Here is a 48956-nt window from a genome sequence, read left to right on the forward strand (position 1 = left end):
AACTTTTGTTGCATCTGTTGAAAAAATCCTTAGAGAATTTGGAGAAAATTATGTAATTAATTTTGTCTAACTACTTACTAGGAAGTGGAATAAGGGTTGGGTCAGACTTTGCTTTTAAATTTGCAGGAATACTTAAATTTTGCTCAACTTTAGAAGAATCTTGATTAAGTCCCTTATTGGATAGTTGTGTTGATGGGGAGCATCTAGGCGCCACAAGCATGATTAATAACGTAGTCCCCATGATTCCCCAGCTTCGCATACTTTTGCTACCTTCAGTAAATACGTATAAGTAATTAAATTTACAGTAATTTCCCTACTGAAACCGTAATTTCTCCCTATAAATTTATTTGGATGCATGGCTAAATAATAGAATTGCGGTTGGGGGAAAAAGAAGAATTGTACTATCCGGCGCCATAGTAACAGGAAAGTGCGCCACAGTCTTAAAATATCTTCATTATCAAATTTGAACGCCAGCATTTATGTAAACATCAAATGAACCTCAATACCCAGAAAGAAGATTTTAGTTACGCTTATATATATGCTGTTAGTAGCAGCATAGGTTACTCTCTCCAAACTGCTACACGTAGATTAGATGACAGCGGCATCGACGCTACAATCACCGTGCCAGGTAAAATCAACTCCAAGCGCTTACCCAGGTTTGATATACAAATCAAATCCACATCCCAAGATATCCTTAAAAATGAATCTATAAAATACCGACTCACCGCTAAAAACTACGATGAACTTCGAGAAAACGACCCCTTTATACCACAACTATTAGTAGTTGTTCTGATACCAAAAAATGCTAACGACTGGTTATCCCAAACCGAAGATTCTCTATGCCTCAAACGTTGCGCTTACTGGTTATCGCTACGGGGACGACCACCACTTGAGGAACAAACAACCATCACTATAGAAATTCCGCGTCAAAATATCTGCGCGTCCTAACGCACTCAAAACTATAATGGAACGCATCGCTGCTGGAGAAAACTTATGACAGCAATCGAGCCACACATAGAAAAATTTCAACACATTGACCCCCAACAAGTAAAAACCTACTTGGTTGCACATGGCTGGCAGCAGCAACAAAAACAGGGAGATAAAGCATCCATCTGGACTTTAGACGGTTTTGAAATTCTACTGCCCCTCAAACCAGAAATTATTGACTTCAAGCGGAGGATGGCGGAGGTTGTAGAAACTCTCGCTCTGGCAGAAAACCGTTCACAAGTGGAAATATACGGCGCCTTAATTACAGAGGCGCCTAACACCACCATTCAAGCAGTTGTTACCCACATCGCCACTCCCAACGCCGCAGAGCTAAGTGGAGAAGTTACGCTACTTGGTGTTGTTGTTAACAAACTACGCTCCATCCATACTGAACTAGCAGACCGCGACTATATTCTTGCCCTTAAAGCTTATCAAGAACGCCTTCCTATTTACTGCACAGGTGACTTAATCAAAGAAAACGGTACATTTATTCTTAAAAATCCCCATCAGTTAAGCTTGGATGAACCAGCAGTTTCTTAAATCAAAAAACTTATCTAATGGCGTAAGAATTGTCTATGAAAAGTATTAAACTAAACAAAAAAGTTGGCGCCGACGGTATTTTACATTTAGATATTCCAGTAGAAATAATAGATACAGAAGTAGAAATAATGGTAATATACCAACCATTACAACCACCAGCACAGCCAAACACACTCGATGAATTTGGATACCCACCCGGTTTTTTTGAGGAAACTTATGGTAGTTGTGCGGATGACCCAATTGTAATTGATTCAGAAGGCGAATTTGAGGAACGGGAAAAAATATTGTGAGGTATTTGTTGGACACTAACGTTTGCGCTCGCTACCTCAATGGTAGGTCGCCAACAGTACGAACACGTATAAGGTCAACAAGAAGAGAAGAGATTGCTGTATGTTCTGTAGTCAAAGCAGAACTATTTTTCGGCGCCATGCGGAGTAACGATATGGAAAGAACGCTTACTCGGCAGCAACAATTTCTGAATTTATTTGTATCGCTACCATTTGATGATGCGGCAGCAATTATTTATGGACGAATCCGTGCGGAATTAACAGAATTAGGTACACCAATAGGTCCTAATGATTTTCAGATTGCAGCAATTGCAATGGCGAATAATCTAATATTGGTTACGCACAACACAGGTGAATTTAGTCGAGTTCCAAGCTTACCGCTTGAAGACTGGGAGTAGACAGTGGTTTAGATTGGGATGTTGTTTGGCTATTCATTAAATCAGCTTTTTCCCAATTCCCAAATGTCTCAGTAATAATTTTCGAGCCACTAGGCGCCACAAAACCTAGTAGAGCAAACAGACACATTACATCGTAACTATATAAAACATCTGCACTGATAATTAGTTAGTGTACGTGCGGGTGGATTAAAATACCTTTGAGTTTATGACCCTCTTCCAATAGATTTACGTCTAGAGTCATAGATAAAACCTAGACTAGCGTCCCATACACCTTTTATTAAATGCTGCTAATGTAATTTATAACGGTTCGCGTTCAGGTAAAGTACATGAAGGTAGATAATGATGCCCACCTTACAAGAACTTTACTCTCGACTGTTATATTGTTTTGATTTTACTGCCTAGGTATACAAGACCTAAGAGTATCCAAAGCTTGATTAACAAGTTCCAGGTCGGAAGGTCTGTCCTTTTCAGGCAATTCCTGTACCAACTCCCACATATCCCTTAGAACAGAATCAAATCCTTTAATAGCTTTATCGATTAAATCGGGTTTATAAGGGTTTAGTTCTCTGTTTAAACAAACTAGCTGATAAAGTTCCAGAGGTGATTTATCCATTGCTTTCGCCAACCTCACAATGCTTGAGCGCGTTGGATTGCTTGTTTTTAAGCACATTGTTCGCAGTCCAGGGCGAGTGATATTCGCCATGTCAGCAAATTCGCGCATGGAAATATCGTTTTCTTTAATAAACTTGAATATCAATTCCCCTAACGGACTCAGGTCTTGAGGCTTTATGGTGAGAGCAGGCATACAAGTGATTTATAAAATATATGTAGAAAAAAAGGTTGTTTCTTCTACATGTTATGAGGTATATTGTAGTCTAAGAAACTATAAATTGAAAGAGGATTTAAAGGATGAGCAATAAGCACGAAAATAAAAATATTAGCCAAAATGACCACCCTTTAAACAAGAGTGGCACCTCAGCTGTATGATGCTTTTAGAGCGAGTTAGCTTACCCATAGAACTTATATCAGTTGCTTTAGCTTGGCGGCACTGTAACGGATATAGTCTAGTGGTTTAGCCTTCCGTTTGTTCAATCGTTATTGTCTTTATGTTACCAGGATTTGTACACCATGTGTAGAGTTCTGTAGATTTTTGCGCCCAAATTCACAACAACTTTAATAAGTTATTTTGGAAATTATCTACTTTACTATAAGAAAATCCTATTTTCCATGAGTAAAATAGTTTAAGCAATCAAATCGACAACGATTCGGCGGATAAGTAACTCGCTCCAAAGACCGTTTTAGTACTTTGGAGTTAATATCATGTCACCATGCGCTACCATCGAGCTTGAATTAGTACAACCGTTACAAACAGTTACTGAAGAACCAATCACCCCAAATCTTGATTGGACTGACTTACCAAAACTCCTCCATCAAATAATTGCTTACCACCGAATTTTTGCACTTGTTGGTGGAAGTGCCCAAGCAGGGATTTTTCTCTCACAAGCCTACTACTGGACTCCTAAAGCTAACAACCCCGAAGGTTGGTTTTATAAAACCAAAGAAGAGTGGGAAAAAGAAACCGGACTGACCCGGCGCCAGCAGGACACAGTAGTTAAGCACCTAAAAGAGCTAGGAATATTATTTGTTGAGCTTAAAGGCATACCGTGTAAACTTTACTACCGAATAAATAAGGAAGCACTTACCGAAGCCATTGCGCGCCATCAGCCAATAGTAGAAAAAACAGGTGAAAAAAGCGCTGAAACAACGCAAAATCAACAGTTGCACAAAAACGCCGAACAAGTTGCACAAAAACGCCGAACAAGTTGCACAAAAACGCCTAACAAGTTGCACAAAAACGCCCAACTCAACCCACCTCAAACCCATACACAGCAAACGTTTCAGCCGCCCTCAGAGATTACATCAGAAAATACAACTAAAAATACACAAATATCCGCCCCGCCTAGCGGCGCCCCGGAACCCCGCCCTGGTGTGTGTGTAAATAATATTAAACAAGAAGCTACCAAGGTTGATAACCAACCAGGATCATCAGAAGTTGAGAAACCAGTTGTTAAAACCGATAACCAAAAAAATTCTTCATCTGAACAACGACTTCCTCATGAAGACAACAATTCCGCCGCAAGTTCGATAAATCAGAACAAGCGAAATAGAGAACAATCTTCAAATAGCAGTAAAAATCAACAAATTAATCAATGGGAACCAGCCCATCACCCAGAACTAAAACAAGCCTTTCTTGAATGGAAAGCAAGAACACTCCTCGCTTCCAGTGGTGATACAGATGCATTATCCGGTTATTCCTTTGCTCGTAACTGGGCAAGAAAAAATCAACAAGATGCAAACGATGACTTTGAAAAATTTGTCGCACGTCACGAAGCCGAACAGCAGCGAAACAAAGAACAAGAAGAATTTTTTGCCAAACATCGAGAACATTACATGGCGCAGCTTGAGAAACAGCAGCAAGAGGAAGCAGCAAGAAGAGCAGCGGCGCCTCCTAACCCCAGACTCCAAGCAATTTTACAACGGCATTTGAACATAAATACCTAACAATTTACTGCGCGTGCGGTAACAATATGTGAACGCACTTTGTAACGTGAATTGTTAATACAGGTTTTGCTTCATCCATTCAAATATTTGAAAAATTAATATGCAAGTCACAAACGAATTAGACTTTAGAGCAATAGATAGATTGCCCCCGCAAAATATTGAAGCGGAAGAGGTGATTTTGGGTGGTATAATGCTTGATCCAAGCGCGATAATAAGAGTCGAAGGCATTCTTAAGCCAGAGATGTTTTATATTTCGTCGCACAAACATATTTTCTCTGCTTTAGAAGCGCTGCATCGTGACAATAAACCGACAGATTTGTTGAGTGTCACCAACTATCTGACAGATTTTGATATGTTGACGTCCATCGGCGGTCGAAGCAAATTAGCATCGCTTTTAGAATCAACTGTATCGGCAATAAATATTGATGCTCTTGCTGACATCGTGATTGAAAAATATCGGCGCCGACAGTTAATAAAAGCTGCTTCAGAAATTTATCAACTTGCTTATGACACCGAAAGCGAAATTAATCACCTGCTGGACTGTGCCGAAACTAAACTTTTAAGTATCCGTACAGAAGCTATTAGCCAAGAAACTGAGCCAGTAATCTTAGCAGAGCCACTCATAAATGTTTTTGACAATATAGAAAAAATATCTCAAGGTCTTATTAAACCTGGTATTTCTACAGGATTTTATGATTTAGACCTCATAATAAAAGGCTTTCAACCAGGTAAATTAATAACACTAGCAGGGCGCCCAGCAATGGGAAAATCATCCATGCTAGGTAACATGGCAATTAATGCAGCCCGTAATTCCTCGCAACCCGTAATACTCTTTAGTACAGAAATGACAAAAGAAGAGTGGGCGATGCGATATTTGAGTCAAGAAGCCAGAGTCGAAGGAATTTATTTAGAATCTGGCAGAATTAGCAACGACCAATGGAAAGACCTAGCAGTAGCTGTTGAAAAATTAAGCCAAGACAAAATATATATAGATGACTCGCCAAAACTAACAGTTGCTTCGCTGCGTTCCAAAGTAAAGCGTATGGTAGCGAAACACGGCAAAGTTAGCATGGTTGGCATCGACTACCTACAATTAATGGCTGACATTGGAGGTGATGACGGTAGCGGTAAATCTGCTCGTCAAATTGGAGAAATCACACGACAACTGAAACTTCTAGCCAGAGAATGCAACACAACCGTCGTCCTACTCTCACAACTAAATCGTGGTGTAGAAAGTCGTAACAACAAGCGACCGCTCATGTCAGACTTGCGCGAGTCAGGAAGAATCGAAGAAGACTCCGACCTCGTAATAATGCTTTACAGAGAAGAATACTATGTCTTAGATACACCAGACCGAGGACTAGCAGAAGTCATCATTACCAAACATCGCGGTGGTCCAACAGGAATAGTAAAACTGCTATTTGAATCACAATTTACCCAATTCAAAAACCTCAAACGCACCAGTTACTAACATGTGGCACGGGCGTCTCGCCTGTGCAGTCAAGTACTTTTATTTACCACAGAGGCACAGAGAACATAGAGGAAAAACATTCATTATGTTGGCGCCAAACCTAGAAACCTCTCAACGAACCGCTGCATCTCAAAAAACATCCAAAACCAGCGAAAAACCCTCTGACAACTGGTATACACCCCAACACATAATTGACTTAGTAATACAAGTACTAAATCAAATAGACCTAGACCCCTGTGCAGAAACTGGCAAAAATATACCAGCATCCACACATTACACACATACAGACAACGGATTAATTCAACCTTGGCACGGACGAATATTTCTCAACCCACCATACTCAGAACCCGGCAAATGGATTACCAAACTAAATGAAGAAATCGCAACTGGTCGAGTAACAGAAGCCATCGCACTTGTACCAGGCGCCACCGATACTAACTGGTTATCACCTATATTGAAAACTCAACCAGTCTGCTTCTGGAAAGGGCGAATCAAATTCCTTGACCAAAACTACGAACCAAAACTACCAGCAAGGCAATCACATGTACTTATCTACTGGGGAGACAACAGCACACGGTTTCTAGAAATCTTCGATGCGTATGGAGTAGTACAACTACCACAAGCAATACTATCCAAATTACTGAAAACCTCTCCCAGCAACACTTATGAAATTTTCCCAGGGGATAAGCAAGACACAAATATATCCCCTAGGAAAATAGAGGCGCCCCAACCCCAATTCCCAGAACCATCCCAAAACTGTCATTCTGAGCGCAGCGAAGAATCTACAATATCTCAAAACTTACGAGAGGCGCCCAAATTCCTAGGGGATAAGTCAGACACAAATATATCCCCTAGGAAAATAGAGGCGCCCAAATTCCTAGGGGATAACTCAGACATAAATATATCCTCTAGGAAAATAGAAGCACCACAATTCCTAGGCGACAAATCAGATACAAATTGTCATTCCACGAATAGCGAAGAATCTACAATATCTCAAGACTTACGAGACGCGCCCAAATTCCTAGGGGATAACTCAGATACAAATATATCCCCTAGGAAAAGGCGCCGACATAAGGGCGACGGGAGCGGCAGCATACATTGGCGCACTGTCACAAAAAAAGGTAAAGATTATCATGAAGCTTATTATCACTACGAATTTTGGAGCGATGGTGAGCGCGAAGTTAAATCTACCAAGTACATTCCCAAGCGGTTGCTATCACAGGTGCAGAGCTTGGATTTGGAAAAGGCGCCTGTAAGAGAAATTTTAGAGGTTTTGGGAGTTCTGTAACAACACTGAAAAAGGCACCCGACAGCACATAAATTCCTATATGATTAAAAAAAATGTAATTGTTTAAATAATCAATGGTAGGTAATATACCAAACATGAATGTACCTTGATGATCTTTCTCAATCTAAACCAGAACGACCTGGATGGTCACTGACTTTTGGTGCTACTTGTCAAGACGCAGCAGCAGTATGCTTGGATGATCAAAATCATCCTTACCGTGTTAACCTTCAAATCAATGGTATACAAAATACTCAAGTTGAAATACAATGGAATCCTATTAACGATACTGTGCGTCGCTTTAATGCGGATCAAGAAGTTGCAACTGAGTACGGCGCCTATGGTATTGCTGCGCTTCTCATGCCTTATTTAACAGGACTTACCGTAATTGAACGCTCTATTAAAGGTAAAAGTTTTGGCTTTGACTTTTGGTTAGGTTCAATTGATGACCCAAATACTTTATTTCAAAGAAAAGCTCGTTTGGAAGTATCTGGTATCCGTAAAGGTTCCCAAAGCATTATTGAATCTAGAGTTAAAATGAAGTTAGAACAGATTAGCCCCTCGGACACTTTGTCTCCTGGCTACGTCTGCGTAGTCGAATTTGGCACACCATATACCCGTGTAGTTGAAAAATGCAAGACGTAGAAATTCTTCATCGAGAAGCAATGGAGCTTGTTGACCAAGCTTTTTTAGCTAGTCAAAGGGGTGATACCACCGTCGCTTTGGAGTTAACGAAAGCTGCCTTTTCTCAAGAGCGAGCTGCCGCAGACCTAGTAGCAAACTTATTCGACCTTGAACCAACTAGATCGGTTCTTCATCGCAGTGCCGCAACGCTTGCCATAGAATGTTTAGAATTACGAGAAGCAGAAAAGTTAATTGGACGCGCGCTTGCAGGTAATCCCCCTGATGATATTGCCAACGAATTGCGGGATTTACTTCTAGAAGAAATTTATTCCCGCAGGCAAGCAATTGGACATTAAGCGGTTGTTATCTCAAGTGCATAGCTTAGATGCACAAAAAGGCGCCTTCCTTTATTTACCAGTTTTTACAATTATTTAACATTTGCGTGAGCAGACTAAACGGAGGGCAATGGAAAAGTTAGATATCGGTTACTGATAAATCTTGGATTCATCAAAGATGTCTTTTTTGCTATCATATCCTTAAATATACTATAAAAAAAATTTTGTTCCTTTTACTTTGATGGAGGAAAAACTTGGAGAAGTAACTAATTTATTTTCAAGTTTGTACGTTGTGCTTGGTTAGAAGGGCTAAATAATCCTCTTCTTACTAACTATCTTGCCTTAATAATCACAAAAAGGGTATCAAGTGGGAGTAATTTATATTGGTGATCGCGGTACTGGTAAAACTCACTTAGCGATGGAATTAACCAACCCTCGAAATGAATTCGTCAAAGTTTCTAGTCCTGACTACGAACAACTCAAATCATTCTTATATGATGAGGAATTAGAGGGAACTAAAGCAACAGATGCTAGTAAGGAAGTTGACAATCGCGATTTAGAAATTCAGGTTAGACTTCCTAATGGTTTCAAAAAAATTCCTGTGGATTGGATAGATACTCCTGGGGAAGTCTGGCGAAAAGCATGGCAGGCAGATAACCCTGATAAGTGGAAAAATCTCTTGGGTACAATCCGTAAGAGTGAGGGAATTATACTAATACTTCCACCTTACCGAAATATTATTTCAAAACCAAATGTGGATGCCAAGGATTTTTTAACTAGACAGCAATGGTGCAACAGGTTTAATCGCTGGGTAGATTTTTTCCGCAATGATTGTTCTCAAGCTAAACGGGTGGTAATTTGTATAAACAAAGCAGATTTATTTTGCGACCTCGATAAAGAAGCTGCACAACTGGCTGCAAAGAATTGGCAAGAACGTCATTCCTATGTTTTACATAGATACTTTAAACCAGTTCAACCTCAAATAGAACAAATTAATAAGGCTATGTCTAAAACCTCAGTTAGTTGTTTTGTTACTAGTATTTATCATCGTAAACTATTAGAATTACCTTGGCTCTACCTAGGTACTTTTTTATCTTATTAAGTTATTCAATCTACAAGGATATTAAAATGGGAAACATTTGTGTAATTGGTCCACGCGACTCTGGCAAGACAACTTACCTAGCAGGGTTAGCATATTGGCCTGATAAGCAAAAGAAGATTCAAAAATCTAGTTCATTTAACGTGCAAGCTCTTGGTGATGCCAAGATATTAGAAGAAAAGGCTGAAAATATCATATGTCAAGGAGATTCTTTGCCTCCTACAGAGATTGCTTCTGGTATCGACGATGCTCCTTTATATCAATTTCAAATTAAAGTAAATACTTTATTAAAAAAAAATGAAGAAATAAATTTAGTTGTAAGAGATTATCCGGGAGAGATATTTGAAGAGTTAGAGACTGGTTTTTCTAGTTCGCTAAATGAAGAGTTTATTAACGAATCTTTGATAGACGATGTTGAAGGTTGTTTAATCCTCTTAAGTGATTGGACGAAAGATAGCGAATACAGCAAGATGCTGAAAAAGTATATAGAGTTAATGGATAAGAAGAGTAGACTAAATAAATTACGCCTTGCTGTAGTTATGAGCAAGTGCGAACGGGGAGAGATTTGGTCTGGTCGTTTAGAACCAGAAATGGATATTTTTGATGTTCATTTACCTAAAACAAAACAGATTTTAAGAGCAAATATCCAAGCTAAAAATTTACAGTTTTATGCTCTTTCAACTTTTGGAGTGTTAGGAAGAAATGATCCTCGACCTAATCGGAAAGATGTGCCAGGAAAGAATGGTTCTAATGCTGTACTTAGAGAATCAACACGGTGGAAACCTTATAATATGATCGCTCCTCTATACTGGTTGAGTAAAGGTCGGAGAATATGATAAATTATAATATTAGTAAATCAAGTTATTTTGATTAAGTAAATTATTCAGGAATTTTGTTTACTTAAATTCTGTAAAAGTAAATTCAAAAGTTTCAGGTGCAGATTCATTTTTGTTCTTATCAACAACCACAAGATGAGCTTCCCCAATACGTTCTCCCACAGACGAAAATTTGAGTTCATCTCCTGATGTCTCATTTTCAGAAAGATCTACCCTCTTTAGATTATTAAGTACATTTTCTCGTTTTGAATCGTTGTCTTTAGTTAGAGCTTCAATTAAAGCCTGTGTTGCATCGTAACTAGCAGCAGTACGATGACTTATTTTTCCTTGCCATGTTTTTATTGCTGTTTTACCATAGGAGCTATCTTTTATCCAGGGAACAGCTAAAGTTAAGCCTTCAACTACAAGCCCATTAATTAAGGTTTCAGAATTGTACATTATAGTACTACCAAAAAGCTGTAATCTTTTCTGTGGAGGCAATAAAGAGTTTTCATGAGCAATATTAATAGCAAGGTCATTTGTTTTTGTACTTGGTAATAGAACCGCAACACTAATTTGACTTTTTATGCTGCGATCTATTTCAGCTTTAATATCTAGTTTAGGCTGACTTAAATCAACAATAATACTATGTTCAAACTCTCCTCTTAATTTTTTAAATTCTTGCTCAAAAGCTTCTCGAAGCTTTATGCTTGTTTGTGAGTCATAGAATATAATTACTTTTTTGTTTTTTTGTTTATCATTCAAGCTTTTGATGATTTGTTTAGCCAGTTTTCGAGCAATTGCTCTGTCAGAGATAACTGTTTGGAACAAAATTTGATTTGAAGAACGTAGAGAAGATGTACAGTCACTCATGAGACACATTATAGGTAACTTAGCCTTATCGTATTCCTGTAGTGCATCACTACTTAAGCTATGAGCTATTACTCCTAAAAATTTTGGGTTGCTTACCACATCTTTTGCTATTTTGGCTGATGCATCATAATTGTCTTGATTGATAAAAATTCTTACATTTAGTAACTTCAACTTTATACCGCTTTGCATTCTTAATTCATTAAATTTATTTTGAGCATCGGCTATTCCTCGTAAAATTTCTTTCGCATCATTAGTATTGTCTGCTGATACTATAACTCCTAAAGTATAATGAGAACCCTGTTCTAAAACTTCGGAATTATTAAGATATATTTTGGCTTCTGGGTCATCGGGTGCAATCTTTATGGCTTTATCAAAATATTTTTTTGCTTCTTTATAATCATCTTTTTGAAAAGCTTCTATTCCTTTTTCCATCTCAGATTGATTATTATCAAATAAACGTCGTTCTCCACTACTGCTATAATTTTGTGATTGTAAAGATGCAAATGTACTTTTTGAGAAAACTTGATTATACAGCCAATTATAAAAACTAAATAATATAGGAATAACAATAGTAATAACAGTAATATTTTTCCATTTTTTTATTTGTTTATTTCTCTCTAAGAGTTTTTTATTTAATTCTTTTTTTTCTTTTTCTAAAGAAAGTATTTGTTGTTGAAATTGTTCCTGTTTTTTTAATGATTCTTCTTGTAATCTAGCCTCTTTTTCTTTTTGATACTGTTTTGCTTTTTCAGCTTCATTTTTTTGTATTTTCAGTCTCTTTTCTTCTTCTAAATCTTGTCTTTTATCTAAATTAATGCTTGCATATAAAAAATCACACTCTTCCTGAAGCAAGCTTTTATTTAATGACCATATTAGAGCTTCCTTTAATTTTTTTTTATACAATAATTGAGATGAATCTCGACGATTTGAAGTCAGCCATGCCTGCAAGCATTTTGCATAGGGACGTAGATCTGCTAGCACCTGCTCAACCCATCTCTGATTAAAAACAGAACTATAAATTTTGTTATTAATTATTAAATTTTGCTGTACTTTAATTACTAAACCTGATAGCCGTAATTCTAGCTGTTCCGGACTGTCATTAACAACTATTTCGTCTTGTAGCAGAATTTTTTTATATATTTCTAAGAGACAACTTGTGCCTTGTCCTCGCGTTAAAATTTGGTCGCGTATTGTCTGTAAATGCTCTGGATTGTCTTGCTTTTCCCAATCGTTGATTATATATTTGTGTACTAGCTTGGCAATTTCATCCTTTTCCTTACCTGCTGGAATAGGAAATGGTAAATTTTGAATAATTTGACATATTTTATTAGTGAGAAAAGGTTGCCCACCAGTCCATTCTAAAACTTCTTTAAGAGTTGTTCTGGGATTACTAACTTGATTTTGCAATCCAAGTTCTAATGGTTTTGCCTCTTGAAGACTAAAGCCATGCAATTCAATTCTTTTACCAATGTTAAAAGCGGTATTTTTTTTATCATTAATTAATTCGTGAGGTGTTGCTACACCGAAGACAGCAAAATTTAAACGCTTGTAATCTGGGTGTGTACTACGTTTATCATAACAACTTTGTATAATTTTGAAAAAATTGTCAATAGGAAAGTTTAAAGTTATAACGCTATCAATCTCGTCAAAAAGAATTACAGTGTTTTTCTTAGATAACTTTTTTAAAAATTCTTTTTCAAGAAATTCGTTAAATCTTTCTACAGGAGGTATATCATTATATTCCTGCCACCATTTCTTAACATTAATTTCGTTTGTCAAATTCAAATTCTTTATTAACCTGCTAAGTATGCTTGCATACCACTGTTCCTCAGTAGTATCCGGACTACCAAGTCCAGAAATATAAATAGCAGTACAAGTAATTCCATCTGCTTCTAAGTCATGAATTGTTTGTACCATTAAGCTAGACTTTCCTGTTTGCCTAGAATTTAGTACATAACAGAATTCCCCAGCTTTCAAACTCTCGCACAATTCTGTATCAGCTTGCCGTCGTACATAAGTAGGAGATTCAACTGGTAAACTCCCGCCAACTTTATATTTGTAGCCAGAGTTAGATTCTATGGTCATGGGTTAAATTTATAGATACTTTTGAAAATATTGACGATATAGTTCGCAACGTGGTTTTGCATCATTTCCTTCTAGCTTCACAAGCCCAATACTTTCTAGCTCCAATGCTTGGGTTAACTCTAACCGTACTGAAACAGTAGAATTAACTACATTTCTCATTGCATCTTTTAAGTACGGATGCTTATCCAGAAGAAATAAATAAGCTTCCAGGTGTTCACGATAAATTCCAGTATACGTAAAAGCTGTCGTTAAAAATTTTTCAATCCTAGTGTGCCGATTACGTGAAATTTCCTTAATGGCAAGCTTTACTAAATAGGGATGTCCACCTACAATTTGCATTATTTGCTGAACATGTTCAATATTTAAAGTAAGTTGATACAAATTTCCTAATTGTTTTATCTCCTCAAGTGTCAACTCCAATAGTTCAATATGTTCACCTACATTAAAAGGTGATCTATAAATATCATCAATATAAATCTTCCTAGAATATGCTAGTACTAATCTTAGTTTCTTCCAAGTATTTTGCCTTTGAGCTTCCTCACACCAATTGCGTAAAAGGTCAAAAAATTCATTAGCAATTTTTCGGTTTTTGTCAAGAGAATCAATATTGTCTAAGCTGAGAAGCAATATGCTGTTTTCTGGGATTTTTTGTAATAGGTTCTCTTCAAAAAAATGTGTACAATTGTACTTGCTGCCATAAGTATTATCCCAATAATCGTTTAAATTACTAGATAAAGGTATTTTCAATTCAGATTCATTCAAATGCTTACTAATACAAGCACAAAACCACCTTAAAAATTGATCTAGGCTAGTCTCGGTATCTTCAGGAGAAAACTTTAAAAGCACTGTTAGATAACCCTGTTTTTTTGCATGATAAATAATCTTATTTATTAGTGATGTTTTTCCCATATGCCAAGGAGCTTTTATCCTAATTACACAACCTGGCTGTAATATTGCTTCGTAACAACGATGTTCAAAAGAAGAACGTTCTAAATAGAAATCAGTATCAGTACTATTCTTGTTAGTATCAATTAAAGTATCATCTTTCTCATTATTTATGTGTAGAGTTGCTACTTGGCTTAAGTTTGGATAATCTTGCTCTTCATCAAGATAACAATAGTCATATTTAGTTGCTTGTAATCCTAAGCATCTAAAAAGCTGTTCTATAGATTGTTTATCAGCTCCATCCTCCCTATTCATTATTTTGCTAATAGTATCAACGCTAAGTTTAGACTTTTCGGCTATTTCTTCATTAGTAAGCTTTTCTCCAGTTTCACTTTCTCTGAAGGCATCATTGAGTTTTTGCCATCCTTGTTCAGTCAGAATACGACCACGCCGACGTTTTCTCCTTTGTTGTTCCTGCATTAACTCCTTTAACTCCTTTAAATTCCTTAAGTATTTAATTTTATTGCTATATATTTTTAAAACATTAAACATGGATGTTAAATGACATTGCTAACAGCCTTAAATACGTTGGACATGGAGGATTAAATAACAGAATATTGTCTTTAGAAATTCACACATGGCTAACGCGATAAATTTAAGGAGTAGATGAAATTATGTACCCAAATAAATGTAAGTACCAATGCCAGCAAGGCAGTTGTCCTTTCGCACAAGACCCACATAATTCTAATAAATATGTGTGCCGTAAATGTGGATTAAAATTGTCTGTGAATCGATTTGAATGGAGTAAATATTTACTACTCGCTGTTAAGCTCATAATTCTGGTATTTGGCTTATTCGATGGACAATAAATTTGAGTTATCAAGCTTCCATAAGCAATTCCCCTCAAATTGAACGTATGACCGCGAGGTTTTTCTATAATCTGGTCTGGCATTGTCAACTAGACCAGATTTTCGTTGTGAATTTGTCTCAATTCCCATGATTAACATGGTATAGAAGGTTTTCATCATCCTAACGTGATGAGTTCCAGCCGCTACTCCGAGGGAACACGTAGCTAGTAGATGCTGGGTTATTGTATAAGAAAAGTATATCTACCTTAGATATAACTTTTTTTACCTAAATCTGCTAGTTTAGATTTGAATAGCAAAACCGCTATGCCTGTATAGCAGGGATTTTATCTTCATATTTATTTAATAAACAGTGCTTAAGTGTATAAATACATAACATTATAATTGCGTAAGTGTAAAGGAGTATGATAATCGTTATATAACGTTATGATAGCGATAGGTTATAGCAAGGATGATATCTGATGCTCGACTGGTTAAAAAAAGTTAATAAACAAGAAGAAAATAGCCCTGGAGCAACTTCAGTTAGTTTGACGATTCGGGTGATTGGCGATCGTGCTTCTGGTAAAACCACGTATATGGCATCTTTAGCTCGTTGGGCTTATGCTGACTTGTCTAGCCCAGTGCAAGCTGTTGAGGCTTTTAATGAAGATGGCAAAGTGCTGAAAAGTCAAGCGCAAAATATGTTGGAGCAAGGGTTACAGCTAGAACCAACTCCGTTGACTGAAAATACTAATGCTTTACGAGATTATGGTTTGAGCATTATTTTAAAACGTCAGTTTTCTTTGCAGAGTCCCAATCTCAATCCTGCCAGTCAACGTTTAACACTGAATATCAACTGCAAAGACTACTCAGGAGAATTTTTTACTGACCTGCTGTACCGTGAGGACGACCCTTTACTGGAAGATTATGTAAATGATTGTTTAGAGGCGGAAGGAATTTTGTTTTTGTTGGATGGGATTGCCCGTACTAAAGATGCAGAGTACGCCAAGGGATTAGATAAGTTTTTGGATGCTTGGGGACAGGCTGATAAAAGTGGTAAAAGGCGCCGTATCGCTCTAGTGTTAACTAAATGTGAACAGCCAGACTTATGGGTAAATCGTCACAAGCCTAAAGATTTAGCAAAAGCACGCTTTCGCCAAGTGTGTACAAAATTAGAAACTTGGCAGCAATTAGGTAAAGGTAGTGTAGAGTATTTTGCAAGTTCAGCTTTTGGAATGCTAGGAACTCGTCAACTAGAGGCGAATGTCCAGAAAATACGTCGTGACCGTGATGGCGTTGCCTCCGTTCTACTAGACCCCAGTGTCTGGCGCCCATTCGGCTTAGTTGCTCCTATTTATTGGCTATATAAAGGTGAGCGTCACCCAGGATTAGATTAAGGATTAAACCCATGACTTCTATTCAGATTCACGAATTTAGCACTGGTATTCGACCACAAATCAATGCAGATGGTAGCTGGGTGTCACTGGGTTTCACTGGGCAATACATGAATGTAACTATTAATGCGATACCTCATGCCGTAGAGCGTTCAATTGCCAATAAGGAATTTGCCGTTGCAGAAGGTGCATTTGGTGACCAACCAGCCGTTATTGGTCGTGTAGTGTTAGATAGCACAACTTCTGACTGGTCAGTTGTAGCTGTCGTGAGTAGAGGGCAGGATGAAAAAGGACGCAGTGCTTCTTTTTATCGTTACTTTCTGTGCGAAGGACGAGATAATCTATTAAATATAGTTTTATGGATGGAGGAGTATGAGCGAAAAAATCAATGCAAACCTGTTTTTAACCCCTCAGAAACTAAAGTACTAGGGCAAGCAACTCCATTTAATGCTCAAAATACCTCGTATCCTCCGAAGGAATTACTGCAAAACAGCACCTCTACACCAATCATTATTAACTCTGACAAGCGATACAGCTTACAGCAGATTAACGCTTCGGCTGCTGCTTTAGCCAATGGTCAACCTGTTGCATGGGCGTTTAATGCAGAGGCACTAGAAAAGCCTTTGAGTTTTATCGTCATTCAGGCAGCAAGCGAGCGCGCTTATCAAATATTGCAAAGGGCAGCAGCTAATACTCCTAAAGTTCAAACTCCGCTAGTTGTAGACGAACAAGCCCTTAAGTCAGCGATTAAAAGTTTAATGGGTAGTTCGACTGTGAAACCGGAGGTAGTTGGTATTATTGCAGAAGCTTTAAGTAACAAACAAGTAAATCAACAATACTGGGAAAATTTATTTGATGGGCAGGGTGCGATAAATGCTATCCGTCAGAAAATTTATAGCCCGCAAATGGTAAGATTATTAACCCTAAGAACATTGATCATTCCACAAAAATTAGGAGAATATTTAGATTGGTTAGAGATTAAGAATAATGCAAATAAAAGAGATTTAAATTCTAATATAACCTGTTCATTAGAATTTCAAGCTAATTTAATACCTACGCTTCCAGACTCTTCTATTGTTCAAAATAATTTAAACTATTTATTTAAACAGATAGAAGTATATAATCCTCCTGCCAATGTACTCGATAATATAGGAGATTACTGTTTAGACAAATTGCACAATAGAGAATTAGCATTACTTTATTACCGATTTGCTATTTATTTTACTGCTCGCACAAATAAAAATAATGTAATATCAGACAAATTATTTAAAAAAGCATTTTCTAACAGTAGAGGTCAAGAAAATGTTTTTGGTAGAACGGTTTATTCAGAACAGTACAGGAGAGACCAGGGAGAATCAGACGTGCCAAAGCATATTGTAATTGTTTTTGTATTACTCAGCTTTTTTTTAGGAGGCTTGGGTGGTTTTGTTTTATCAGAAATGACTAGAGAACCACAAACTGCAACAAATAACGCAAAAACACCTCCTGATGCAGTAGGTACAGATATGTCTCAACCCAGCAACCCTAATAATAATCTTAACATTACTGCCTCAAATAATAATCAAATAACGCCAATACCAAAAGGTAAAAAACAAAAGGACGCTTTCGATAAGTTTGAAAAAGTAACAATTCCAGTAATTAATAAAATAATAAATGATTTAGATAAACAAGAAAAATCGTTACCAGATGGTGTAACTAGACTAAATATTATTGCAGCGCTTAAGGAAACATTAGGTAATTCAAATTTAAATGAAAGTGTATTGGATAGTAGTATAGAGCCAATTCCAGAATTAAAAAATGATTGGATTAATACCATTTATTCATACCAATTACAAAAACAACCTAATCAACCTGCAAAAGCCGAAGGATATATTCTACCGACAGGAAATGTCATTAAATCTCTTAAACAAGATGTGGAGAAAAATTTGAAAAAAACGTCTATACCTGTGGCGCCTCTAGGGAATTAACATATATGAGAATATACTTATACATATTAGCTGGGGTAGCATCAGCTTTGATAGGTTGGAACCTTGGTCAAATATTCATTGCTGATTTTGGCTTATTAAAACAAGTTTCAGAAATTGTTTTATACCCCTGTATTGCCATCTCACTAGCAATTGGCATGGTAATGAATGAAATTTTCGTTAGTAGTCCGACTCGACCTAAACTCAGCTTAAAAAAGTCTCCTCTTCCTGTAATTATCGCTGTTGGCTTAGGACTTTTAACAGGGATAGTAGCTGGTATTTTATCAATAATCCTATTATTGCCTCAAATTCCTGTTCCGGCATTTCTGGTTAGGATGATTAGCTGGGTATTAATTGGTGGTTCGGTTGGGTTCGCAGAAGGATTAACTTGGCGTTGGCATAGTTTAGAAGCAGGTAATAAAAAACGGTTTCAAAAGCGATTAAAAAATAGTTTACTTGCTGCCAGTGGGGCAAGTTTGGTTGCTGCTTTACTATTTGAATTAATCCGTATTCCTATTGGGCAAATGCCAACAGAATTTAAACGTGTTGAAGAACCTATAGGTATTTCTGTTTTGGGACTGCTGCTTGGTTTGGCGCTTAGTATTAGTACCTCACCCAGTTATCTAGCAGCACTGAGAGCAGGCGCCGGGTTTGAGTATACAGGAGAAAAATATGACTCAATTGATTCATCGATAACAAATGAGGAAGTGCCTTATCCAGCAATCAATAATTCTCTCAAATTTGTAAATAAAGGTGATAGCGATGAAATAGAAGAAGGTTTATCAATTCAATTGCCAGAAATAGCCAAAATTACAATAGGTTCGGATGAAAGTGCCAATATTCGGCTACCGGGAACACCACCAGAAGCCGCTTACTTGGAATTGCAAAAACGCGAAGCTTTTCTAGTACCCAATAAAAATTTTATACAAACTATAAGAATTAATAATCAACCGCTTAAAAAAAATGACAAAGTGCCTCTAAAACATAACTATGTCTTGACTTTTCACACCTTAGAACAACAATATGGACAAGATGAGAAAAAAATCTATAGATTTGTCTACTACAATCGCTTTTTGGATCCGCAGGCTTAGTATATCAACATTAATGCTTGCTTGTTTTAGTAATCCGAGTTTGGCACAGGTAAAAAATGCTGAAATTATCGGCGCCCCTACTGTTAACGAAGACCGAGTGACAATTCGTATCAAGGTTAAAGGCAAAGAAGATAAACCAGTTATGGGCTTGTTAGATACAGATTTTCGTTTGCTAGTAGATAATAAAGAAGTTAAATTTAAGCCTAAAGATTGGAAAAATCCCGAACAATCAATACCACCTCCAGCTTGGATTATTGTACTGTTAGATTTCAGCGGCAGTATGAGGCAGCCAGATAGCCGAGGTAAAACAAAGCTGGAAGGAGCAATTAGTGCTATACGTGAATTTTCTCAGGTTTTAGCAGAACGGGGCGGTAATACCCAGTTAGCAATTGTTCCTTTTGGCACGCCAGGAGACAAATGTGAAGGTTACGTTGTTAATAATGATACCCTTGACAAGTTTTTTCCTGCGGGTGATTTTAAGTTAGAAAACCATCTTAATTATCTTTCAGGTTTGACACCTTGTGCATCGACAAACCTCTATGAGCCACTCACCAAGGCGTTAAGGTTTTTAGGCAATACAGAAGACCGTCGTTTTTATGTACCGGAGGGTTCTCAAGAACCTCAACCACGACTCTCAGTCATATTGCTGTCGGACGGTTACCATAATGCAGTTAACGAAGAACAGGATTTTAGAAACCTGGAACGTCTTCTGAGAATTAACGAAGGAATTATAGTACATAGCTTGGGATATGGTTTAACACCAGAACAACTTGGTGCAAAATACAAACTTACCAGAGCCGCTACCCGCAAAGACTTGGGCAAAGGTGCAGGTAAAGTTCCAGAAGAAGAATTTGTAGACCGCGACCGTCTTAAACAAATTGCCAACTTAAGTGGTGGAATTAATGAGTTTTCAGGAAATGCTCAAGCTATTGCTTCTAACTTAAAGTTATTTCTCGACGCTTTACTCGGTGAATACGAAATTTCTTACACCGAACCAAATCCTGAACGTGGCTCTAAGCATAAGGTTTACGTAGAGCTAACATCGTCAGGGAATAATGCGGTCGTCAAATCTGAACCAAAACCTTACAGCATTTTCTGGTTTACACTTCCCCCACAAGTGAGACACATTATGCTCTTATGCGTCTTGCTTATTCTTGGGCTTGGTGGTGTACTTCCCTTTTGGTTGTGGGGAAAACGGTTAAAAGAACAAGCATTGGAGGATTATTAATGAATAAACTGTTGCTATCTCTAACACTGTTATTAGTTATTTCTGGGTGTGGCACTTCTGGGCAAACTTCGGCTAATTCTAAGCAGTCTAATTCAAATGATTGTCCTGATAAACCGGAGACGAAGCTGGATATTAAAAATGTTAAATCCATAGTGCTAAATAATCAAACAACAACCGAATCTGGAATTGCTAGTAAAAGTAAATCCACAGGATATGCTTTTGAGGCACAAAAAGGGCAGAAGCTGAAATATAACACAAGTGCAGACGTTTGCCTCTGGGTTTACACGCCAGATAGCGAACTTATCAGTACTAACGTTTTACTCAAGAATGGGAAATACACAATTCAAATTTCTGCACCAAAGGGTTCTACTACTTTTGAACTAGCAATGAACTTAGACGGCGCCGAATCAGCCACAACTGCTAGTAATAACACCTCTCAAAGTTCTTCAACTCAATCATCAGAGCGACCATCTCCAGCACAGATGGTGAAAGATCATTATATTGCAATTAATAACCGTCGATATCAAGAAACTTGGGATAATCTATCTCCCGATTTTCAACGATTATCAGGAAGCGCTAATGCTTATGGTGATTATGCCGAGTGGTGGAATAGTGTTGAGAGAATAAACATTGGTGACGTAAGAACAGTTGAACAAAGCGATAATCGGGCAATAGTAGATGCAGATTTACAATATGTTATGAAAACAGGAAGAACAGCAACCGATGAGAACAATCGAATATATTTAATTTGGAATGACAGTTCCAAAAAATGGCTGTTTAACAGCAAGAGAAAATCGTAGTACAAATGTAAAATATGCTTTCATTTAATTTTAAACTATAATTACAACAAATATTTAATAATTTTTTGTGTAAATTTAGATTAATCTTTGATTCTTTAAAAAACATGAAAAAAATATTACTCTCTTTTCTCATCTTTACAACTTTTGGATTACAAGCTTGCCCAAATCCGCCAGAACATCCAAAACCTAAAGATACTATTCTTTCAGGTGAATGCCCCGAAAAGCCTGAAAAGTTGTCTGCAAAAAATGTGCAACAAGTCGAACTTAAATCTCAGATAACTAAAGAATCTGGAATAGTTAGCCAAACTAAATCAATAGGTTATGCATTTGATGCTCAAAAAGGTCAAAAATTAACCTATAAAACAAATGAGAGTGTTTGCGTTTGGGTATACACTCCAGACAATGAACTTTTGAATAATGCAGTATTACCAAAAGCTGGGAAATATACTATTCAAATATCTGCACCAAAAGGGTCTACAACTGTTGAGTTAGCAATGGGTTTAGATGTTTCTGATTCTTCCAATAATACAGATAATTCCTCAGACTCAAATTCTTCAAATTTAAACCCAAATTCAAATTCTTCGCCTTCATCGCCAATAACCCAAGATGAGGCTGTAAACGTGGTGAAAAACTGGCAACAAACCAAGCGGAGATTATTTGCTAGTCCATTCGATAGAAATTTAGGCAGTGAAATTTTAACTGGCAAAGCTTATGGAATAAATGTGAGTAATTCAGATAGCTCAATGAATTGGCTGCAAAAATACAATGCTTACTATACTTATGGTTTACAACAAGTTGATAGCATTAAAAATTTCATTGCTAGCGGTAATCAAGCAACAATTGAAGTTGTTACTACTGAAGAACGAACTCTTTGTAAAAATAGCCGAATCGATAGAGAAAAAACTGTATCTGACACAAGTAGAGTTCTTTACAACTTGCAATTTGAACAAGGCAAGTGGAAAATATCTGCTTACGATACTCTCGAACAAATTCAGAAGTTCCCAAACCCACGACCTTCATGTTAAATAACTTTCTATAAATTGATTAGGGTGCATTAAATTTTGTAAACATATTTGACAAATCTCACGAGCATCAAAAAACGACTTGATGATTTATAGTTAGACATTTGTTTTCATGAAAAATTCAATATTTTATTGTACCTATTTCTCTAATCCTATGAAAAGGTTTATATCTACTCTACTGTTATTAATAATCTATGGATGTAATAATTCTCAGACTTCAGAGAATCAAGCCAAGCAAAACTTAAGTAATTGTTCAAACAAATCTACAGTTCCACTAGAGAGCCAGGATGCAAAGCCAGTCGCATTAGGTGAACAGACTGTATTAGAAACTGGAATAGTTAATCAAAGCAAATTTGTCGGGTATACTTTTCAGGGAAAAGCGGGTGAACGTCTGAACTATCAAACAAATCAAGATATTTGCGTTTTAGTTTTCACACCAGGGCGCCAGTTACTGTATGACCCCATTTTACCCACAACTGGCAGATACACGATTCAAGTTGCTGCTGTTAAAGGTTCTACTACCTTCGAGTTGAAAATGAGTTTGGGCAATGCGAAAGCTTTTTCTTTTCAACCAACACAACAAAATGTAAAATTGGCGTACAACGTTACAACATCACCAACCTTTCAGCATAGTCAGAAGTTACAAGGGATTATTAATGAACTACTAAATCTGGCTGCCGCAAAAGGAATGCCACAAAATGCTTTATCAATAACCTTAATCAACGTGAACACAGGTGAATTTGCAGATTACCAACAAGAACAACTGAGGTATCCTGCAAGCGTTGCGAAACTATTTTGGATGACACTTCTCTACGGTGAGCTTCAAAAAGGTATTTTACAAGATGAACAAGCCTTTACTGGCGACCTAGAGAAAATGCTTGTCAAATCAGATAACGAAGCAGCTAGCCGTATTATCGACCAAATTACCGAGACAACATCTGGGTCTAAGCTAGTAGGCAAAGATTTGCAGACTTGGCTTAGTAAACGCTACCAAATGAATTCTTTTTTTGAACAAGCAGGCTATGGAATGATTGATATCAGCCAAAAGACTTTTCCTATTCCCAGTGAAAAACTTTATGAACCTAAAGGTCGTGATTTACAAATGCGTGGCGACCTCCAAAAGCCCATTCGTAACAAAATTACAACTCAGCAAGTTGCCAGACTTATGTACGAAATTGTTAAAGAACAGGCAGTTTCACCGGAATACAGCAAGAAAATGGCGGGATGGCTATCTAAAGATTTGAATCTAGAAATTTGGCAAAAACTTGACCCCAATGCTGGAGAATTCAACCCTGTACGTACTTTCTTTGGTGAGTCTTTACCGAAGGATGTTTACTTCTTATCCAAGGCTGGTTGGACTAGCTCTACGCGGCAAGAAGTAGCATTTATCAAAACTAATAACGGTAAAAATGCTTATATATTAGCTATTTTCGCCGAAGATAAAACTTATGCTAAAGATGGAAACATCTTTCCAAAAATGTCGCGGTTGGTTTTCGACCGGATGGTTAATGGTGGGGAGATTGCTTCTGCTAAATCTGCTTCTTTCCCTGAGCAATCAAATCAATCTCTCGGTTGGATTAGAATAGGCGCCGTAGATAAAGGAGCAAGCAATACTTTGGTTGGAGAACCTCTAGTTTCCACAGCTATACCTATAAGCATCTCATCACCAACCGTGCCCCCTGTTGGCAAGCAAGTAACACTCTCGGTGGCAGCTAATTTACGAAAAACCCCACCGCAACCACCAAAATACGAGTTGATAGACAAAATTGGTATATCTCAACCAGGACAGAAAATAGTTATACGTAAGCTAGAGGCATTTATAGACCCTAATACTAATCCTGCCTATAAAACAGTTTGGGCAGAAGTCGGTTCACCCTAACCTATATATTAAATTTTTACAGCAGTGTTACGGTATCCAAGGGAAATATCGTCACACCAATCACGTAAAATTTTGTCTATCTCAAAAGCTTTTACCTCCCTTGACGCTATTTCTTGCAGCGCATTTATAAAACTTTGGCGTTCGCGCGCGTTGGAGTCGCTGAAAAAACGCTGCGGGTTATCTTCGTAAAACTCTGTAAGCTCGATAGGATAGTCGTAAATTTCCGTTTGCTGATTATCGCTAAGTACTGTCAGTTGGAGTTTATACGTAACTAGCGATATGGCTTTTGCTGAAGTTGCAGTTTCCAGTTGTACCTTGGAGAAAGCACCTGAATGCGAATTGCTATTCCCTGCTGACTGCACAGAAGGAATGAGTATTATTTTGTCACCTGACCTAACACCCGCTTCCCTAAAAGTTAGGTTATCCCTTAATATTTCATTAGTTCTTTCTAAGAAAAGTCGGCAAGGTGGATTCTCTGGTAATCCCAGTAGCATCTGCACTGCTTGCCGAGATTCATTTAGTTGAGAGTCCAGCAAAATATCTTTGAGGGTTTTCTCGGCACTACCATCCTCTATTTGAAATGTAACCACAATTTCAGTCATTCTCAGCCATTGTATAAATTAGTTAATTTGATGTAATTATTTTTCATTAGCTAGAGAGCTACGCGATGTGGAATTGTATGTGCTATTATACAGTGTTCTATGAAAAATTTAATCTATGCTTAGTGTTCATCAATCTTCTTCTTGATTGCTAGCACTTACTATTACGCTTAGATTAAGAATCTGAATTGCTTTGGCTAGGTGGTAGATTCATTTGTTCTTCAAATAATAAAGAATTCCGACCCTTATTTTTGTTAGGCTCTAGTAACTGAAGACTGCTTTCAGCATCCTCAAGAGAGGGGTTGAGAAGTTCTTGTTCTAAACGGTTTATTTTAGCCTCTAAATTTTGAAGTTCATCCGCTTCGGCATCAGGGTCTGCAATCAGTTTTGCTTTTCGCTCATATAATTTATCAAGTTCTACAGATTTTGCTTGATTTCTTCTTGAGGACATTTCAAGCTGCTTTTTACGTAGCTCTGTTCTTGCTTGAATCTGTGCTAAAGCCTCATCAACTTTTGCTTTTTCCAATGTTTGTTGAGCTTTGAACACATAAGTTTCTTGCTCAGTACGAGTACGAGACAAATTTCGTATACTAATTTCCAAACCGTATTGATCTATAACGCTTCCCCTTGCCCACTCGTTGATGTAGCGTTCCATAGTAGACAATAGTTGAATATCTGTATATCTAAGTAACTCACTGCCAGCATTCATCAGTTTTGAGTTAATGCTTTTTTCAATAGAGTTTTTGATTTCAGATATGCCACTAGTCTGGCTTTCTATTTTACTAATTTCCTCACTTATCTCCTCTAATTCCTCACTATTATCTTCTATATCTCCTGCTTTAATTAGCTTAGAGTATTGTTCTTTCAACGCTTTAAGTTTTTGCCGCAACTGCTGCTGCGACTGCTGCATAGATTGAAATACAGATTGAAATCTATACCAACTACCTGTCTCAATACCTAATATTTTAAAGTCTCCTTTAAAATTAACAACTTCTCCACCACTCAACGGAGTAATACTACACTCGAATGAACCTATCATCCCCATTAGTGTTTGTAAATAGTCAATAATTTCTGTTTGTTCTGGAATAGGGACAATACTAATAATTTCGGCACCAAAACGTTCTTTTAATGTTGCTTCAATTGTCTCTTTTAATTCTTGTTCGACAGATTTCTCTACATGTGTTTCAGCAACATAGAAACGCATATAAAAACGTTCTGGCTCAATCCTACGCAACACTTCCCTAGTTGTGCTATTTACTACCTTTCGCATTTCTTCAATAATTTGAGATACATTACCATTCAGATAATCCTCAATTTTATTGAAATTTTTAAATTTAGCGTTAATACTAGTACTGAGTTTTACTTTGATACTGGCAGTATTAGTTGAGAACTGTTGGTTTTCATCTAAAATTTCAAAATTTTCTTTTAGTCTAAGATGTTCGATTCTTGGTAGAGAAACAATATGTTCTACTGCATAACCAATAGAAGCAGCTTCTCTTTCCATTGCTTCTCGAATCTTTTGAGAATCTTTTTGAAAATCATCTAGGATATCTATGTACTTCTTTGTTAACAACAAAGGTTTAATTATTTTTTCCAGTTTGCTCTCAACCCATGCTTGTAAATTAGGAGATTGTGCAGAAATATACCTTCTCACATCTTGAGGTAACATCTGAAGAGTGTTTTCTACACGTATTGGTCTTGAATAGTTTTGAACCTTACATTCAACTGTATGTTGTATTTCAACAAGTTCTTTTGGCGGTGGTGAGGAATTAGCTACCTTGCTATCTAGATATAAATAGCTAATTATGCGACCTTTATCAGCTAGCTTTTGATTTAAATAATCTACTAAACCATTTCTAACTTTATCTTTTAATTCATAATAAAAATCACTGATTTTAGTATGTAATTGCAAATAATTTTTTATTTCTGTGTTCAACAGATTAGTTAGTTGTATAGTTCCCCATCTATTTGAATGTGAAATTGCTTTGATGCGGTCTAAAACTAATAATTCTGTTTGAATAGTTAGGTCTAGTGCCTCATCAGAATCAGAAACACGGACAGTAATTTCTGAAGGAGGAATTACTATAGTTTCAACCTGTTTGGTTAAAGAAATGTTTAAATCAAGTTGAATACCAATTTCTTCTCTCGCAGTAATTTGTAAATATTGTTTTAATGCTGTAACTTTTCCTGAATATTGGTCGATAAATTCACCCTCGCGTCCACGAAGGTGATAATTAACCCAGTATTTAATTTTTTTATCTATTTCGTCTCTTATCGGTTTACCGGTAGTAAACAGTTGTTGAGCTACTTTTTCTCTATCTATAGGATCATAGCTAGCACGGTAAGCGAGAGTAATACTTAACTGGCGACTACTAGCAACATCCTCTACTTCAATAATCAAGCCACTACGTTCAGCAATATTTGAAGCATCTTTGTTACTGAAAACTAGGTTACGGGCATCTTGTGTTTGAATAGGCGAAATTCTCAAATCAAGCCTTAGACCAGCTTCATTTCTAGCTTTTGTTTGGAGATTATTTTGCAATTTTTTAATTTCATCAAAATAATTATCGATGAAATCAGCAACGCGGTCGCGGGTAAATTCAATCACCCATCTTCTTATTTTTTTATCGAGTTCTGCTTCTGGAGAAGTATCACTATGGAGTGCTTTAGCTACTTTTTCTTCATTATTATTCTTATCAGCTTCACAACTAGCACGATAAGTTACAGATATACCCAACGTCCGATTATTAGAAAAATCTGTAATTTCTATTCTTAATTCTCTAGGCTCAGAAAAAATAGAAGAATCGTTAGAAACTATATAATATACTAAGTTGCCGCCAAAAGATATCGTTGGTATTTTCGCTTGGGTTTCCCCTGTTCGTTTGTCAACTACTACAACTTTTCCTGTAGAATAGTTATTTTTAGCTCTAGCAACTGCTTCGGCTCTTTCTACTTTCCGGATTACATCATAGAGAAAATTTTCTTGACTCATATTTATCTCCTTAGTTGCTCTCTAAATTTTCTTGTTGTAATGCTTTAAATCGTTTTTTCAATTCTCTCAGTAGTTTTCTCCTAATAATAAACTCTTTCTTTAACTCTTTATTGCCAGATTCTTCATACTGTACAGATTTATCTAAATACTCCTCTGTGAGTTCTGTCCAACGCTCCGTAATCTGTCTTTGTTGTGAACGAGAGGCTATCAAAATAATACGACGAAGTAAGTTATCGAATAAATTCAAAGCTTCTTTTTCTGGTTCTTCATCTTTAAATCCCCATATAATCACGAACCATTCTGCAATAAAAAAGCCAATTGTTTCCAGAGGGTTATTTTCATCAATTTCAAGCATTTCCAATACATATTTGACGGCCAGATCTCCGTTCTGACTCGGATATAACAACCAACTAACTAAAGTATCGAATTCTTCATTTACATTGCTATCAGGACTACCTTTTAATGGCGCAAACAGAGGATATACATAGTATCCTTTGCCATACCATTTTAAATCTAATTTTAATGTGGTTTCTCCACAGTAAGCAAATAACAGCAACAATCCAGCTATATTTGATGGAGAGTATCGTGCTGGCGAAGTATCTTTTTCAGGCAACCATTCCTTTAGAATTTCTAGTAATTCATAAATATATAAATGAAAGCCACTTTGCCATAACGTCTCTTCCAGTAAATTATAAATATCTGATTTAATATCACTGTATTTATTATTGATTTCGTCTTCTTCCTGTTCTAAATCTTCACTATCTAACAATTGCCTCAACCAATTTAATATATTTCTTGCCGATTGCATTCCTAGCAATCCAGTACGTAAATGTAAGTATATTAAATATCTAATAATTGAAAAAGCCAGCTTACGATACTGTGGACTTATCAATCTATCTAAAAATTTTTGAGCTATGGTTTCAGAATGTAAATACTCAGGCTCAATTTGTAAACGATAAATTAACCTTGACAATCTTTCAAGTAAAATATCTTGTTTCTTCTCATCCTCATCGGCAATTTTAATGAGGAGTTCTATTAGCCAATCTTCTGCATAATTATTAGGAGAATAAACTGCTGTTTTGACTGCTATATTAATTGCATTATCCGCAACTTCCTGAGAAGAATCAAGTAATAAATCTAGTTCTTGTGTGCGTTGCAATTGTTGCTCAAAGTAAAAGATTTGCTCACTCTCGAAATAAGCTATAAAATTTTCTCTTAATTCAGGATGAGAGAAAGTAATAACCTGTTTTCCATCTTGACGCTCAACTTTTAAATGGCACTTCTTTAAATATTGGTCAGGTTTATCAAAGCTCTCTTGCCAAATTTCAGTTAATTCCTTTGTTTTTGCTTCTTCAATAAAGGGAGTATGGGATTGAAACTGATAATTTGGAAATGCTCCTGCATTATTAAGTGGGACACCGATTCCAGGTTGGAAACCAACTCCAATGTTTCCTCCTCCTCCATTCGGGTGATTATTTGCCGAATTCCCAAATCTTATATCATTATTAAAAACTGGTGTATTAACTGGAATAGATTTTTTTCTACCTTTTAGTAATAATCCAACAACTCGCTTAAAATCTTGAGCATTTAATCCTGGAAATAAAGTTGCTACATAAAAGACTGTGTTTTCAATATCCTGATCTTCTTTGAACAAAGTCGTAGCTGATATTATCTCAATTTCTGATGAATCATTTTTATGACTTTGTTCATGATTTTTATTTTTAGTAGCATTTCTTTTATTAAGTTCATCTTTAATTTTTTCTGTCTCTTCCTCACGCTGTTCTAGCTTTTCTTTAACCTGTTGACTTTCAGACTCAAGCTTCTCTATCTTTTTCTTGAGTGTACGTTTTTGGCTTTGAGAGTCAGTTTCGTTATAATCTTCGTCTAAACCTTCTATTTCTTCACGTAACTTATTATAGTTTTTATCTAAATGTTCTATCTCTTTTTGATATCGTTCCCGCCATGTTTCTAAAATATTATCTGGAATATCCTTATATTTATTTTTCTCTTTATCTTCTTCTGTTGGGGATTGATTAGGAAATTCGCCTTTGCCACCTTTATGACTAGTTCCTTTTTTATTAAATGGGTTTTTAGAGCTTACATCAGCTGACGCTGCATTTATATCGTCTAAACCCTTATTAGGTATTTTGCTGCTTCTTTCCTGATGCAAGTTAGTTGGTGTCGTTGTTACACCAATCTCTTTCTCACTTGTTACTTGATTAACAGCAATCTTTCCCTGTGTGCTACTGCTTTGTAATTGATTTTTTTCTTCACTAGCAGCAGATATATCTGGAGTACTAGTAGCGTTTTCCTGTTCTGTTTCTTGATTATTGGCAGAAAAGTTTTCATCTATCATTAGTACTTAATCCTCCTTTTTATAATTACTCTTGAGTCAGTTCGTCAATCTCAGTTAGCAGCGTTTCTACCTTTAGTTCGTGTGGCTGAAGCTCTCGTTCGTAACGTTCTTTTTTTTGATTCAGCATACGCTGCCGTGTCAAATCGTCTCTATGCTCGTTAATCTCAACATCTATTAATTCAATTAGTTCTTGCAATTCTTTAGACTGTTTCTCGGCAAGATTAAGCTCTCTCTTAAGTCGCTCTATTTTTCTCTGCATGGCAGGAGTCATACTACCTCCGCTCTTTATTTTTTCAGCACTAGGTTTACTAATTAAATTTTGAGGCATTCCTTTTCCTTGCCAAATCTTGCCCAAAGCCTCTATAGAAATAGCCACCCCCTTACCTTGCCCTGTTAACTGAGCAACCACCCCCAAAACATAGCCACTGGCTTTATCAACAACAGGTGAACCGCTATAACCTGCTTTCAAGTCATGTTCACTATCATTACTAATTTCTAAATTCCAGGCAGGAGTGCGATCACTTTCTTCCAGTATTATTTGTGTTCCACCTAACTTGCCACTAATAGAAGCTAGCTTACGGGTCTTTGTGCCGTCAGTGTAACAGCCGGATGCAATAAACTCTCTTCCCTTTTCGGCAACTACACCTAGCTTTAGTGATGGTAGTTTAGTCAATCCATCTTCAACTGCTAAAACAGCTAAATCACAGCCTTGCCTATTACCCGAAGCAACTTCTTCCTTTGCAGGATAACCACCAACTTTTACTCTACCTACTCCTCCGACTTCTTCCACTACATGAGCGCAAGTCAACACATAAGTTATATGTTCATCCTGATGAATCACAAATCCTGTGCCAAAGTTTCCACCGTAATCAGTCGTATCAGTGCTAGTAATTAAAATAATTGAGTCTGAAAAATTTTGATTCATGGTTCATTATTAGGTTTTATTACTAATTTCACTTTCAAATTGCTACTAGCTCTAGCTTTGGTAACGTATACACTGCCTTCACCTTCAAAACCAAAGCTGATTTCAACTTCAGCTTGCTCAATCTGCATTTCTTTATCTAATTCTTTCCAAGCCGCAGCTACCGGACGACAAGCCTTTACCAATATCGGCTTAATTTTGTCAAAAGTAGCATTAACTCTATCGGCAGTACTAGCAGCAATCTGCCTTGCTTGATCATCTGGCACTTCTACCTCTATTAAAGTGCCATCTTCTAACTTAATTAGTTTGGTAGCCATTATCATCTCCTGGTAAATATAAATGCATTTTTTTGGTAGAACCGTATCTTCAATAGGTTTTAGATTTGACCGCCAGGATAAAGATAAGGGCTAGCTTGCGACTCATCTCTCCGTAAACTAGTGCTTTGTATTGCCCAATAAATCTTTTCAACCTTGTATTTGGATTTATTTTAAGCTTACATTACAACATAACATCGGTTTATACTGATAATGCGACAGATTTTGTAAAAAAATTCTAAAGTTTTACCTAAAATACTTAAGTATAGTAACACATCAATAACCAATTCTTCTAAGAAACACAGGGATAGCCCCTTGTAATAAAGGTTATCGTTATTATTCTTAGTGTGCTTACTTTTATACAAATAGTATGTCTGCTAAAGATGATAACCTTGGATATCTGATATCTTGACATAGTACTAAAGGACTTCCAAATAAAAAAATCTCCAATATTTTCTTGTGGAATGGGCATCCTGCCTGTTCATTCAAAGGAGGTGTTCGCTTAGGTGCCTACCCCACAAGATGGAGAATTAAATTTTTGGAAGTCCCTAAGATTAGTTTCAAATCCTGCAATTGCAGCTAAAAACCGTTACCGCAATAGTTATCTCCCTTGAAACAGGCGCCCACTTATAGCTGCATCACCAGTTCTCTTCATTTGTAACAGGCCAGGTAAACTCTCCATAGCGCTACTCCCCTTCGCAGTTTTTAACTAGATAACAACCACGCTCGCAGGCGCCACCTATCACAACTAGGGTATTGTAAAAAATAGCCTGCTTTTATAATTATCAAAATGACAAGCAATAAAACCAAGCAACCCCTAAATAGCAAAAAAGAAGAACCTGGGTTAATCACAGGTAAATTAAACACCGATTCGCAAGCGTCCATCCTACTAGAACAGATTATTGTACTATCGACTCAACCGCGTCGTTACTTTGACTCAGAGGCATTAGAGCAGTTAATTGAATCCATAAAACAGCATGGTATACTGCAACCATTGTTAGTGCGCCTCATTGATGGAGGTAAATACGAATTAGTGGCAGGAGAGCGACGTTACCGTGCTGCCTTAAGTATTGGATTAAAAGAAGTTCCCGTTGTAATCAGAGAATTAGACGACAACACAGCTTTTCAACTGGCAATAATAGAAAACTTACTTCGAGAAGACCTTAACCCTATCGAGGAAACCGAAAGCATCCTTCAACTGCTAGCATTCAAACTAGGTAAAAACATTAAGGAAATAACAACCGTACTTTATCGCCTACAACGCCAACAGAAAAAAGCATCTACAGCTACCCATCACGTTATGGGCAAAGTTGAAAGCGACTCTATAACCAATAAAGTCATAGACCAAGACGAAGGAGATAGCAACCCAGAAACCCATAACGTTATGGGCGCTCCTTTGTATAATAACCTAAACCCCAATCAGCCAGAGTCTGTAAACCCAGACCTAACAATCGTCAAAGAAGTATTTGATAGCTTAGGGTTAATGACTTGGGAATCCTTCGTTAAAAATCGCTTGCCCCTACTAAACCTTCCAGAAGAAATCCTTGAGGCACTACGACGTGGCGCCATTGAGTACACCAAAGCCAAAATAATCGCCAAAATTCCTAATTTAGAACAACGCACAGCTTTTTTAGAACAAGCTACTGCTAACAACTGGTCATTAAGCGAAATCAAGCAACGTATTACCTCAAATCAGGCGCCAACATCTACAAATAAAAAAGATTCTAATGATTATATAGAACGCTTCGCTGCTGTAACTACCAAAATCCGAAAATCGGGTATTTGGTCAGACCCCAAAAAGCGCAAACAAATAGAAAAATTACTCTCCCAATTAGAAACATTGACAACGGAATAGTAAGCAAATATTGCCACTACTCCCTTGTCTTAAATTTTGTTCTAAATGCAGAAGGCGCCTTTAGAACTCAGAGATAAAAGAGGTTAATCTTCTTTATTGCCAAAGTAGTAACCGAAAGCTACACCAAGTAAAGTAACTTGAGTTGTAATAAGCTGTGGAACTAAATTCTTAATTAGCTCTTTGTCAGCTTTAGGACTAAATGCAGCTACTCCTGTCAAAGTAAAAGTACCTAGTAACGAGCAACCCAGTAGCTTTACCAACCACATGACTAACCTAGTTCGAGTTGTTTCCCTTTGCTTATCCGTCCAATCAGAAGTCTCTTTGACGATTTCGTTTGTTGGCGAAACATCTTGTAAGTCATCAGAAATTTGCAAGTCTCCACTCGAAGAAATATCAGGTTCTGATTTGGTTGAGTTAAACTGACTTTCATCATGTGTGCCAGAAGTTGCAGCATTGCCACAGCTATCAATTTTCATAAAAAGTAAACGACTCCAATTTTTTTACAGGAGCCACCTCACCTTGCATTACCTAAAGAGTACTTCGCGAATCTCCTTATCAGGCTTCTGAAGTAAAACTTTAGTGAAGCTGCATTCTCTCCTCCAAAAGGTACACCTCCGTTGCAATAGCCCTATGGAGAGCCTCATTTTGAGAGTAATGCCTTGGTTTAAGCAAGGAACTTAAGCAGATAAGCAGTATCATCAGACAAGCTGATAAATAAGCGCTTTCCGCTGGTTGCTTTAGTGGCGGATAAGTTTTTGGCTTTAGCAGCAGAGCCTTCTTCTACATTCCGCTTCAATTTCTTTATTACGTTTAAACTAAAAGCTATACCTAATGGTTAAATTAAGAGTTATATCTAAGAGTTAAATTAAGAGTTATATCTAAGAGTTAAATTAAGAGTTATATCTAAGAGTTAAATTTAGTAACTAGGTTAAACGCTAGATTTGGAAGACAAGACAAATCTGCTGCTAAAAAGTATTATATACACAAACATCAAAATAGTGCAACTGATGCTCAACTGTCAATTTGGTACTTATTCTTATGTATGACAATGTTGTAACATTTAGGTTTGGAGAGAGGATATCCTAACTGTGAAGCTTGAAAACCTTAAACCTTTGATGGCGTAGGTAAAACTCTCGTTGCTCCAAACCATAACCGCATTCGTTGCAATTGCTGGTAAAGTACACGCTACGACGCATAGGCGCCGATGGTTGACTTTGCCATTGCTCACAGTTACTAAGCGCGATTATTAAAAGTACATTTAAATACATGTACTACTAGGCGCCACAGATACTAACTGGTTATCACCCATATTAAAAACTCAACCAGTCTGTTTTTGGAAAGGGCGAATCAAATTCCTCGACACAAACTACAAACCAAAACTACCAGCAAGGCAATCACATATCCTAATTTACTGGGGAGATAACAGCGCGCGGTTTCAATTCGTCTTCGATGCGTATGGAGTAGTGCAGCTACCACAAGCAATACTATCCAAATTACTGAAAACCTCTCCCAGCAATAATCCTGAAATTTTCCTAGGGGATAAGCAAGACACAAATATATCCCCTAGGAAAAGCGATGAGACGCCTGAACTTTTAGAAGCATCCCTAAATTGTCATTCTGAGCGCAGCGAAGAATCTATAATATCTCGCTACTCACAAGATGCTTCCCAATTCCTAGGGGATAACTCAGATACAACAAATATATCCACGCTTGAAAAGGCGCCGACATAAGGGTGATGGGAGCGGCAGCATACATTGGCGCACTGTCACAAAAAGGGTAAAGAGTATTATGAAGCTTATTATCACTACGAGGTTTGGAGCGATATAAGGGCTTCGCTCTATGCAAAACCCCTATACTTAAATGTATTCGCTAATAGATAAATTCCTCTTGCTCTACTCAAGGTAAAATCGGGCAAATGTAATTTCCTGCTACCATGCCCGACTCTATCCAACAAGAAGCCCGCCAAATTCTTGACACTCTCGCTTTCACTCCTTTTGATCAATGTCATCCTCTCAGTCATGAGTTTTTAAGCATCCCCGCTACAGCAGGCTTATATGCATTCCGACATTTGACCGAAGGGTTACTTTATATTGGCAAAGCTAAAAACCTACGAGACAGGTTACGTGGGGGACACAAAGCTTTTCTGTGGGGATGGCTTGACCGCTACGACCCAGAAGATGTGCGTATTGCCTTCGTCACTCTCAACCAATGGCAAAAACCAGGGTTATTATATGAACTAGAGACTCTTATTCTCCAAGCTAGTAATCCTCCTTACAACGTTAAAATTCCTAGAGAAGTATGACTCAAACTCTTAGTACCAAACATCTTTCCTCTGAAGCGATTGATCAGCTTGTTAACAACTTGCCTGATTATATAAAAGCTGCACTTTTAAAAAAATCCGCTGAACTTGAATGCCCACTCGAAGCTACCATTGAAATGGCAATATCTAGTTTTCTGGATGAAGAAGCATTTAGCTTTGAGGATTGTTTACTTGCTCAACGTCTAAAAAATCAGGATGAACAAGGTTGAGAAAAGTCAATATAAAAGGGTTTAATTTCATTTGTCAGCGCTCACTGGAGACAGAGGGCAGAAGTGCCATCTGAAACTACCAAGCGCGCTGTGATATACCAGCTTTCAAGAATCTAAGTAGTAGGGAAGATTAAGCCACGTATCCTTATATGTTTATACTGAGGAGTTGTGTATATTTAGCTGCAATAGTTTCTTAAACAAGAAGGCAAGAGGAAATCTGATTTTAAATAATTGGCTCGGATGTAACAGATTATGTGAAAATTAATAATTGTAAGTCTCGTATCTTTATCAGCCAAATATTGAGTATGCTGTTAGAAGAAATTTTGTCTCAATTGGAAACCTATAATGGAACATTTCCCCGTTTAGCTTTAGAGAGCGCTATTGAACAAAAAACCGAAATTACTCCAAAATTGTTAGAGATATTGGAAGAATGTAAAAACAATCTAGAAGATTTATTAGAAGATTCAACATACTTCTTACATCTTTACGCACTATATTTACTAGCTCAATTTAGAGAGGAAGCAGCTTACCCATTAATTCTCGACTTTTTCTCAATTCCCGGAGATATAACCTTAGATGTAACAGGAGACCTAGTAACAGACGACTTAAACAGAATAATTGCCTCAGTATTTGACGGAAATCTTCAGCCATTAAAACAACTAATAGAAAACCAACAAGCTAATGAATACGTTAGAAGTGCAGCGTTAAAATCATTAGTAACATTAGTTGCCGAAGAAATTATACCTAGAGAGCAGCTTATTCAATATTTTGCAGAGCTTTTTTCCAGAGAACCCGAAACTCAACCAGACTTTATTAAAACTAAATTGGTAATCAATAGTTGTAAACTTGGCGCCGTCGAGTTAAAGCCACAAATTGACGAAGCATTCGAGTTAAACCTAATAGATGATTTATTTATAGACCAAGAGAGCGTAGATGATACATTTCAAAAAGGTACAGAAGCAGCACTCATCAAACTTCGTCAAAATCGCCAATTTACCTTAATTACCGATATAATCACTGAGATGAAATCATGGGCTTGTTTTCGTAATGATAAATTAAAACAAAATAATAGCGTCTTCTCTAGCCCATCAGGATTTACTAATTCATTTAAGCCAGGGAAAGCTGAAGCTAATAAAAAGAAAAAAATCCAAAAAGAATCCCGTCGAAAAAATCGAAATAAGAAAAAATAGTATAAATGTTCAAATATGCCCCTCTATCTCGCACCTCTAAGTAAAAACTACACAACAGATAATATAGAGTAACAAAAATAACATTTTTTTTAGTCCTCTTCAAGAGGACTTTTGCTGTTAGCATACGGGTTTGCAACACGCACAGCGGGTTAGAACGCAGCGAATAATTTACAATTACTGAGTATTATTAACTTAGAGAGAATCCTGCAAAATGTCAGTTTATACAGAGTTAACGTTCTGATTCGATCTGTTTTTTCTGCATTCTAATAAGTTTTTGATGTTCTTGCTGTAGCTCAGATGCTGCTTTCATAACTAACTCTCTAATCTCGGTTGGTGTACGTTCAGTCAGAGTAGCGTTGATGCTTTGTTTTATTTCCTCTAATGGTCTTCCTGATTGCAGTAAGTGTTTGACTATCTTTATGTCCTGTTGGTTGGCTGCTTCAAGTTCTCTGTTTAAGGATGTTTGTTGATGCGCGCGCTTGGAGTTTGTAATATCAGTAGTGTCTGTATTAATGTTTGTGTCGATGGGCAAGTTGCTGTTTTCTTGTTTTGCTGGCGCCGCATTATGTACCAACTGTTTATCGCTTATATCCTGGTAACTTACACCTTTGTGCTTTTGTAGTCCCGTCCATGTGTATGCTGCTCCTAGGTGAGAACCACTAAATGCTTGTCCTGATAATTTGTAGCTAATGCCTTTTGACTTGCCGTTACGAGTCAAACCGTGACGAACTTCTACGCCAAGTTCAAGTAATCGCTCTATAAATTTTGACATTGTTGGGTGGTCGGTAGTGGCGCCGTCAATTATTTTTTGGAGTTTAACTTTTATTGGCTGTTCTGGGGGTGCTTCTCTTAAACCTTTGGAGTACTCGGCTTGCTCTCGTTCTACTCGGCGGTGTTGTCCTGTGCTGGCTGTACGCTCTAGTTTCTCATGGCTGGATGGTACTGGTTCTAAGTTATACTCTTGTTCTAGCTGCCGAACTATTACTTCGCTGCGCTTGTAGTCCCATCCATCATGTACGCATTTGCCATCGTTTAGTTTGATGCGGCTTGCCACTATATGTATGTGGTCGTTGTCTTTGTCACTGTGGCGGTAAACTACGTACTGGTTGTTGTTAAAGTTCATGCCTGTTAAGTAGCGCTCGGCAATTTCGTTCCAGGTGTCGTCAGGTAAATATTCACCCGGCGCCAGTGAAAGCGATACGTGATAAACTGCTCTCTCAACGTTTGGGTTTAGCTGTCGTGAAAATCTAAACTCGGCTGCTAGTTCTCGCGGGTTTCGACCTGACATATTTCCACCAATTAGTTCGGCTTCTTCTTTGTTCTCGACATATTCGAGTAAACCGCGAAAGCCTCGTCCTTTAATTTGCTTGGCTATCATTGTTCGTTTAATGCTTCGTTGTGGTCCTAGTCGTCTAAGTCGTCTTCGTCTTCAAGGAGTGACTCATCACTCGATGTAATTTCTCGGCGTATTTGATGCAGTATTTCTCGAAGTGCTTCTAACTCGTCACACGAATATGGTGGTTTTTGCCCCAGTTTTATTGCCGCGTTAGCGGATGCTGTTAGTTGATTGATGTTGTTTCCAATTCTCCCTAGTTCAATGTAAGTGTCTATGGCTATTTTAGTAACTCGCTTCGGTAATGGACGCAGTAGTGCGTTACGTCTAAATAACTCTGAACATGAGAGTCCGGCTTGGGATGCTCTCGAATGAATCATCTCAAATTCCAAGTCGGATACGCGGATTTGCATTATTTTGGTGCGAACTATTGAGCGTGACATGGGTTTTTCTTTAATCAAAGTGTGTTCATTTAAGGGTTGCTGATGGTGTGCTTGTAGATGGCGCCTGTTGTGTTGTCAATTTGGGCGTAGTTAAGGCGCCTGTGGTGTTCAAGATTGGACGTAATTAAGGCGCTCGATACCGAAGCCGGGGGTTTCTTAAGGGGGTATCCCCCTTGAGCCAGTCTGCCCGTACCGAGCGTAACGCTCTGGTAAAACGTAAGTTTTAGGGCATGGCTGGCTCCCTACCGAGGCGCCGGGGGTCACGGAAAATTTGGAGCATGGGAGCTGTGGGTTAATCACGGAGGATTTTGGAATAACCAGGCGCCTGTGATTATAAGTTAACTGTGAGACAAACGAAAGCGCGGGCGCCTGTGAATATAAGTTAACTATAGATAACTTATAAGAGAAAGTTTTAGAGGCGCCTGTGCGGATGAGAATGAAAGTGAATTGTTATCGAATATTCTAACTAGTTTTTTGGAACAAAATACTTTGATTGCTTGGAATTTTAGATATAAACTCACTCTAATAATTGATATACGGCATATCTACCTTTAGGTATAAAATTTGTCAAAATGTTATAATTTTGTTTGAATTAATAAAAAAAATGATAACGAAGTGTTAAAAGAGAAGTACGGTAACTGTTAATCGAGGTAAAACAAAAAAAGAGATTGAATTATCTTTACTGGGAGTCGTTATCTCCGTGACACAAGATAGAGTTTCTAAATCTAAAATTCCAGAGGCGTTAGATGCGCTGAGGGCTTTGGGTGCAAAGGAATTAGACGATGTATCGGCGCGCGATGCTATTAGGAAGATGCGCCGACAGATTGAAAGGGTGCTGCGGTTAGGTTATAGCTATTCTGAGGTTTCAACTACGTTAGCTTCTTTGGATATCCATATTAGTGGAGAACGCATTAAATACCTGCTCAACGATATCCGGAAAAAAACTCGTAAAAAATCTAAGTCCTCTCTAGGGGACACTCGTGGGAGCGAGATAGATAACAATATACGTGCGGAAGTTGAAGAAATGCCTGTCTCTTCTAACCCAACTGAGACTGCACAAACTAACGGTAAGTCATCCAGAAATGGTCAACCACAATCTAAGGTAACACAACCAAATAAAGCAAATTCAACTGATAAACGTTCCCTAGCCACAAACAACAATACTGACGCTAACAATACTAATTCCTTAGCCTTCAAACCCCAATTAATAAACGACGAAGATTTGTAATTGACCGAAAAGGAGCTTTTGATGGTTGCCAAAACAAAACAAACTACTGCAAAACAAACCACAGCGAAACCAAAATGCACTGGACGGTTAGTGCTAGTAACCGGGGATAAAGGTGGAACTGGTAAAAGTGTAATGGCGAGAATTCTTTTGGATACTTACCGTCATAGAAATATAAATTGCATCGCTTATGAGTGCGACCAGTCAAACCCACAACTATATCGGCACTACAATCAACTTCCTCCTGGAGTGCAAACGTTGAAGTTAAATCAGCGTGGTGGTGCCGATGCTTTGCAGGATGATTTAGGGCGTTTTTCTCCCAAAGTTTCGTTGGTGGACTTACCTGCTGGAGCGGCGGAATATTTTGAGGAAATAGCAAATGATATTTGTCTGTTCGAGAATGCACAGCGTATGGGATACCGCATCACAATGGTTTCTGTGTTGGGAAGGGTAAAAGATAGCGTCGTGCAGTTAAAACGGTTAGTAGATTTTTGTGGCGCCCAGGTAGATTATGTGGTGGCTAAAAATCTTTACTGGGGTTCGGAAAATAAGTTTATTCGGTACGACAATTCCAAAGTGCGCTCAACTATCGCTGCGTATGGTGGAGTAGAGTTACTATTACCAGAGTTGTTTGATGATATTTTCGACTTTATCGACTCCAATGATTTAACTTTCCGTTTAGCATTGGAACATGATGCTTTAACTGTGAGTAATAAATCCCGGATATTTGGTTGGATTGATAAAGCAGAAACTCAGTTAGAAAAAGCAGCAGTACAGTTGGGGTTAGATTAATGGCTGCAACTAATAGAAACAGTAAAAGCGGTAAAAATAATAATGCCGATAAATCTCATTTAGATAAACTTTTAGAGGATAAACCTCCAGAGTTTCAAACTAAAGTGTTGCGGTTCGCGCTTGACTCCGGAATGAAACAAGATGACCCAGCGTTTCGGTTGGTGCAATATATTGGATATTTAGCACAGCTAACAGAAACAGCCCCAGAAGATTGGAAAAATTTGTTTAAAAAATTACAAGGGGAATTATCTGAGTGGGCGGAACTAACGACGGAACAATTAGCAGCGGCAGCCGACCAGAGCGAGACAATCAACAATCTGGCTCAATCTTGCAACAGGCTTGGGACAGCGTTGAACGCATTAGACTCAACCTCGCAGCAACAGTTGGAGCAATTGACGGACTTGAGCGAAGCCTCCGAGAGTTTGAAAAGCGTCGTTGGGGAAATACCAACGTTGAAAAAACTATTGACTCAATTGAATCAAACCCTCGAAGAGAAACAGTTGTTGAAAGTGGAATTGACAACTGCTCAAATGGGGGAATTGAAAAGGGAGATTTCGATAACTCAAGCGAACAGGGAGTTGACCGAGATAAAGGGGGAGATTTGGGATGTAGCACAGAACCAGAGGCGCCTGATGTCGAAAATAGAACAATTGACCAACCCTCAAACCCAGAAAAGCAGACGAACGCAAATGCTAACTCGCATATGGCGCCAGTTGGAAAACGCGGTTTTGACTTGGATTTGTGAATTAAATTTATCGTTATCCTGGGTGGGGGCAATATTTTATATATTCTTTTTCTCCCTGCTTTTGGCACTTTTCACCAGGGCAACTTTTCAATTGGTACCTGTATCATTACCTGAAATTACACAACATCAGATTTATAAAACTCAAAAACAGGTGGATTATATATATACTAAAATACAGCGAATTGAAAAGCATTTAGAGAGCGAGAAGAAAGGGAAACCAGCGCGAACCGCGTTCAACTACTAAGATTTATAAATCACATAGCGACACATGAATAAATGCTTCCGGGTTGACTATGGCTAAAGAATTGCTTCTATCAAAATCCAGATTGTGAATTACTTTATCGACTTTGTAATTATACCCTTTATACCTAACAAACTCTCCCACACATGGAACTCTCGACATCTCAATTTCCTCTAGAGCTAGAGACTCTGTATGGTTATTCAGCTTACCAATTTTTTCTACGGGTATATAAACGTGAACAAATACAAGAGCCACTTGGTTTCTCCTTACAGTAATTTTTCGTTTGTATATGTAATTAATGGTGTTTGTTGGATAAAAATACTCAGCGCGGGAAACGAATAATCGTTTCTTGATAGCCATTTAATTCAACAGTCCAGAATTGAAATTCTTCATCAATGTCGTCTACTACTTTATACTGCGCTACGTTTTTCATTGTAAAATTAGTAGTCAAAGCATAATATCTACCTTCTTTATTTACATGTACCGCAATGCTTGATTGCCTGTTTGTGAGTTTTGATGCTGCTAATTTTAAATTAGATAAATCATCTTCATTCGGTTGGCTGTCAACCAAAATAATAACTTGTACGTTCATAAATCAAGTTGCGTTTACTTCATGATACAACCCCTCTTTCTCGTCATATCTCCAGCCACGTTTAACGTTGTCTTTGTCTCTTGTCCATGCTTCAAACTCTTTGGCACTGAGAGTATTACGTTTTTCTGTTAGCGTTGAAACTGTCGTACTAAGTCTAAAAGCCAGTTTTTTCTCATCCAAGGGGTCAATTTTAATTGGTTGAGTGTTATATGGTTGAGAATAACTTGATTTCCGAGACTTTGATGCATTTATACTACTTTGCATCACCAATAACGCACCCTCGAATTTTGCTAGTTGGTTGGTGACGGTTTCAAATTTATTTTCTAATGCTGTTAATCTGCTTTCATGCTCAGGGTTGGCGCCGACATTTGTATTTTGTTTCAGGCGCCAAAATTCTTCTTCTAATTCGTATAGACGTATTTCTACGCTCCCTTCTACACCAGGGATGTCACCCAAGACATGATTTAACCCTTGTATTACGAGGTCGGTGGCAGTAGTAAGTAGTTAGACAAAATTAATTACATAATTTTCTCCAAATTCTCTAAGGATTTTTTCAACAGATGCAACAAAAGTTTGCCAACTCGAATAAGCAGATATTTAAATCCATTCATATTTGATAAATCGCCAGAGAATTTCAATCAAATTTAATTGTGGCGAATATGATGGTAATTCAAATATTGTAATCCCACGCTCCTGCCATTCTTCAATTTTATCGAATATGGCATTGCTTGTATGAATAGAAGCTTTATCAACAACAATTACTGTTGGTTTATCTACTGTAGAAAAGAAAGTATCAATACAATGAGCAACAACATCTGAATTAATACTTTGTGATGAGACATAAGTTTCAAGATGGTTATTTCTGTTCATAATGCCCAATACATTTAGGCGCCGACTACGATTACTTGGAATTGGTAAATATTCTCCAATATTTTGCCAACCATAAGGGACAGAAGGAATTAAGCAGAATCCAGTTTCATCTAAATAATATAAATCTATTTTACCCTCTGAATCTAATTTTTTTAACTCTTCGAGTTGTGCCTTCTTTTCCTTATATTCTATAGGGTCTGGCTCTCCACCAACATCTCTACGCATTCGATGCCAACTCATAGATAAATTTTGAATTATTCTTTTAATTGTTTTAGTACTTACCTCAATTCCCCATTCTTCTTTAACTTTTTGTAATACCTTTTTTAACTGTCTTGGTTCTTCATCAACCCACTTTTTAATTATTTCTTCCTGTTCGTCGCTAAATATTCGCTTACTACCTCTTCCAGGCTTGTTGTACAATCCGACTATTCCCTCTAACTCCCAACGGTCAAACCAGTTATAGATTGTTTTGTAACTTACCTGAAAAATCCTTATCAACTCTTTCATTTTTTTGCCACTTGCTGCTAGTATCAAGCAATGCGCTCTCTGTCGTACCTGATGATGTCGGCTTTGACGATAAATTCTTTCTAGCAATTTAAGTGATAGGGGATTGATGTCTCTAATGAATATCATATAAAATCTTAATAAATGCACCTTTTTGGTCTCCAATATTCTACCACGTATTTATGTAATTAATTTTGTCCAGTTACTTATTAAGTTCAGCAGCTTTAGCACGAAGCGCGTCGGCTAAGGGTTTCGGCAACTTAAAGTTGATAGATTCACGCTCGACCTTTGCCATATCTACACCCTCGTATATACCCTGTGTAGATTTTACGATGAAATGGGCGCCGTTCGTGCAATGCATTTCTCCCAAGGAGGTAAAGCATGAAAGTTATAGTTCGAGATGCGGAAGTTTTCAGAAATATCGAACTAGAAAAATTAAGGGACTATCTCCAATCTCATGGATGGCGCCTCGACCGTCCATTTCTAGATAATGGTACGATTTGGTTAAAGAAAGAACCGCAACGAGGCGAATTTGAAATATTGTTACCCAATAGTCAAGATTTGGGTGATTATGTTTCGCGTGTGTGTGAAGCTGTAGAAACCCTTGCGACTGTTCAAAATCGCTCACAATTAGAAATTATTGGCGAACTTATTACCAATTATCCTAATATCACTCTTCAAGGATTAGTAACACAAATTACATCTTTTAATGGAGGCACAATAAGCGGTGATATTACATTATTTGGTGTGGTTGTTGACAAATTACGTCCAGTTAACACTACACTAACTGACCATGAATATATTCTCGCAATTAAAGCATATACCGAACGCTTACCAGTGTTGTGTACAGGTGATTTAATCAAAGAAAACGATATATTTATTCTCACAAATCCCCAACAATTCCACCTTGACATTTAATATCATGTTAGAGATTCAAGTAAACCTGACATATCTAAAACTCTCTGTGAGTAAGTTTCCGCTTGTTTGGCTACTTCTTCTCGACGAAGTTCATCTAACAAAATATTATCTAAATTAAGTTGCCAGCGCGCGAGTTGAACTTGAATATTAACTAATTCTTCAGCTTGTTCTGGTTCAATTTCTGGTGCTATCCACTCAATAAACCATTCTGTCTCATCTATTACAACCTCTACACCTTTTTTGAACGCACTATTACAAAACGAGCGAACGCGCGCTAGGTTGGAAGCGATATGTCCTAAGCGGTGTGAAATATCTTCGCTAAGGAAACTTGCTTTTTTTTCATCTAAAGTCGATTTGGTATCCACCTATTAAATCCTCAGTAATTCTTTTTAGACGTTCTTTCATTGCTGCGTCTTGAATTATCATCGAACGATTATTTTGGCTTGGACGAATGTTAATAATCGATGATTATAATATCAAAACATTAGAGTACGCAGCCTTTGGTGTCGATGAATACTGGATTGTTGACCCGTTAGAAGATAAGGTGACAGTCTGCTTGCTACAAGGAAAAGTTTACAATCAAACAGTATTTACTGGAAATCAACAAATTGTGTCGCTTACTTTCCCGCAAATTAACGCGACTGCCCAAAAAATACTGGCGCCGCAGCTTTAATATACGAGAATGCAAGAGCTTGTGCATCACTACTTATTCAAGAATATTTAAGTATTTATACAATTTTTAAAATTAAATTATACATGCTGTACATAAAATATTATACGCCGGACTCACAAAGCATTTTTTGTAATTTAGCCCTGTATTAAGTAATTATCTTAAAATTATAGTCACTATTATTACTTGAATGCTTGTTTGTATACAGTTACGATTGTTGTCGCGCTCCAAGGCGCGATGTCTAACGCAATCGATACATTGTAATAATCAATACTCAATAGATTTGTAATCCGTCATTAAAAATTAACCCGCGTGTGGTTCAAACCACTAATAGCAAAAGTCCTCTATAAGAGGACTGACGATAAATGAGCAATTTTTACTACTTGCATTTAAACTTTTAGTGGTTTATACAGTCTTTGTGTAAGATGCTAATTAATGGACTTGCGTTTGACTTTTGCTATGTCCGCATTTTGTATTGTGTGAATAATTAGGTGCAAAGGGCACCTTTGGAGTGTTGCTTCATTTTCACAGCATGTAGTTAAAATAACTATAATCGATATGTTACATTTCAGTATTGGCTGATGACCGAGGAAGAATTGCTACAGGTAATAGAACAAGCCGCAGCAGAGGGAGTGACAGAATTAGACCTCTCTGGTAACGGGTTAACAGCTTTACCACCTGAGATTGGTAAGCTGACTCAACTCAAAAAGCTGATTCTCGGTAAGTATGAGTATGACGAAGATGGTGAGTTTCTTGGTGCTATCGGAAATAATTTGAGTTATTTACCGAAAGAAATTGGATTGCTCAATCAACTTGAAGAACTTCAAGTTGCCCGGAATAGACTGAGTAATATCCCAGCAGAAATAGGGCAATTATTTAACTTGCGAACCCTCGACATTACTAGAAATGAACTGAGTAATATCCCAGCAGAAATAAAGCAATTAGTTAACTTGCAAACCCTCAACCTTGGTTGGAACCAATTGAGTAGTATACCAGCAGAAATAGGGCAAATAGTTAACTTGCAAACTCTCGACCTTAGTTGGAATCCACTGCGTAGTATACCAGTAGAAATAGGACAACTTTTTAACTTGCAAACTCTCGACCTTAGCGCAAATCCATTGGGTAGTGTACCACCAGTAATAGAGCAACTATTTAATTTGCAATCGCTGACTTTAATGGGAAATAATCTAAGTAGTATCCCATTAGAAATGGGAAAACTTATTAACTTAAAATATCTTAACCTTAATGTGAATAAACTGAGTGTTATCCCATTAGAAATAGGAAAACTTGTCAACTTAGAATTCCTTACTCTGGGCAGTAATCAACTGAGTAGCTTACCAGCAGAGATGGGTAGACTGATAAACTTACAATTCCTTGACATGAGCAAAAATCAACTGAGTAGTTTACCAACAGAAATAAAACAACTTAGCAAACTTAAAGAACTTGATTTACGTGGAAACCCAGTCCCTGTTCCACCAGAGATTTTAGGAAAAAAAGATATTGTATTTGGAGAACCGGGGGATGTTAAGGAAATACTTGATTTTTACTTTCGAGTGCAAGACCCCAAAGAAACAGAACACCTCTATGAAGCAAAGTTATTAATTATTGGTGAAGGGGGTGCAGGTAAAACCTCTTTGGCTAAGAAAATTAAAGATGAAAGCTACGAACTTCAATCAAGTGAGAAGTCAACTGAAGGTATTAATGTTATTCAGTGGAAGTTTCCGCTTGACAATGGTCATGAATTTCGCGTTAATATTTGGGATTTTGGTGGTCAGGAAATCTACCACCAAACCCACCAATTTTTTCTTACCCAACGTTCTCTTTATGCTTTAGTCGCTGATACGCGTAAAGAAAATACAGATTTTTATTGGTGGTTGAAAGTTGCCGAACTTTTAAGCGATAATAGTCCTGTTTTGATTATTAAGAATGAAAAGCAAGACCGTGAAACTGAGGTAAACGAGCGTCAGTTACGCGGAGAATTTACGAATTTGAAAGAAGTTTTAGCAACTAATTTAGCAACAAATCGTAGTTTAGCTGAAATTAAAGAAAAAATCAAATTTTATATCAGTAGTCTTCCTCATGTTGGTGATAAGTCACCTTTACCAAAACTCTGGGTGCGGGTTCGTGTAGCTTTGGAAAATTATTCTATAACTCGCGATTATATCGAGCTTAGTGAATATTTTCAACTTTGTGAAACTAATCAATTGACTGACCGCAAGGACATGCTGCGGTTAAGTCGTTATCTGCATGACCTTGGTGTTTGTTTGCATTTCCAAGACGATTCGACGCTGAAACATTATGTTATTCTTAGACCAGAATGGGCTACAACTGCGGTTTATAAAGTTTTAGATAATAAAACCGTTAAACAAAATCTGGGATGTTTTACTCAAGAAAATCTTGTTGATATTTGGCAAGACAGTAAATATGCTGAGATGCGAGATGAACTACTACAATTAATGATGCGGTTTAAGCTCTGCTATCAAATTCCTAGCCGTCCTGGTAACTACATTGCACCGCAATTACTCGATATTGAGCAACCTGAGTATTATTGGGATAAATTTCATAATCTCGTTTTGCGCTACAAGTATGATTTTATGCCCAAAGGTATTCTCACGCGCTTGATTGTAGAAACACACCCTTGGATTGAAAATCAAAAACTCGTTTGGAAAAGCGGTGTTGTTCTTAATAAAGATGAAACGCGCGTTGAGGTCGTTGAAAATTACAATCAACGAGAAATTAAAGTTAGCGTATCTGGAAACCGCAAAAAAGAGTTACTCGCAGTTGTTACCCACGAACTAGAAAAAATCCATCGTTCTTTTGAACGTTTGCAATATCAAACTTTGGTTTCATGTAACTGTGAAGAATGTACAGTCAGTGAAAATCCTTATGCTTATCGGTTAGAAAATTTACGTAAGCGTTTAAAAGCTGGTAAATATCAAGTTGAATGCGAAGAAAGTTATGAATCTGTAGATGTTCGCAGATTGATTGATGATGTGAATTTGTCACGTAAGCAAGATTATCGGGAATCTCAAGTCCAAAATACTCCATTACAACGGGAATTGGAAACAGAGAGGCAGAAATCTTTAAATATAAATAGAGCTACTATAAACTTATCTGGTCAGCAGTATAAAAAATTACGGGATGCTTTGGTTGATGCTTTTCCTACCAAATCTTCATTAGAGCAATTTTTATTATTTGAATTTGATAAAAAGTTAGATGTGATTGCAGGGGGTAATGATTTACAAGAAATTGTCTTTAATGTAATAAAAACGGCAGAAGCTCAGGGATGGGTTGAAGAATTGATTTCTGGCGCCAAAGAGGGTGGCCGCCGAGATACGTGCAAAATGGGACACGATGCAAAGTTTTGTTAAGATACTTGCAATAAATTAGCCTTTAT

The 48956-nt window shown here is 37.3% G+C and carries 48 protein-coding genes and 1 pseudogene; 29 read left to right on the forward strand and 20 right to left on the reverse strand.

Features of this window, described 5'->3' with window-relative positions; all coding sequences use genetic code 11:
• Window positions 1–70 precede the first annotated feature (70 nt).
• Window positions 71–259 carry a hypothetical protein gene (locus tag DSM106972_RS51920; RefSeq protein WP_127087203.1) on the reverse strand — a complete coding sequence of 63 codons (189 nt, stop codon included), beginning with the start codon at window positions 257–259 and terminating at the stop codon, window positions 71–73.
• Window positions 260–492: 233 nt separating this feature from the next.
• Between DSM106972_RS51920 and DSM106972_RS47265 the strand changes: the two genes are divergently transcribed.
• The 4 genes from DSM106972_RS47265 to vapC are packed head-to-tail and all read left to right on the forward strand — an operon-like array spanning window position 493 to window position 2212.
• Window positions 493–948 (forward strand): DUF4365 domain-containing protein, encoded by a 456-nt coding sequence (locus DSM106972_RS47265; protein ID WP_127087204.1) that lies wholly within the window; start codon window positions 493–495, stop codon window positions 946–948.
• Between the two features lie 45 nt (window positions 949–993).
• The gene (locus DSM106972_RS47270; protein ID WP_127087205.1) at window positions 994–1527 is read left to right on the forward strand and encodes a hypothetical protein; all 534 of its coding nucleotides are present in this window, start codon (window positions 994–996) and stop codon (window positions 1525–1527) included.
• Between the two features lie 35 nt (window positions 1528–1562).
• The gene (locus tag DSM106972_RS47275; RefSeq protein ID WP_127087206.1) at window positions 1563–1817 is read left to right on the forward strand and encodes a hypothetical protein; all 255 of its coding nucleotides are present in this window, start codon (window positions 1563–1565) and stop codon (window positions 1815–1817) included.
• Window positions 1814–2212, forward strand: coding sequence for a type II toxin-antitoxin system tRNA(fMet)-specific endonuclease VapC (vapC, locus tag DSM106972_RS47280; protein WP_127087207.1), 399 nt, complete (start codon window positions 1814–1816; stop codon window positions 2210–2212). Before DSM106972_RS47275 ends, vapC begins: the two co-directional genes overlap by 4 nt.
• A gap of 391 nt (window positions 2213–2603) precedes the next feature.
• On the opposite strand, the gene DSM106972_RS47285 is transcribed toward vapC, so the two are convergent.
• Window positions 2604–3017, reverse strand: coding sequence for a helix-turn-helix domain-containing protein (locus DSM106972_RS47285; protein ID WP_127087208.1), 414 nt, complete (start codon window positions 3015–3017; stop codon window positions 2604–2606).
• Window positions 3018–3532: 515 nt separating this feature from the next.
• Here DSM106972_RS47285 and DSM106972_RS47290 point away from each other — a divergent pair.
• The 7 genes from DSM106972_RS47290 to DSM106972_RS47320 all read left to right on the forward strand — a co-directional run bounded on the left by DSM106972_RS47290 (window position 3533) and on the right by DSM106972_RS47320 (window position 10424).
• Complete coding sequence (locus DSM106972_RS47290) at window positions 3533–4774, forward strand: hypothetical protein (RefSeq protein WP_127087209.1); 1242 nt, start codon at window positions 3533–3535, stop codon at window positions 4772–4774.
• A gap of 100 nt (window positions 4775–4874) precedes the next feature.
• Window positions 4875–6245: a replicative DNA helicase gene (gene dnaB / locus DSM106972_RS47295; protein ID WP_127087210.1), complete on the forward strand. Its 1371-nt coding sequence runs from the start codon at window positions 4875–4877 to the stop codon at window positions 6243–6245.
• Window positions 6246–6330: 85 nt separating this feature from the next.
• The gene (locus tag DSM106972_RS47300) at window positions 6331–7533 is read left to right on the forward strand and encodes a DNA N-6-adenine-methyltransferase (protein ID WP_233786927.1); all 1203 of its coding nucleotides are present in this window, start codon (window positions 6331–6333) and stop codon (window positions 7531–7533) included.
• Between the two features lie 99 nt (window positions 7534–7632).
• Window positions 7633–8175 carry a hypothetical protein gene (locus DSM106972_RS47305; RefSeq protein ID WP_233786928.1) on the forward strand — a complete coding sequence of 181 codons (543 nt, stop codon included), beginning with the start codon at window positions 7633–7635 and terminating at the stop codon, window positions 8173–8175.
• On the forward strand, window positions 8163–8510 hold the full coding sequence (locus DSM106972_RS47310; protein ID WP_127087211.1) for a hypothetical protein: 348 nt from the start codon (window positions 8163–8165) through the stop codon (window positions 8508–8510). The genes DSM106972_RS47305 and DSM106972_RS47310 overlap by 13 nt, the downstream gene beginning before the upstream one ends.
• Before the next feature lie 346 nt (window positions 8511–8856).
• On the forward strand, window positions 8857–9591 hold the full coding sequence (locus DSM106972_RS47315; protein WP_127087212.1) for a hypothetical protein: 735 nt from the start codon (window positions 8857–8859) through the stop codon (window positions 9589–9591).
• Window positions 9592–9617: 26 nt separating this feature from the next.
• Window positions 9618–10424, forward strand: a complete 807-nt coding sequence (locus DSM106972_RS47320; RefSeq protein ID WP_127087213.1) for a hypothetical protein — start codon at window positions 9618–9620, stop codon at window positions 10422–10424.
• A 60-nt stretch (window positions 10425–10484) separates the two neighbouring features.
• Here DSM106972_RS47320 and DSM106972_RS47325 read toward each other — a convergent pair whose 3' ends face one another.
• On the reverse strand, window positions 10485–13361 hold the full coding sequence (locus DSM106972_RS47325; RefSeq protein ID WP_127087214.1) for an AAA-like domain-containing protein: 2877 nt from the start codon (window positions 13359–13361) through the stop codon (window positions 10485–10487).
• A 9-nt stretch (window positions 13362–13370) separates the two neighbouring features.
• Window positions 13371–14798: an AAA-like domain-containing protein gene (locus DSM106972_RS47330; RefSeq protein WP_127087215.1), complete on the reverse strand. Its 1428-nt coding sequence runs from the start codon at window positions 14796–14798 to the stop codon at window positions 13371–13373.
• 775 nt (window positions 14799–15573) lie between these two features.
• Between DSM106972_RS47330 and DSM106972_RS47335 the strand changes: the two genes are divergently transcribed.
• The 7 genes from DSM106972_RS47335 to DSM106972_RS47365 all read left to right on the forward strand — a co-directional run bounded on the left by DSM106972_RS47335 (window position 15574) and on the right by DSM106972_RS47365 (window position 24469).
• On the forward strand, window positions 15574–16488 hold the full coding sequence (locus DSM106972_RS47335) for a hypothetical protein (RefSeq protein ID WP_186538292.1): 915 nt from the start codon (window positions 15574–15576) through the stop codon (window positions 16486–16488).
• An 11-nt stretch (window positions 16489–16499) separates the two neighbouring features.
• A complete protein-coding gene (locus DSM106972_RS47340) occupies window positions 16500–18452 on the forward strand; it encodes a hypothetical protein (protein ID WP_127087216.1) in 1953 nt (650 codons plus the stop codon).
• A 5-nt stretch (window positions 18453–18457) separates the two neighbouring features.
• Complete coding sequence (locus DSM106972_RS47345) at window positions 18458–19540, forward strand: FHA domain-containing protein (RefSeq protein WP_127087217.1); 1083 nt, start codon at window positions 18458–18460, stop codon at window positions 19538–19540.
• A gap of 13 nt (window positions 19541–19553) precedes the next feature.
• A complete protein-coding gene (locus DSM106972_RS47350) occupies window positions 19554–20768 on the forward strand; it encodes a vWA domain-containing protein (RefSeq protein WP_233787975.1) in 1215 nt (404 codons plus the stop codon).
• Window positions 20768–21568: a hypothetical protein gene (locus tag DSM106972_RS47355; RefSeq protein ID WP_127087219.1), complete on the forward strand. Its 801-nt coding sequence runs from the start codon at window positions 20768–20770 to the stop codon at window positions 21566–21568. The genes DSM106972_RS47350 and DSM106972_RS47355 overlap by 1 nt, the downstream gene beginning before the upstream one ends.
• Window positions 21569–21672: 104 nt before the next feature.
• On the forward strand, window positions 21673–22593 hold the full coding sequence (locus DSM106972_RS47360) for an ARC6/PARC6 family protein (RefSeq protein WP_127087220.1): 921 nt from the start codon (window positions 21673–21675) through the stop codon (window positions 22591–22593).
• Between the two features lie 151 nt (window positions 22594–22744).
• Window positions 22745–24469, forward strand: coding sequence for a serine hydrolase (locus DSM106972_RS47365; protein WP_158633007.1), 1725 nt, complete (start codon window positions 22745–22747; stop codon window positions 24467–24469).
• An 8-nt stretch (window positions 24470–24477) separates the two neighbouring features.
• Here the strand turns inward: DSM106972_RS47365 and DSM106972_RS47370 are convergent, their stop codons facing one another.
• From DSM106972_RS47370 to DSM106972_RS47390, 5 genes are all read right to left on the reverse strand, one after another.
• Window positions 24478–25071 carry a hypothetical protein gene (locus DSM106972_RS47370; protein WP_127087222.1) on the reverse strand — a complete coding sequence of 198 codons (594 nt, stop codon included), beginning with the start codon at window positions 25069–25071 and terminating at the stop codon, window positions 24478–24480.
• Between the two features lie 172 nt (window positions 25072–25243).
• Window positions 25244–28060: a hypothetical protein gene (locus DSM106972_RS47375; protein ID WP_127087223.1), complete on the reverse strand. Its 2817-nt coding sequence runs from the start codon at window positions 28058–28060 to the stop codon at window positions 25244–25246.
• Window positions 28061–28070: 10 nt separating this feature from the next.
• Window positions 28071–30416 carry a hypothetical protein gene (locus tag DSM106972_RS47380; protein WP_127087224.1) on the reverse strand — a complete coding sequence of 782 codons (2346 nt, stop codon included), beginning with the start codon at window positions 30414–30416 and terminating at the stop codon, window positions 28071–28073.
• 25 nt (window positions 30417–30441) lie between these two features.
• A complete protein-coding gene (locus DSM106972_RS47385) occupies window positions 30442–31341 on the reverse strand; it encodes a S1 family peptidase (protein ID WP_127087225.1) in 900 nt (299 codons plus the stop codon).
• Window positions 31338–31655 carry a CU044_2847 family protein gene (locus tag DSM106972_RS47390; RefSeq protein ID WP_201800887.1) on the reverse strand — a complete coding sequence of 106 codons (318 nt, stop codon included), beginning with the start codon at window positions 31653–31655 and terminating at the stop codon, window positions 31338–31340. The genes DSM106972_RS47385 and DSM106972_RS47390 overlap by 4 nt, the downstream gene beginning before the upstream one ends.
• Window positions 31656–32442: 787 nt before the next feature.
• Between DSM106972_RS47390 and DSM106972_RS47395 the strand changes: the two genes are divergently transcribed.
• A complete protein-coding gene (locus tag DSM106972_RS47395) occupies window positions 32443–33507 on the forward strand; it encodes a ParB/RepB/Spo0J family partition protein (RefSeq protein WP_127087227.1) in 1065 nt (354 codons plus the stop codon).
• Window positions 33508–33590: 83 nt separating this feature from the next.
• Here the strand turns inward: DSM106972_RS47395 and DSM106972_RS47400 are convergent, their stop codons facing one another.
• Together DSM106972_RS47400 and DSM106972_RS47405 are read right to left on the reverse strand one after the other, a co-directional pair.
• On the reverse strand, window positions 33591–33983 hold the full coding sequence (locus tag DSM106972_RS47400; RefSeq protein ID WP_127087228.1) for a hypothetical protein: 393 nt from the start codon (window positions 33981–33983) through the stop codon (window positions 33591–33593).
• Window positions 33984–34589: 606 nt separating this feature from the next.
• Complete coding sequence (locus tag DSM106972_RS47405) at window positions 34590–34775, reverse strand: hypothetical protein (protein ID WP_127087229.1); 186 nt, start codon at window positions 34773–34775, stop codon at window positions 34590–34592.
• A 195-nt stretch (window positions 34776–34970) separates the two neighbouring features.
• On the opposite strand from DSM106972_RS47405, the gene DSM106972_RS47410 reads away from it, so the two are divergent.
• The 4 genes from DSM106972_RS47410 (at window position 34971) to DSM106972_RS47425 (ending at window position 37226) form a co-directional block, all read left to right on the forward strand.
• The gene (locus DSM106972_RS47410) at window positions 34971–35237 is read left to right on the forward strand and encodes a hypothetical protein (protein WP_127087230.1); all 267 of its coding nucleotides are present in this window, start codon (window positions 34971–34973) and stop codon (window positions 35235–35237) included.
• A 203-nt stretch (window positions 35238–35440) separates the two neighbouring features.
• Window positions 35441–35809 (forward strand): GIY-YIG nuclease family protein, encoded by a 369-nt coding sequence (locus DSM106972_RS47415; protein ID WP_127087231.1) that lies wholly within the window; start codon window positions 35441–35443, stop codon window positions 35807–35809.
• Window positions 35806–36036, forward strand: coding sequence for a hypothetical protein (locus tag DSM106972_RS47420; RefSeq protein WP_127087232.1), 231 nt, complete (start codon window positions 35806–35808; stop codon window positions 36034–36036). The genes DSM106972_RS47415 and DSM106972_RS47420 overlap by 4 nt, the downstream gene beginning before the upstream one ends.
• 305 nt (window positions 36037–36341) lie before the next feature.
• Complete coding sequence (locus tag DSM106972_RS47425) at window positions 36342–37226, forward strand: DUF1186 domain-containing protein (protein ID WP_127087233.1); 885 nt, start codon at window positions 36342–36344, stop codon at window positions 37224–37226.
• A gap of 229 nt (window positions 37227–37455) precedes the next feature.
• On the opposite strand, the gene DSM106972_RS47430 is transcribed toward DSM106972_RS47425, so the two are convergent.
• The gene (locus DSM106972_RS47430; protein WP_127087234.1) at window positions 37456–38604 is read right to left on the reverse strand and encodes a relaxase/mobilization nuclease domain-containing protein; all 1149 of its coding nucleotides are present in this window, start codon (window positions 38602–38604) and stop codon (window positions 37456–37458) included.
• Window positions 38605–38630: 26 nt separating this feature from the next.
• On the reverse strand, window positions 38631–39002 hold the full coding sequence (locus DSM106972_RS47435; RefSeq protein WP_233786929.1) for a plasmid mobilization protein: 372 nt from the start codon (window positions 39000–39002) through the stop codon (window positions 38631–38633).
• A 700-nt stretch (window positions 39003–39702) separates the two neighbouring features.
• Here DSM106972_RS47435 and DSM106972_RS47440 point away from each other — a divergent pair.
• From DSM106972_RS47440 to DSM106972_RS55590, 3 genes are read left to right on the forward strand one after another with little or no spacing between them, the layout of a single operon-like run.
• Window positions 39703–40230: a hypothetical protein gene (locus DSM106972_RS47440; RefSeq protein ID WP_127087235.1), complete on the forward strand. Its 528-nt coding sequence runs from the start codon at window positions 39703–39705 to the stop codon at window positions 40228–40230.
• Window positions 40231–40251: 21 nt separating this feature from the next.
• On the forward strand, window positions 40252–41019 hold the full coding sequence (locus DSM106972_RS47445) for a P-loop NTPase family protein (protein WP_127087236.1): 768 nt from the start codon (window positions 40252–40254) through the stop codon (window positions 41017–41019).
• Window positions 41019–42008 (forward strand): DUF6753 family protein, encoded by a 990-nt coding sequence (locus DSM106972_RS55590; protein ID WP_325052285.1) that lies wholly within the window; start codon window positions 41019–41021, stop codon window positions 42006–42008. The genes DSM106972_RS47445 and DSM106972_RS55590 overlap by 1 nt, the downstream gene beginning before the upstream one ends.
• Window positions 42009–42011: 3 nt before the next feature.
• Here the strand turns inward: DSM106972_RS55590 and DSM106972_RS47455 are convergent, their stop codons facing one another.
• The 5 genes and pseudogenes from DSM106972_RS47455 to DSM106972_RS51930 form a co-directional block, all read right to left on the reverse strand.
• On the reverse strand, window positions 42012–42260 hold the full coding sequence (locus tag DSM106972_RS47455; RefSeq protein ID WP_127087237.1) for a hypothetical protein: 249 nt from the start codon (window positions 42258–42260) through the stop codon (window positions 42012–42014).
• A 67-nt stretch (window positions 42261–42327) separates the two neighbouring features.
• On the reverse strand, window positions 42328–42597 hold the full coding sequence (locus DSM106972_RS47460) for a hypothetical protein (RefSeq protein ID WP_127087238.1): 270 nt from the start codon (window positions 42595–42597) through the stop codon (window positions 42328–42330).
• Window positions 42598–42600: 3 nt separating this feature from the next.
• Window positions 42601–43053, reverse strand: a complete 453-nt coding sequence (locus tag DSM106972_RS47465; protein WP_186538294.1) for a hypothetical protein — start codon at window positions 43051–43053, stop codon at window positions 42601–42603.
• A 48-nt stretch (window positions 43054–43101) separates the two neighbouring features.
• Window positions 43102–44100: pseudogene (locus DSM106972_RS47470) on the reverse strand (IS630 family transposase).
• A gap of 73 nt (window positions 44101–44173) precedes the next feature.
• Window positions 44174–44332, reverse strand: coding sequence for a hypothetical protein (locus tag DSM106972_RS51930; protein ID WP_158633009.1), 159 nt, complete (start codon window positions 44330–44332; stop codon window positions 44174–44176).
• 20 nt (window positions 44333–44352) lie between these two features.
• Here DSM106972_RS51930 and DSM106972_RS47475 point away from each other — a divergent pair, with 20 nt between their 5' ends.
• Complete coding sequence (locus DSM106972_RS47475; RefSeq protein ID WP_127087239.1) at window positions 44353–44889, forward strand: hypothetical protein; 537 nt, start codon at window positions 44353–44355, stop codon at window positions 44887–44889.
• 2 nt (window positions 44890–44891) lie between these two features.
• Here the strand turns inward: DSM106972_RS47475 and DSM106972_RS47480 are convergent, their stop codons facing one another.
• A complete protein-coding gene (locus tag DSM106972_RS47480) occupies window positions 44892–45254 on the reverse strand; it encodes a hypothetical protein (protein ID WP_127087240.1) in 363 nt (120 codons plus the stop codon).
• Complete coding sequence (locus DSM106972_RS56110; protein WP_411675400.1) at window positions 45229–45315, reverse strand: hypothetical protein; 87 nt, start codon at window positions 45313–45315, stop codon at window positions 45229–45231. Before DSM106972_RS56110 ends, DSM106972_RS47480 begins: the two co-directional genes overlap by 26 nt.
• Window positions 45316–45340: 25 nt before the next feature.
• Here DSM106972_RS56110 and DSM106972_RS47485 point away from each other — a divergent pair, with 25 nt between their 5' ends.
• Window positions 45341–45562 (forward strand): Uma2 family endonuclease, encoded by a 222-nt coding sequence (locus tag DSM106972_RS47485; protein WP_233786930.1) that lies wholly within the window; start codon window positions 45341–45343, stop codon window positions 45560–45562.
• Window positions 45563–46140: 578 nt separating this feature from the next.
• Entirely contained in the window at window positions 46141–48930 is a 2790-nt protein-coding gene (locus DSM106972_RS47490; RefSeq protein WP_127087241.1) for a COR domain-containing protein, read from the forward strand.
• Window positions 48931–48956: the final 26 nt, after the last annotated feature.

It is taken from the genome of Dulcicalothrix desertica PCC 7102 (assembly GCF_003991905.1).
Lineage (GTDB): Bacteria > Cyanobacteriota > Cyanobacteriia > Cyanobacteriales > Nostocaceae > Dulcicalothrix > Dulcicalothrix desertica.

Coding starts and splice junctions, on each gene's coding strand:
- DSM106972_RS51920 (WP_127087203.1), bottom strand. CDS start 259: ATGCGAAGCTGGGGAATCATGGGGACTACGTTATTAATCATGCTTGTG.
- DSM106972_RS47265 (WP_127087204.1), top strand. CDS start 493: ATGAACCTCAATACCCAGAAAGAAGATTTTAGTTACGCTTATATATAT.
- DSM106972_RS47270 (WP_127087205.1), top strand. CDS start 994: ATGACAGCAATCGAGCCACACATAGAAAAATTTCAACACATTGACCCC.
- DSM106972_RS47275 (WP_127087206.1), top strand. CDS start 1,563: ATGAAAAGTATTAAACTAAACAAAAAAGTTGGCGCCGACGGTATTTTA.
- DSM106972_RS47285 (WP_127087208.1), bottom strand. CDS start 3,017: ATGCCTGCTCTCACCATAAAGCCTCAAGACCTGAGTCCGTTAGGGGAA.
- DSM106972_RS47290 (WP_127087209.1), top strand. CDS start 3,533: ATGTCACCATGCGCTACCATCGAGCTTGAATTAGTACAACCGTTACAA.
- dnaB (WP_127087210.1), top strand. CDS start 4,875: ATGCAAGTCACAAACGAATTAGACTTTAGAGCAATAGATAGATTGCCC.
- DSM106972_RS47300 (WP_233786927.1), top strand. CDS start 6,331: ATGTTGGCGCCAAACCTAGAAACCTCTCAACGAACCGCTGCATCTCAA.
- DSM106972_RS47305 (WP_233786928.1), top strand. CDS start 7,633: ATGTACCTTGATGATCTTTCTCAATCTAAACCAGAACGACCTGGATGG.
- DSM106972_RS47310 (WP_127087211.1), top strand. CDS start 8,163: ATGCAAGACGTAGAAATTCTTCATCGAGAAGCAATGGAGCTTGTTGAC.
- DSM106972_RS47320 (WP_127087213.1), top strand. CDS start 9,618: ATGGGAAACATTTGTGTAATTGGTCCACGCGACTCTGGCAAGACAACT.
- DSM106972_RS47325 (WP_127087214.1), bottom strand. CDS start 13,361: ATGACCATAGAATCTAACTCTGGCTACAAATATAAAGTTGGCGGGAGT.
- DSM106972_RS47330 (WP_127087215.1), bottom strand. CDS start 14,798: ATGTTTAATGTTTTAAAAATATATAGCAATAAAATTAAATACTTAAGG.
- DSM106972_RS47335 (WP_186538292.1), top strand. CDS start 15,574: ATGCTCGACTGGTTAAAAAAAGTTAATAAACAAGAAGAAAATAGCCCT.
- DSM106972_RS47340 (WP_127087216.1), top strand. CDS start 16,500: ATGACTTCTATTCAGATTCACGAATTTAGCACTGGTATTCGACCACAA.
- DSM106972_RS47345 (WP_127087217.1), top strand. CDS start 18,458: ATGAGAATATACTTATACATATTAGCTGGGGTAGCATCAGCTTTGATA.
- DSM106972_RS47350 (WP_233787975.1), top strand. CDS start 19,554: ATGCTTGCTTGTTTTAGTAATCCGAGTTTGGCACAGGTAAAAAATGCT.
- DSM106972_RS47355 (WP_127087219.1), top strand. CDS start 20,768: ATGAATAAACTGTTGCTATCTCTAACACTGTTATTAGTTATTTCTGGG.
- DSM106972_RS47360 (WP_127087220.1), top strand. CDS start 21,673: ATGAAAAAAATATTACTCTCTTTTCTCATCTTTACAACTTTTGGATTA.
- DSM106972_RS47365 (WP_158633007.1), top strand. CDS start 22,745: ATGAAAAGGTTTATATCTACTCTACTGTTATTAATAATCTATGGATGT.
- DSM106972_RS47370 (WP_127087222.1), bottom strand. CDS start 25,071: ATGACTGAAATTGTGGTTACATTTCAAATAGAGGATGGTAGTGCCGAG.
- DSM106972_RS47375 (WP_127087223.1), bottom strand. CDS start 28,060: ATGAGTCAAGAAAATTTTCTCTATGATGTAATCCGGAAAGTAGAAAGA.
- DSM106972_RS47380 (WP_127087224.1), bottom strand. CDS start 30,416: ATGATAGATGAAAACTTTTCTGCCAATAATCAAGAAACAGAACAGGAA.
- DSM106972_RS47385 (WP_127087225.1), bottom strand. CDS start 31,341: ATGAATCAAAATTTTTCAGACTCAATTATTTTAATTACTAGCACTGAT.
- DSM106972_RS47390 (WP_201800887.1), bottom strand. CDS start 31,655: ATGGCTACCAAACTAATTAAGTTAGAAGATGGCACTTTAATAGAGGTA.
- DSM106972_RS47395 (WP_127087227.1), top strand. CDS start 32,443: ATGACAAGCAATAAAACCAAGCAACCCCTAAATAGCAAAAAAGAAGAA.
- DSM106972_RS47400 (WP_127087228.1), bottom strand. CDS start 33,983: ATGAAAATTGATAGCTGTGGCAATGCTGCAACTTCTGGCACACATGAT.
- DSM106972_RS47405 (WP_127087229.1), bottom strand. CDS start 34,775: ATGTATTTAAATGTACTTTTAATAATCGCGCTTAGTAACTGTGAGCAA.
- DSM106972_RS47415 (WP_127087231.1), top strand. CDS start 35,441: ATGCCCGACTCTATCCAACAAGAAGCCCGCCAAATTCTTGACACTCTC.
- DSM106972_RS47420 (WP_127087232.1), top strand. CDS start 35,806: ATGACTCAAACTCTTAGTACCAAACATCTTTCCTCTGAAGCGATTGAT.
- DSM106972_RS47425 (WP_127087233.1), top strand. CDS start 36,342: ATGCTGTTAGAAGAAATTTTGTCTCAATTGGAAACCTATAATGGAACA.
- DSM106972_RS47430 (WP_127087234.1), bottom strand. CDS start 38,604: ATGATAGCCAAGCAAATTAAAGGACGAGGCTTTCGCGGTTTACTCGAA.
- DSM106972_RS47435 (WP_233786929.1), bottom strand. CDS start 39,002: ATGTCACGCTCAATAGTTCGCACCAAAATAATGCAAATCCGCGTATCC.
- DSM106972_RS47445 (WP_127087236.1), top strand. CDS start 40,252: ATGGTTGCCAAAACAAAACAAACTACTGCAAAACAAACCACAGCGAAA.
- DSM106972_RS55590 (WP_325052285.1), top strand. CDS start 41,019: ATGGCTGCAACTAATAGAAACAGTAAAAGCGGTAAAAATAATAATGCC.
- DSM106972_RS47460 (WP_127087238.1), bottom strand. CDS start 42,597: ATGAACGTACAAGTTATTATTTTGGTTGACAGCCAACCGAATGAAGAT.
- DSM106972_RS51930 (WP_158633009.1), bottom strand. CDS start 44,332: ATGCATTGCACGAACGGCGCCCATTTCATCGTAAAATCTACACAGGGT.
- DSM106972_RS47475 (WP_127087239.1), top strand. CDS start 44,353: ATGAAAGTTATAGTTCGAGATGCGGAAGTTTTCAGAAATATCGAACTA.
- DSM106972_RS56110 (WP_411675400.1), bottom strand. CDS start 45,315: ATGATAATTCAAGACGCAGCAATGAAAGAACGTCTAAAAAGAATTACT.
- DSM106972_RS47485 (WP_233786930.1), top strand. CDS start 45,341: ATGTTAATAATCGATGATTATAATATCAAAACATTAGAGTACGCAGCC.
- DSM106972_RS47490 (WP_127087241.1), top strand. CDS start 46,141: ATGACCGAGGAAGAATTGCTACAGGTAATAGAACAAGCCGCAGCAGAG.